The 48785-nt window shown below is 35.8% G+C and carries 37 protein-coding genes; 26 read left to right on the top strand and 11 right to left on the bottom strand.

Annotation, left to right across the window (positions count from 1 at the left end; all coding sequences use genetic code 11):
* Positions 1 to 395: 395 nt before the first annotated feature.
* Positions 396 to 1112 carry a DUF4294 domain-containing protein gene (locus tag ACXAGJ_RS23865; protein ID WP_474843584.1) on the bottom strand — a complete coding sequence of 239 codons (717 nt, stop codon included), beginning with the start codon at positions 1110 to 1112 and terminating at the stop codon, positions 396 to 398.
* Between the two features lie 115 nt (positions 1113 to 1227).
* On the opposite strand from ACXAGJ_RS23865, the gene ACXAGJ_RS23860 reads away from it, so the two are divergent.
* From ACXAGJ_RS23860 to ACXAGJ_RS23845, 4 genes are all read left to right on the top strand, one after another.
* Positions 1228 to 2322, top strand: a complete 1095-nt coding sequence (locus ACXAGJ_RS23860; RefSeq protein ID WP_474843582.1) for a M42 family metallopeptidase — start codon at positions 1228 to 1230, stop codon at positions 2320 to 2322.
* 30 nt (positions 2323 to 2352) lie between these two features.
* Complete coding sequence (locus tag ACXAGJ_RS23855) at positions 2353 to 2955, top strand: NUDIX hydrolase (protein WP_474843580.1); 603 nt, start codon at positions 2353 to 2355, stop codon at positions 2953 to 2955.
* A 93-nt stretch (positions 2956 to 3048) separates the two neighbouring features.
* Positions 3049 to 3495 (top strand): Dps family protein, encoded by a 447-nt coding sequence (locus ACXAGJ_RS23850; RefSeq protein ID WP_474843579.1) that lies wholly within the window; start codon positions 3049 to 3051, stop codon positions 3493 to 3495.
* Positions 3473 to 4351, top strand: coding sequence for a hypothetical protein (locus ACXAGJ_RS23845; protein ID WP_474843578.1), 879 nt, complete (start codon positions 3473 to 3475; stop codon positions 4349 to 4351). Before ACXAGJ_RS23850 ends, ACXAGJ_RS23845 begins: the two co-directional genes overlap by 23 nt.
* Positions 4352 to 4355: 4 nt before the next feature.
* Here ACXAGJ_RS23845 and ACXAGJ_RS23840 read toward each other — a convergent pair whose 3' ends face one another.
* Complete coding sequence (locus ACXAGJ_RS23840; RefSeq protein WP_474843577.1) at positions 4356 to 8060, bottom strand: metallophosphoesterase; 3705 nt, start codon at positions 8058 to 8060, stop codon at positions 4356 to 4358.
* A 56-nt stretch (positions 8061 to 8116) separates the two neighbouring features.
* Between ACXAGJ_RS23840 and ACXAGJ_RS23835 the strand changes: the two genes are divergently transcribed.
* Positions 8117 to 9298: a Pycsar system effector family protein gene (locus ACXAGJ_RS23835; RefSeq protein ID WP_474843576.1), complete on the top strand. Its 1182-nt coding sequence runs from the start codon at positions 8117 to 8119 to the stop codon at positions 9296 to 9298.
* A 22-nt stretch (positions 9299 to 9320) separates the two neighbouring features.
* Here ACXAGJ_RS23835 and ACXAGJ_RS23830 read toward each other — a convergent pair whose 3' ends face one another.
* Positions 9321 to 11609 (bottom strand): GAF domain-containing protein, encoded by a 2289-nt coding sequence (locus ACXAGJ_RS23830; RefSeq protein WP_474843574.1) that lies wholly within the window; start codon positions 11607 to 11609, stop codon positions 9321 to 9323.
* 503 nt (positions 11610 to 12112) lie between these two features.
* Here ACXAGJ_RS23830 and ACXAGJ_RS23825 point away from each other — a divergent pair.
* Complete coding sequence (locus tag ACXAGJ_RS23825) at positions 12113 to 13249, top strand: redoxin domain-containing protein (protein WP_474843572.1); 1137 nt, start codon at positions 12113 to 12115, stop codon at positions 13247 to 13249.
* 70 nt (positions 13250 to 13319) lie between these two features.
* Here ACXAGJ_RS23825 and ACXAGJ_RS23820 read toward each other — a convergent pair whose 3' ends face one another.
* On the bottom strand, positions 13320 to 13970 hold the full coding sequence (locus tag ACXAGJ_RS23820) for a rhomboid family intramembrane serine protease (protein WP_474843570.1): 651 nt from the start codon (positions 13968 to 13970) through the stop codon (positions 13320 to 13322).
* 135 nt (positions 13971 to 14105) lie between these two features.
* Between ACXAGJ_RS23820 and ACXAGJ_RS23815 the strand changes: the two genes are divergently transcribed.
* On the top strand, positions 14106 to 15005 hold the full coding sequence (locus tag ACXAGJ_RS23815) for a lysophospholipid acyltransferase family protein (protein ID WP_474843568.1): 900 nt from the start codon (positions 14106 to 14108) through the stop codon (positions 15003 to 15005).
* Positions 15006 to 15057: 52 nt separating this feature from the next.
* Here the strand turns inward: ACXAGJ_RS23815 and glmM are convergent, their stop codons facing one another.
* Positions 15058 to 16446 carry a phosphoglucosamine mutase gene (glmM, locus tag ACXAGJ_RS23810; RefSeq protein ID WP_474843566.1) on the bottom strand — a complete coding sequence of 463 codons (1389 nt, stop codon included), beginning with the start codon at positions 16444 to 16446 and terminating at the stop codon, positions 15058 to 15060.
* Positions 16447 to 16567: 121 nt separating this feature from the next.
* Between glmM and ACXAGJ_RS23805 the strand changes: the two genes are divergently transcribed.
* The 4 genes from ACXAGJ_RS23805 to ACXAGJ_RS23790 all read left to right on the top strand — a co-directional run bounded on the left by ACXAGJ_RS23805 (position 16568) and on the right by ACXAGJ_RS23790 (position 20186).
* Positions 16568 to 17152 (top strand): acyl carrier protein phosphodiesterase, encoded by a 585-nt coding sequence (locus ACXAGJ_RS23805; RefSeq protein ID WP_474843564.1) that lies wholly within the window; start codon positions 16568 to 16570, stop codon positions 17150 to 17152.
* Positions 17149 to 18846 (top strand): gamma-glutamyltransferase, encoded by a 1698-nt coding sequence (gene ggt / locus ACXAGJ_RS23800; RefSeq protein ID WP_474843562.1) that lies wholly within the window; start codon positions 17149 to 17151, stop codon positions 18844 to 18846. The genes ACXAGJ_RS23805 and ggt overlap by 4 nt, the downstream gene beginning before the upstream one ends.
* A gap of 60 nt (positions 18847 to 18906) precedes the next feature.
* A complete protein-coding gene (locus ACXAGJ_RS23795; RefSeq protein WP_474843561.1) occupies positions 18907 to 19446 on the top strand; it encodes a hypothetical protein in 540 nt (179 codons plus the stop codon).
* A 74-nt stretch (positions 19447 to 19520) separates the two neighbouring features.
* Positions 19521 to 20186, top strand: coding sequence for a DNA alkylation repair protein (locus tag ACXAGJ_RS23790; RefSeq protein WP_474843559.1), 666 nt, complete (start codon positions 19521 to 19523; stop codon positions 20184 to 20186).
* Positions 20187 to 20232: 46 nt separating this feature from the next.
* Here the strand turns inward: ACXAGJ_RS23790 and ACXAGJ_RS23785 are convergent, their stop codons facing one another.
* Together ACXAGJ_RS23785 and dnaK are read right to left on the bottom strand one after the other, a co-directional pair.
* The gene (locus tag ACXAGJ_RS23785) at positions 20233 to 20754 is read right to left on the bottom strand and encodes an outer membrane beta-barrel protein (protein WP_073321900.1); all 522 of its coding nucleotides are present in this window, start codon (positions 20752 to 20754) and stop codon (positions 20233 to 20235) included.
* Positions 20755 to 20926: 172 nt separating this feature from the next.
* A complete protein-coding gene (dnaK, locus tag ACXAGJ_RS23780; protein ID WP_473280477.1) occupies positions 20927 to 22840 on the bottom strand; it encodes a molecular chaperone DnaK in 1914 nt (637 codons plus the stop codon).
* Between the two features lie 227 nt (positions 22841 to 23067).
* Here dnaK and ACXAGJ_RS23775 point away from each other — a divergent pair, with 227 nt between their 5' ends.
* Positions 23068 to 24492 (top strand): L-serine ammonia-lyase, encoded by a 1425-nt coding sequence (locus ACXAGJ_RS23775; protein WP_474843557.1) that lies wholly within the window; start codon positions 23068 to 23070, stop codon positions 24490 to 24492.
* A 213-nt stretch (positions 24493 to 24705) separates the two neighbouring features.
* Entirely contained in the window at positions 24706 to 25779 is a 1074-nt protein-coding gene (locus tag ACXAGJ_RS23770) for a hypothetical protein (protein ID WP_474843555.1), read from the top strand.
* Here the strand turns inward: ACXAGJ_RS23770 and ACXAGJ_RS23765 are convergent.
* Positions 25776 to 26249 (bottom strand): nuclear transport factor 2 family protein, encoded by a 474-nt coding sequence (locus tag ACXAGJ_RS23765; RefSeq protein ID WP_474843553.1) that lies wholly within the window; start codon positions 26247 to 26249, stop codon positions 25776 to 25778. The genes ACXAGJ_RS23770 and ACXAGJ_RS23765 overlap by 4 nt on opposite strands.
* A gap of 132 nt (positions 26250 to 26381) precedes the next feature.
* Here ACXAGJ_RS23765 and panB point away from each other — a divergent pair, with 132 nt between their 5' ends.
* From panB to ACXAGJ_RS23750, 3 genes are read left to right on the top strand one after another with little or no spacing between them, the layout of a single operon-like run.
* Positions 26382 to 27200, top strand: a complete 819-nt coding sequence (panB, locus tag ACXAGJ_RS23760; RefSeq protein WP_474843551.1) for a 3-methyl-2-oxobutanoate hydroxymethyltransferase — start codon at positions 26382 to 26384, stop codon at positions 27198 to 27200.
* Between the two features lie 11 nt (positions 27201 to 27211).
* Positions 27212 to 27868 (top strand): hypothetical protein, encoded by a 657-nt coding sequence (locus tag ACXAGJ_RS23755; RefSeq protein WP_474843549.1) that lies wholly within the window; start codon positions 27212 to 27214, stop codon positions 27866 to 27868.
* A gap of 20 nt (positions 27869 to 27888) precedes the next feature.
* Complete coding sequence (locus tag ACXAGJ_RS23750; protein WP_474843547.1) at positions 27889 to 28587, top strand: RluA family pseudouridine synthase; 699 nt, start codon at positions 27889 to 27891, stop codon at positions 28585 to 28587.
* Between the two features lie 12 nt (positions 28588 to 28599).
* On the opposite strand, the gene ACXAGJ_RS23745 is transcribed toward ACXAGJ_RS23750, so the two are convergent.
* The 3 genes from ACXAGJ_RS23745 to ACXAGJ_RS23735 all read right to left on the bottom strand — a co-directional run bounded on the left by ACXAGJ_RS23745 (position 28600) and on the right by ACXAGJ_RS23735 (position 33327).
* Positions 28600 to 29460 carry a DMT family transporter gene (locus ACXAGJ_RS23745; RefSeq protein ID WP_474843545.1) on the bottom strand — a complete coding sequence of 287 codons (861 nt, stop codon included), beginning with the start codon at positions 29458 to 29460 and terminating at the stop codon, positions 28600 to 28602.
* Positions 29461 to 29469: 9 nt separating this feature from the next.
* Positions 29470 to 31656, bottom strand: coding sequence for a choice-of-anchor L domain-containing protein (locus ACXAGJ_RS23740; RefSeq protein ID WP_474843544.1), 2187 nt, complete (start codon positions 31654 to 31656; stop codon positions 29470 to 29472).
* Positions 31657 to 31782: 126 nt separating this feature from the next.
* Entirely contained in the window at positions 31783 to 33327 is a 1545-nt protein-coding gene (locus ACXAGJ_RS23735; RefSeq protein ID WP_474843542.1) for a hypothetical protein, read from the bottom strand.
* Between the two features lie 209 nt (positions 33328 to 33536).
* Between ACXAGJ_RS23735 and ACXAGJ_RS23730 the strand changes: the two genes are divergently transcribed.
* From ACXAGJ_RS23730 to ACXAGJ_RS23685, 10 genes are all read left to right on the top strand, one after another.
* Positions 33537 to 34709, top strand: a complete 1173-nt coding sequence (locus ACXAGJ_RS23730; RefSeq protein WP_474843540.1) for a 2-isopropylmalate synthase — start codon at positions 33537 to 33539, stop codon at positions 34707 to 34709.
* Positions 34710 to 34719: 10 nt separating this feature from the next.
* A complete protein-coding gene (leuC, locus tag ACXAGJ_RS23725; RefSeq protein ID WP_474843538.1) occupies positions 34720 to 36102 on the top strand; it encodes a 3-isopropylmalate dehydratase large subunit in 1383 nt (460 codons plus the stop codon).
* A 1-nt stretch (position 36103) separates the two neighbouring features.
* Positions 36104 to 36691 carry a 3-isopropylmalate dehydratase small subunit gene (gene leuD / locus ACXAGJ_RS23720; RefSeq protein WP_474843536.1) on the top strand — a complete coding sequence of 196 codons (588 nt, stop codon included), beginning with the start codon at positions 36104 to 36106 and terminating at the stop codon, positions 36689 to 36691.
* Between the two features lie 48 nt (positions 36692 to 36739).
* A complete protein-coding gene (gene leuB, locus ACXAGJ_RS23715; protein ID WP_474843534.1) occupies positions 36740 to 37855 on the top strand; it encodes a 3-isopropylmalate dehydrogenase in 1116 nt (371 codons plus the stop codon).
* A 246-nt stretch (positions 37856 to 38101) separates the two neighbouring features.
* Entirely contained in the window at positions 38102 to 39370 is a 1269-nt protein-coding gene (locus ACXAGJ_RS23710) for a hypothetical protein (protein ID WP_474843533.1), read from the top strand.
* Positions 39371 to 39401: 31 nt separating this feature from the next.
* Positions 39402 to 40577 carry a hypothetical protein gene (locus ACXAGJ_RS23705; protein WP_474843531.1) on the top strand — a complete coding sequence of 392 codons (1176 nt, stop codon included), beginning with the start codon at positions 39402 to 39404 and terminating at the stop codon, positions 40575 to 40577.
* Between the two features lies 1 nt (position 40578).
* Entirely contained in the window at positions 40579 to 41814 is a 1236-nt protein-coding gene (locus ACXAGJ_RS23700) for a hypothetical protein (protein ID WP_474843529.1), read from the top strand.
* A gap of 22 nt (positions 41815 to 41836) precedes the next feature.
* Positions 41837 to 42370 carry an OmpH/Skp family outer membrane protein gene (locus ACXAGJ_RS23695; protein WP_474843527.1) on the top strand — a complete coding sequence of 178 codons (534 nt, stop codon included), beginning with the start codon at positions 41837 to 41839 and terminating at the stop codon, positions 42368 to 42370.
* Complete coding sequence (locus ACXAGJ_RS23690) at positions 42370 to 42975, top strand: hypothetical protein (RefSeq protein ID WP_474843525.1); 606 nt, start codon at positions 42370 to 42372, stop codon at positions 42973 to 42975. Before ACXAGJ_RS23695 ends, ACXAGJ_RS23690 begins: the two co-directional genes overlap by 1 nt.
* 137 nt (positions 42976 to 43112) lie before the next feature.
* Positions 43113 to 48695 carry a hypothetical protein gene (locus ACXAGJ_RS23685; RefSeq protein ID WP_474843523.1) on the top strand — a complete coding sequence of 1861 codons (5583 nt, stop codon included), beginning with the start codon at positions 43113 to 43115 and terminating at the stop codon, positions 48693 to 48695.
* Positions 48696 to 48785 lie beyond the last annotated feature (90 nt).

The raw sequence follows: 48785 nt of genomic DNA, 5'->3' as shown, positions 1-48785 counted from the left end.
TATCTCAGCTAGCAAAAACTAACCCTAAACCATTGTAATCTCTTCTATGAACTTCGCTTCTCTCTCAAAGCGGGTGCAAATATACAACCCCGTTTTTATCCACCAAAACTTTTTTGAAATATTTTTAAAAAGTTTTTTCGAAGCTGTCAATGAACATTACTAAACTACACATCTCCTCAAATCTCTTCCCCGTTTAGCGGCTGCAAACCTAAGCATAGTTTCTTAATCAACAATGAATTTTTTGAAGATTTTTTTAAAGAAATTTCGAAAAGTCTGATTTTAAAAAAGATAGAAAGCGAAGATAATAAATTTTATGAAAACGGAGAGGTATTTTTTTAGAATTTTCGGACTTCTCAAAAACTCAAAGTGTAAGAATTGCACATTACTTTCTTAGATTATTGTTTTGCAGTCTTACTATCGCCGGGATCAGACCATTTATTCCTCAAATCATAAAAACTAAAATCTAAAGCTGTTTTTTGCTCTTTTAGTACATTCGCTTGAAAACTTCGCTGTAAAATATCCTCGATCCAATAGTCTTCTTCCACATTTATAGGATCATACACTTCTTTGAGTGATATATCAAAAAGGCGAGCTGTATTATTATACCAAAAGGCTCTCCAACCACTTCGGTATTCTTTGATCAGCTCAAACATAGTCTTACCTGTTTGTCGATTAACCAATTTCACCAAAATCTGACCTTCCGTACGCGTGAGCTTTTTTAATTCTTTGGTAAACTCCTCCTCCATATACTTTTGAAGTCTTTTTACATATTTTTTACGCGCTCTTTTAGAATCGATTGATTCTAATCGCTCATTGAGTGTTGTTAGTCGATCTGCCGCCAACTTTGCATACGGATATACTTTTCTGGTTTTACGTCGTAAAATCAAATACTTTCTTCTGGACAGATTATCTTTAAACTTTAACCGGCCAAGAATTACTACTTCATCCAGATCTATAGCTTCATGAGGAATGGTATCGCCTTCAATAATATAATACTGTACGTATCGCGTAGAATCAATTTTGGAAGAATCAATAGGCGTCTTTCCCTTCTCCTGAGAAAAGAGCATACTAGTGGCACCAACCATCAATATAACACACAAATGTCTTAACATAGTAAATTTAGGTCTTCCAAAATTATTCCAAAATTAGTAATTAACATATTCTATAGCGTAAAATATATGTGAATATTATTAAATTCGTGAAAACTAAATTAGATTATACATAACTATGGCTAAAAAAAGCAGCATATTAAACAAAAAGTCATTGACTTTTCTTGAAAAATACTTAAACAATCCTGCCCCGACAGGATACGAATGGGAAGGACAAAGGATATGGATGGACTATCTAAAACCTTATGTAGATGATTTTATCACGGATACTTACGGAACTGCTGTGGGTGTTATCAATCCGAAAGCAAAATACAAAGTAGTTATCGAAGGTCATGCTGACGAAATTTCATGGTATGTCAATTACATTACTGACAACGGATTAATTTATGTCATTAGAAATGGAGGAAGTGATCATCAAATTGCTACTTCGAAAAGAGTTAACATACATACCAAAAAAGGGATTGTAAAAGGCGTATTTGGATGGCCTGCGATACACACAAGAAATAGAGCAAAAGAAGAACCACCAAAATTAGATAACATTTGCATTGATGTAGGTTGCTCTACAAAAGAAGAAGTACTAAAACTGGGAGTGCATGTTGGATGTGTGATCACCTATCCCGACGAGTTTTTTATCCTTAATAAAGACAAATTTGTTTGTCGTGCGCTAGACAATCGTATGGGAGGTTTTATGATTGCAGAAGTAGCTAGACTCTTAAAAGAAAACAAAAAGAAACTTCCATTTGGACTTTATATTACCAACTCGGTGCAAGAAGAAATTGGATTGCGCGGTGCAGAAATGATTACTCACACTATACAACCAGATGTCGCTATTGTAACCGATGTTTGTCATGACACCACTACTCCAATGATTGAGAAAAAGACTCAAGGAGAAACCAAAATTGGTGATGGTCCTGTAATCTCGTATGCTCCAGCGGTACAAAACAGGCTGAGAGAGTTATTAATCCAAACCGCTGAAGACAAAAAAATCCCATTTCAACGAATGGCATCCAGCAGAATGACCGGAACAGACACCGATGCTTTTGCGTATAGTAACGGAGGCGTTGCTTCAGCATTAATCTCCTTGCCATTGCGATATATGCATACTACGGTAGAGATGGTACATAAAAATGATGTAGAAAATGTAATAAAGTTGATCTATGAAAGTCTTTTAAATATAAAAGCAGGAGAAACTTTTAGTTATTTTGGAAAATAATAACCATATAATCTAAAAACAAAAGGGTGTTTGACTGCAAATGCCCTTTTTTATTTTAATGCAAATGCAAAAAAAGTAATGGCTGACGAACTGATCGACATATTAAATGAACATGGTGAAGTTACAGAAGATGTACGGCTTAAATCTGAAGCACATCGATTAGGTCTATATCATGCGAGTGTACATATTTGGTTTTACACTCAGCACAAAAAATTGTTGTTTCAAAAGCGAGCAGCAAATAAAGATACCTACCCTGGTCTTTGGGATATTTCTGTGGCTGGACATATTAGCGCTGGTGAAGACCCTAGAACATCTGCTATTCGTGAAATAGAAGAAGAAATAGGGTTGTCAATTTCGGATCACGAATTGGATTTTTTGAAAATCTATCCGTCTCAAAAGAGACCTTCTCCTGGAATTATTGATAATGAATTTCATCATATTTATGTATCTGAACTGAAAACACCTATTACCCAACTCACGCTTCAAAAAGAAGAAGTTTCGGACGTACAATTATTGGAAATTGACAAATTCGAAGAAATCAGGAAAAAACCATTACAAAATCAAGGGTACGTACCTCACGATTCTGAGTATCTGGATTTAATTCTTAAAGAAATCACAAATCGAATTGGATAATCTTATTATCACTATTAACTATTATAAATTTGAGATAAGCAGTTAAACTATAATAATTTTGTATTGATTTTAAATAACAAATAGACAAAAACTATGGAGAATTCAAATACAATTAGTGCGCTTAACAAGCTACTAGCCGATTATCATATGCATTACCAAAAACTGAGAAACTTTCATTGGAATATTACAGGCCCTCATTTCTTTGAGCTTCACCAAAAATTTGAAGAGCTTTATGAAGATGCAAAATTAAAAATTGATGAGATTGCTGAACGAATTTTAACCCTACGCGGTAAGCCTATAAGCAACTTTACCGACTATCTTGACACCTCAAACATTAAGGAGTCAAATACAAATCTTGTTGACCAGGAAATGGTATCAGCTGTATTGGCAGACTATCAAGTATTGTTACAACAACTTAAAGAAGTAACTGCTGCTGCAGAAAACAGTAAAGATGACGGAACGTTGGACATTACCGGAACGTATATCGGAGAACTTGAAAAATCAAGCTGGATGCTCAATGCCTGGAATCAAAGAAACTAAAATACTATTCGCATTTTATCTTATTGTTCTGGCAACTTGCACTATGAGTTGCCAGAACAATACATCTACGGATTTAATAAAAATCAATACCCTATCTAATACTGTTCATGAAGTTTCGGGTATTACCAGTTTAGGCAAGGATCATCTTTATGTTATCAATGATTCTGGTAACAAAAACATCTTATATCGATTAGACCAAAAAGGGGGTGTTTTGGACAAAATTAAACTTCCTGACACCCAAAATGTGGATTGGGAAGATCTTGCCTACGATACCCAAAACAATATCTATGTAGGAGATTTTGGAAACAACAACAATAAACGTAAAGACCTTGTAATCTATCGTGTCGGGGGTGTATTAAAAAAAGATATCTCTGTTGAAAAAATTTGGTTTGCTCTGGAAGATCAAAAGAAATTTCCTCCTAAAAAAAAGAATTTCAATTATGACATTGAGGCTTTTATTCATCTCAACAACCAGCTTTATCTTTTTACAAAAAACAGAAGTTCTAAGTTTGAAGGGACTACCAAATTATATAAGCTTCCTGCATCACCAGGAAAACACGTAGCTAAACTTATTGGTACTTACCGCACGTGTAAAGACAATGCCGATTGTTTTGTTACAGGAGCCACAGTAAACCGAAGTGGAGATACCATTGTTTTACTCACCTACAATAAACTGTTTGTACTTTCGGACTTTAAGGGAGATGATTTATTTGGAGGATCGATTCAAAAGATAAAATTAAATCATTATTCCCAAAAGGAAGGGGTGTGTTTTAAAAATGATTCTACACTCTATATCACCAACGAAAAAACCAAGCACCATAAAGCTACGCTTTATGAATATCCTTTACGTAAGTAATATCTTAAAAATCTAATCCGAAACCAAAAGTAAATCGAAGTCCATCATCACTATTAAATAACCCGAGCTGCCCTCCTACTGCATCTACGGCATTCACCCAAAATCCTCCACCAAAAGAATCATGCCATCGGTCAGAATCCTCACCATCTAACCAGACTCTTCCGATATCATATCCACCGAAAATTCCAATCTGTAATGGCAATAGACCTGTTTTAAAACGATCAAAACTGTATCGTAGATCTCCGCTAAATGCCAGTGCACTTTCTCCTGTAAAACGTTCTTCTCGAAATCCTCGTAATCCTTTGGTTCCTCCCAAAGTCGCAGCTTGATAAAACTCAAAATCATCTCCGATATTAACCTGCGCGAGCACATCTGTTTTAAGCACCAATTTTCTATTTCGAGAGATGGCACTATAAAAACCGAGATTGGTATTTATATATCCAAAAGTAAGATCGGTATCTTCTACATTGGTTGTTGTTCCTGTTTGTAGATCAAACTTCATTCCTCGAGTAGGATTGACTTTATTATCATAGCTCTCATAGGTATAATGAAGATCAAGATTTGCAAAAAACTTACGTTCAAAAAAGTCTGGATCTCCAATGATAAATCCTAATCCTGAAGTAATAAATCTTCCAGGAGTATCCTGCACTTCTATCCCCGTGTAGTTCGCATTAATCGCAAAACGACTTCCATAATTATTTCGTCTGGACATTCCTAAACCAAACGACCATATACTAGTCTTGACACGATTGAAATCCAACCCAAGGTCATCATCAAAGTTGGGAGTATTGTTTCCGAAGCCAAAAAAGTTCTGCGCAAAATTTTCGCTGGTATATACTCCATTGATCAAAATATTCCAATTCCCAATGGCGTTCATAAACTCACCGGAATAAGTAATATCATATCCTTCGGTAGCAAAATAATACCCTGCATGTAATCTATGCTTACTATGATAGGGGTTGTTTTTGAAACCATTAACAGTATATATGTCTGAAATACTTACGCTCAATCCATCATCTGGGTTAAATCCAACAAGAGGTGTTATAGTATTGTTGGCACTACGCACCTTATTGTAATCGTAAATATTGTAATTATAAATATCGGTCAATCGTATTCGGGCTCCACTCTTCTTGTTTACCGTGTTTGGTTTTGATCGATGATCATATACTTTGATCTTCCTGCCATTCTCTATAGTATATTGATCATTATTTTGCCCTCCTACAATTCTAATTTTTATAGGGTTACTCCCTTTTCCATTTACCACAAACTGATCATCATCATCTAATCCATAAATCCAAATTTCTTTGGTTTCTTTGGAACTGAATGTATTCTCTAAATACGGAGGTTCAATTTCGCCCTTTTTGATTCTGGAAACCTTTACGGTAGTTGCTTTATTCTTTCTTGTAATTTCGAAATAATCGTCTTTATCTGTCCCTGTAATAATTGCATGTTTTGACAGATACTCATAATAGCGAGTAGCAATATCCTCTATATTATCCCTACGGCTCTTTAAAAATCGTTTTATGTTTTGAATCGTTTCATCTTGTAATTCGGTAGGTATATCTTCAAATGCTTTTTCGATGGCTTCATCGGTGAGCATAGTTTTGATATGGTTTGCCTGATCGATCCAAATCTTCTCATCTGACTTTTGAATTAACGCTCGGTCTAATCGCAAGCCAGATAAATTGATCCATCTTACCTTTTTCAGTTCCTCGTCATAAGATTGAAATTTTCTTGATAATGGTGACACAAATTTGACCAATCCCAAAATAAGACCATCATAATTACAGAACACCTGATCTCTATCTCTTGGTATCGGTCTGTATATCATTCCGTTTTCAGTGTCAAACTCGGCCCATCTCCATTGATCGGGATGCCTATCCCAATCTCCTAAAATCATATCAAAAAGTCTGGCTCTGATATAACTTTCTTCATCCAAAGTATACTTTTCATCTTTTCTCAGTTTCTTCAACATATCATCTGTACTCTCGATATCATCTGGATTTCCAAAGGAAGCTACATCTTTAAATTCTTTTCCAGGACGTTCTTCCAAAAAGTACAATTCATCTCCGAAGCTTTCATTATACTTACCCAAAGCAGGGTGTTTAGGAATATAATATACTTCTGGATTTGTATGATAAACTCCAATGGCCTCTGCCAGATCATCTACTGCCAAAAAAGCATATGGATAACTTGAAGTAAAAAAGTCAGCCAATACATCTACCGTATATGTATCTTCAAAACCATCGTCTAGATAGGTGTTTCTAAAAGCTCCTTTTTGCAAAAATTGAGTCACACTTTTTCGCAGTGCTCTTAAGCTATACTGCTTACCTTCTTTATCTATTAATCTAAGGGATCTGGTTTGCTGTCCTCCTCCTTGTCGATCGATACGGAAGCCTCCCATTAATGTATCTAAAGTTGCTACAGGAACTTTAATATCAGTACCAAATACATATCGATAATGATCTCCCCAAAATGATTTATAGAATTTTGATTTCTTTACTTCTTTCTTATTATATATCGAAGCAGTCTTTTCTTGAGGAAAAGAAGTATTCAAATCACTAGTATCATATTCTTGGTCTTTTTCAAATACTTTTGTTTGAAATACTAGTTCTGGTTGTTCTTGTTCTCCGCCATAGAAACGAACATTTGATGAACCATCCGTATAAACATCCAAAATTGCAAACCCTTGACCGGGATAAGAAAACAAACCGTCTTTTCCTAGCGCAGCTGCTGACACTTTGGAGCCAGAACCTGATACAATTTGTTTTAAACCTTCGTCTTCTAAATATTGTAGTGAATGTTCATGTCCAGAAACAAAAACTACCTTATCTAATCCTTTGGCCATAGTAGCCAGTCTACGCATAAACTTATTATACAATGCATTTGAAGCATCCTGCGGAGAAACACCTCCTTGTGATCTCATCATTGCAACCAAAGACGCGAGGCCTGGCAGAGGTATTTTCTTTTTGGAAGGAAAAATATGCTTACCAAAACTAAACTTTCCTCCATGTGGTCCATTGGTGTACATAGGATGATGCATCGCAACCACAATCGTTTTTTCGTTATGCTTTTTAAACTCCCCTTCTAGTTCTGTAAAAAACTTTTCTCTAGTTTTAATTTCACAATCGTCGTTGATGGTTGGATTTTTATCCCAATTAGCCAAGTACCATTGCGTATCCAGAATTAGAAGATGTACGCCATCATTAATCTTTATACTTTCTAAAGGACAACCCTGATTGGGCAAAAAAGTTTCATCATTGTTGATTTGATCGATCACATACTTTTCCTGTCTTCTTAATCCTTCTACTCCTTTATTATACCAATCGTGATTTCCAGGTATGATAATAGACTTACCTTGAAATTTTTTCACGATATCAATTTGCACATTCATTTTGTGCTCTGCCTCTTCTCTATCCTCTTCTCCCTTTTTGGGCATTCCTTTTTGGTAAATATTGTCACCCAGAAAAAGTAAGAAATCATCCTTTGTTTCGGTAGTATCCAATACTTTTTCGAGAAGGGCTAAACCCTGAGTAGTTTCACCCAATTGAGCGTTCCCAGCATCCCCAATGAGGTAAAATCTCTTTTCCAGAGATTTTTGCGGTAATTTTTTTGAAAAATTTTCGACTTTATACTGAGGAGAATATGTTGCACAAGAACTAAATAACGCAACGGTATAAATAATGAGAATCTTAGTATATTTATTCATTGTTTGGAGTACAATCTCTTTTTTTTAATTATTTTGGTGATCGAAAATCTACATGTATGTCTTCTCTTTTAGAAAAAACAGATAAATTCGTTTTGGAACTTTTTGAAAAAGAACTTCCGAATTCTTGCATATATCATAATTATGATCATACCAAAAGAGTATTTAAAAGTACAAAAGAAATCCTTGATAACACCAATTTACCGAAGGAAGATCAAGAAGTTTTGTTATTAACTGCTTTGTTGCATGATACCGGATATTCTAAAAGCACAGATAATCATGAAGAACACAGTGTTACTATTGCCAAGTCTTTTTTAGGTCAACAAAATGTATCTCAGGACGTTATCCAAAAGGTGTCTGACCAAATTATGGCTACAAAAATGGAACATCATCCTACTAATTTTATGGAGGAAATCATAAGAGACGCAGATGCTTCCCATTTTGCTAAAGACTATTATGGAGAAACTAGTGAGTTGTTACGTAGAGAATTTAAGCTAAATAATGTAAAAAACCTTAGTTCTTCGGAGTGGCTAAAAGCCAATATTGAGCTATTTCAGAATAAACATCACTATTATACAGACTATGCCAAAGAACACTGGCAACCTCGAAAAGAGGCAAATCTGGCCAAAATGCTAACAGAACAGGAGCGTTTAAGAAAGCAGAAAAAAAAAGAAAAAGACAAACTAAAGAAGCTTCTTAAAGAAGAAAGTCCAGAAAAAGGGATACAGACCGCATTCAGGGTAACGCTTAGAAACCATCTTAAACTTAGTGATATTGCAGACACTAAAGCCAATATTCTGCTTTCGGTAAACGCTATTATTATATCGCTGGCGTTATCTAACCTTATTCCAAAATTAGACAATCCTTCTAATCAATATCTGATTTACCCCACCTTAATTTTCTTGTTTTTTAGTATCGTTTCGATTGTTCTTTCTGTTCTTGCTACACGACCTAATATCACTAGCGGAGAGTTTACTCAAAAAGAAATTGAGGAAAAGAAAGTGAACCTGTTATTCTTTGGTAATTTCCATAAGATGCCATTGACCGATTACAAAAACGCAATGCATCAACTTATGGAAGATAAGGACTACATCTATGACACTATGATCAAGGATTTGTACTTTTTAGGTAAAGTATTGCACCGAAAATACAAAATACTTCGGGTAACGTATACCGTATTTATCATAGGAATCGTAACCTCGGTATTGAGCTTCTTTATTGCCTTCAATACCCTTCAGTAAAACTAAAAGGTTTTTTTATTTGCTATTTGCTGATTTCCTTCATCAGATCTTCGTAAGTGTAATACTCTTTATCATTTTCTTTTTTATGATATAGAATATTAACCCGTAGCGCTTTTAAACCTGTAACACCTTGAAGATCATCTAATTCAACAATTTCAATCTCATCTTCCAGATAGTTTTTAGATTGTAAGAAATTGATGTACTTGATATATTCTCTCTCATCTGTTTTTTGTGAATAGATAACTACAAGCTTTCCTTTTTCGGTAACACGTTGATCGGTCCCTTTTATTTTGGATTTATCGACACGTTTTTTCACTACTTCATAGCGTGCATTGTACGTGCCATCTACATCAAATCGTTTTTCATCCATTCTAAATCTCACGGATAAAGACGTATTAAAGACAAGAACCATAGAAGCTACATCCAACGCAACCGGAAGATCTTTTTGCATTTGGTAATAAGCGTTTTCCATTTCGCACATTACCTGCAACTGCCAAAGTCTTAAATTATAGAGATAGATCTTATTAAAACTCTTTTGCTTGGTAATAGACTCCCCGATATACATATTATGCTCTACCCCATCAGATTTAAATCGTTCAAAATAATGAGGATACATTCCTTGAGCTTCATCTTGCTTCTGATCTAATAAGGATGCCATCTTTTTATTGATCAACATCACAGATTCATCATATGCTTTACGATGTTTATATACAGTTTTTAAGCTTCTATCCAATAGATTATCGTACTCATCAATAAGATCTGACAGATCTGAATTTTTCTTTTTCAGGTGCTTGAATAACGGAGTTATTTCTTTCTTAATAAAGTTGATAATGGTTTGTTCACTATCTACCTGTAATTGTTCTTGAACAACACTGATATAACTATTTGTTCTATACTTTAACTGCTCATAAATAGGTAACGGATCCATTTCTATCACCCTATTGATTACTTTAGAAATCCCTCTTAATTGCAATACTAAATCTTTTTGTATCGCATGATTACGGGCATCAGAAGAACCTTTAATATCAATTTGACCATACAAAGGATACACATCTTCAAACACCACCTCTCTAAATGAAACTGGATTTTCTTCTACAATTGCACGCATAAAACGTTTTGCTTCTTGTCTAAACTTCCAGTGTACACTAGGATGGATAGATGTACATTCTTGCTGAATTACCAACTCCAATTCATTCTCAGCTTTCGATTTTGATCTCAATACAGAATCCACCAGATATGGCATTACATCCTGTAATTTATTGGCGTTGATACTATTTAACTCATGTACGTTTGGAGATACGATTTCCAAAATCCCTAGTAATTTACCTTCGCTTTTGATAGGGGCGATAATAGCACTATTAATTCCTTGTGCTACCAGATTCTTATACATCTTCTCTTTTGGAGTAGACTGCTGAAATTTCTTTACATCAGAAATGGCGAAATACGTAGACTTTTCGAACATGTAGTAATAAGTACCTTTGCATAAAGCGGACTGACAACTGTCAGAAAACTTATCATACAACACATAACTATCTATATTTTTGAAAGGCACACGTTCAAAAACTTCGTCCTCATGATTATAATTAGAAAAACCAACTTTGATTTCTTTCAAATTAAAGATAGATCTGAAAATATCCTGAAAACTTCCAACAAAATCACCCTGGGTTTTATCGTATTTGATTAAGCTAGTTTTGAAATCAGACAAAGAAACATCGGTAGTAACATCGAACATATTCGCAATTACAATTCCTTTAAATACCCAACTACTTGGTGGAAACTTCTCTTTCCAAATTTCGATGTTATCGAAGTTATCCAACAATTCGGCCACATCGGCATCGGTTATTTCTTTGGCTTTATCGGTTTTTATGATTTCAATAAAATCCCCGTTATACATGATTCTATAATGCCTCATGATGCCTAACGCATCAGGAATATCATAAAAGAACGGTCTTCTGAAATCGATTTTATATCCGTAATAATTGTTCAGAATAATGCTACACCCCATGATGTAATAATGATCCTCATCCAAATTCTTAATTTGAGGTTCAAAATCTTCTCCTGCAGTTGCTATAATATTTTGAAAGCGCTTAGTAGATTTAAGCACCGTATTATGAAAAGGAATAGTTGCGATTTTGATTTCATTTTGTTGAAGCACCTGCGCAAACGAATCCTCAAGGATCATATCGATCTGCGGAAGCAGTTCCAACACCTTTTCTTCTTCCTTAATCCCCTCATCTAATTCAGGATACGCTTCTGCTAACTTCAGGATATGAGAAGCCCTCTCCCTAAGGAGCACGCTGTCGCTATTCAAAAAATTTCTGTATTGTTCAAAAAATTTCGAAAAGCTAATCCATATGTCTAAAGGAAAATCCTGCTCTAACACCCTCATAATTCACCAATTACGATATTTTTAACAAAAATACTACAAACTTAGCTCACTAGACAGATATTAACAATTAATTAAAATTATTCTATCCTTAAAGTTACGCTCTTTTACTATATCAAACACAAAAAATTAAAAACACCCTAATAATACCTATTTTCAGGTATAATTAAACGCTTTTTGTTTTTATTAAGACGATCATAGTTATAAAACTTGGACTCAAAATCCAGATTTTTACTTATTGTTGATTATAGTTCAAAATTATAATGGGGTTACCCATTAGACTCCATTTATAGGCATTTTGTTACACCCTAACCTCGTTTTTTTGCTAAAAAAAGATAAAAAAGATTATATGTTTTTATATCAAAAAGTTAATTTTTGGTGTTTATAGGTTGTATTCTTTATTTTTATCACCTGTAAATTAACACGTAATGAAAAGAATCGCTCTATTTGCTGCTATACTCCTACTTGTAGCTTGCCAAACCAAAGAAAAAGGATATTCAATAACTGCTGAAGCACAGGGTTTTGAAGATGGTACCGAGGTATACATCAATTCCATTAGTCAATCCGGAAGACCACTTGTGATCGATACCGCAACCATCCAAAAAGGACAATTTAAAATCGATCTACCCGCTCCAGAAGCCAATGACTTCAACTATTTGACTTTTCAAAACTTGAGAAGTAATGTATTATATATTGCTGAAAACCATCCTTTTCATATGACTATTTATAAGGATAGTTTACGATCTTCTATCATCAAAGGAGGTCCGGAGAATGAATTATTATTTAAATATATCAACACTATCAAGACGTTTGGAGAAGAACGTGTTAATCTAAATACGCAATATCAGATAGCTTCAAAATTGAAAGAGGCTGATAAAGCGTTAAGACTCGCCACAAAACAGGAAGAGTTGAAAGAAAAAGAAATTCAGTTCCGTCAAGATTTTGCAGACAATAATCCGAACTCCCTAATTGGTGTAATGGCGCTTACAGATTTATTGAACCTTAAATCATTATCTGCCAAAGATGCTAAAGCCAAATTCACCAATTTACCAGATACGTTAAAAACTTCACGACTAGGTAAAAACTTAGATCGACTTATTAATAATGCTGTTGCTGTATCCATGCAAAAAAGAATAGATATCGGTACTATGGTAGATGATTTTTCTGCCCCTAATCCAGAGGGAAAAACACTTTCCTTAAAAGAATCTATGGGTAAAATTACCATTATCGATTTTTGGGCATCCTGGTGTAAACCTTGTCGATTAGAAAACCCTAATGTAGTACGAGTATATAAAAAATACCACGACAAAGGCCTAAACATTATTGGAGTTTCCCTAGATAAGAAACAAGAATCATGGACAAAAGCTATTACTGATGACAATCTCGATTGGAACCACGTATCCAACCTGAAATTCTGGCAAGATCCTATTGCAAGGGCGTATGGTGTGCGATCTATTCCTGCTACATTTATTATAGATGAACAAGGGCAGGTAATTGCCAAAAACTTAAGAGGTCCAGCTTTAGAACAAAAAATATCAGAACTATTAGGAGAAAAAGCGCTGTAGTTCTAGTAATCATAAACAAAAAAACGATCTCAAATGAGATCGTTTTTTTGTTTATGTATGGTATGTTTTCTCAAATTTTACCTAAACGCTGTAAAACAAACAATATAATAATCGGAATTGCTAAAAGTCCAACCATCAAGGTGTTATCATACAATATCCAGGGTGCCAAAATCAAGGTGATGATATAACCTCCAACAGCTCCTCCGAAATGGGCGTCGTGCCCAATATTTCCAATTCTGTTTTTCATTCCGAATATAGAATACAACAAATACCCGATACCAAAAATATAGGCTGGTATAGGTATGGGGATAAACATCAGGTATAAACTCATATCGGGTCTAAACAGTATTCCTGCATAAATAATCCCAGAAACTGCACCACTAGCTCCTACCGCACTATAATGATATTCATTCTTATGAAAAAACAGAGAAAACAAATTACCAACAATGAGACTTCCAAAATATACGATCAAGAACTTCACATTCCCCAAAAAGCCTACAACAACCGGAGCAAAGAAATACAAGGTGAACATATTGAAAAACAAATGCGTCATATCCACATGTAAAAACCCAGAGCTAAGCATTCTTATCTGTTCTCCACGACGTATCCCTCCAATATTAAACTTATATCGTTCAAAAAAAGAAAAGTCATTAAAACCTTTTAATGACATTAATACATTTACAGCAATTATTACTATTACTACAATATCTAGTTGCCCCATTCAATTCGAATTTTGTTCAAATATACATATATTTTACCCTCTTTTTTAAAAGTGATCGCACATATGCTATTTGACAAAAGTTTATGATAATTTATCGCAATAATCATATCTTTGTGGGCTTTATGAGTTAATTCTATGCAACTAATAGTTTATAGTATCGCCTACCCTTTTTTATGGATAATTTCAAAGTTACCATGGAGGCTATTTTATACCTTATCTACATTTATTTACCTTTTAGTATATCATGTTATACGTTATAGAAGAAAGACGGTTCATGAGAATTTAACTTTGGTTTTTCCCGAAAAAACAAATCAAGAGATTCAAAAAATTGAGAAAGAGTTTTATAAGCACATGTGCGATATGTTTCTTGAAATGATCAAAACCTTATCCATTTCCGAAGAAGAATTGGTAAAGCGCTTTAAAATTATAGATCCTCATACCGTTCAAGAGTTTGAAAAACGAGGACGAAGTATTATGGTGTTATTTGGTCACTATGCAAGTTACGAATGGTCTATTGCTGCCTATTTTACATTAAATCTACCAATTGCTGGAGTGTATAAAAAAATCAAAAACAAATATTTTGATCGCTTAGTACATCGTATGAGAAACAGGTTTGATGCGAAACTAATCACCAGTAGTAGCGCTATGAAAGAAATCACCAAAGACATAGAAAAAGGTAGAGTTTGCGCCTACGGTTTGGTTTCTGATCAATCACCAAAAATATACAATGCCACGTATTGGACAGATTTTATGGGAATTAAGGTTCCTGCTTTTTTGGGAGGAGAAGTATTAGCCAAAAGATTAGAGATGCCAGTCATGTATTTGAAAGTAGAAAAGGTGAAGAGAGGTTATTATCAGGCTAAATTTGTTCCCATTACCGAAGATGCCTCTAAATGTGATGACTATTTTGTCGTAAAAACCTATCTCAAAATGCTCGAAGAGCAAATCAAGGAACAACCCCAATACTATCTATGGACACATAAGCGTTGGAAGCACAGAAATACTAAACCTCCAAAAGGAGCCACAATAGACTAATAAAAAAAGCGAGATGAAAATCTCGCTTTTTTATTTTTAAACAGGAAACTTTCTAGATTCCAGCAATTTCCTTTAATGTCTTTATCGTATCTTCAGCTAATTGATCAGCCTCGCCCTGACTTTTAGCTTCGGTATAGATTCTAATAATTGGCTCCGTGTTACTTTTTCTTAAGTGCACCCAGCAGTCAGCAAAATCTACTTTTACACCATCTACAGTAGATACTTCTTCAGCTTCATGTTTTTTGTGGAATCCTTTCAAAATTCCGTCTACATCCAAGTCTGGAGTAAGCTGAATCTTATTTTTACTCATAAAATAAGAAGGATAACTTTTTCTCAACTCACTAACACTGCATTTCTTTTCTGCCAAATGAGTTAAAAACAAGGCAATACCTACTAGAGAATCTCTTCCGTAGTGTAGCTCTGGATAGATAATCCCACCGTTTCCTTCTCCTCCGATAACCGCATTATTAGCTTTCATTTTTTCAACGACATTTACTTCTCCCACAGCACTGGCCTCATAAGAACCATTATGTTGTTCTGTAACATCTCTCAAAGCACGACTTGAAGATAAATTTGAAACCGTATTTCCTGGTGTTTTACCTAATACAAAGTCTGCACAAGCTACTAGTGTATATTCTTCTCCAAACATCTCTCCATCTTCACTCATAAAAGCTAAACGATCTACATCTGGATCTACAGTTAATCCAAAATCTGCGTTTTCTTTTACTACCAAAGCAGATAGATCTGTTAAATGTTCTTTTAAAGGTTCTGGATTATGCGGGAAATGTCCATTTGGCTCGCAGTACAATTCGATTACATCTACTCCCATTTTTCTTAGAAGCCTAGGCACGGCAATCCCTCCTGTAGAGTTTACTGCATCAACCACTACTTTGAAACCAGAAGCTTTAACCTTATCTGCATCTACCAAAGAAAGGTTTAATACCTCATCAATATGCTTGTCTATGTACGTATCATTTACTGTGATGTTTCCAAGATCATCAACCTCTGCAAATGTATAGTCATCGTTCTCTGCAATTTCGAGTATTCTCTTTCCGTTTTCTGCATTTAGAAATTCTCCCTTCCCATTCAAAAGCTTTAACGCATTCCATTGTTTAGGATTATGACTAGCTGTCAAAATGATTCCTCCATCTGCCTTTTCGATAGGTACCGCAACCTCAACAGTAGGAGTGGTTGAAAGCCCTAAATCAACTACATGAATACCAAGTCCAACCAAACTATTCATTACCAGTTGTTGAATCATGGATCCTGAAATACGTGCATCTCTTCCTACTACCACTATTGGGTGCTCTTTGTTGGTTTCCTTTTTTAACCAGCTCCCATATGCCGAAGCAAATTTTACAGCATCGATTGGGGTAAGATTATCACCTACTCCTCCTCCTATAGTACCACGTATTCCTGAAATTGATTTGATTAATGTCATAATGTTATATTAATTCTGTATTTGAGGGCAAATGTACATCCTAAGAAACATTACTACAACTATACTATTAAAGTTTACAAAAAAACAACACTACATTTCTAAAAAATTGTAAATTTCGATAATGAATTTCTTAGCTCATATTTATCTTTCTGGAGAAGACCCCGAACTTAAAATTGGTAATTTTATCGCCGACTCCGTCAAAGGCAAAAAATATTTAGAATATCCCGAGCAAATCAGCAAAGGTATCATCTTACATCGCAAAATCGATTCTTATACCGATACTCATCCTATTGTGAAGAAGAGCGCACAACGGTTATATCCAAAATACGGACGTTATAGCCCTGTTATTGTTGACATTTTTTATGATCATTTTCTAGCAGCACGTTGGGAGGAATATTCTGAAATTCCTTTGGAAACCTACACGCTTCAATTTTACGAACTACTACAAGACAACTATGACATACTACCGAAGAAAGTACAAAACTTCTTACCCTATATGATTGGTGATAACTGGTTATTAAGTTATGCTAGTATATCGGGTATTGGCAGTGTGCTTTCCGGGATGAATCGCAGGACAAAAAATCGTTCTAAGATGAACCTTGCAGTCGTTGAACTCGAGGCCTATTATGCTGATTTTGATCAAGAATTTCAAGCTTTTTTTAAAGAACTAGAGCTTTTCACCAAAAACGAAATGAAAACCTTATGAGACTACTCTTATCCTTTTGCCTTTTGATAGTGTGCTTTTCTTGCGAAGAAACACCAAAACCCATAGTTAAAACACCTGTAAGAGGTGTAATCACTCAAAAAGCAATGGTAGTATCGGCAAGAGAAGAAGCTTCAAAAATCGGAACCGCTATTATGCAAAAAGGAGGTAATGCCTTTGATGCCATGGTCGCTACAGAAATGGCATTGGCCGTGTCCTACCCTTATGCCGGAAATCTAGGAGGTGGAGGTTTTATGGTGTATCGCATGGCCAATGGAGATACCGGTGCTTTGGATTACAGAGAAAAAGCTCCGTTAACTTCTACAAAAGACATGTATCTTGACGAGAATGGAGATCACATCCCCGAAAAAAGCCAGCTAGGAGCATTAGCCGTTGGAGTTCCTGGTACCATCGCAGGGATTTTTGAAGTACATCAAAAGTTTGGGACTCTGCCCATAAAGGATATTCTAACTCCCGTGGTAGAACTAGCAAACCGAGGATTTGTAGTGACAGAAAAACAGGAAAAACGATTTCAACATTATAAAGAGCTATTCTTGAAAGCCAATAAAGATACCATACCTATTCTAAAAGGATATCAGGCTAACGACACCTTAAAGAATCCTGCTTTGGCAAATACTCTACAGCGTATTATCGAGAATGGTAGAGATGAATTTTATAATGGAGAAACGGGTCAAAAATTGGTTGATTTTATACAATCCTATGGAGGTATTATGACTATTGAAGATCTAAATAAATATGAAGCCAAATGGAGGGATCCTATTCAATTTAAATACAAAGATCTAGATATCATCTCGATGTCACCTCCTTCTAGCGGCGGTATATGTCTGGCTCAAATCATGAAAATGATAGCTCCACATGATTTAGCAGACTATGGCCATAACAGTCTAAAAGCAATACAGGTAATTACCGAAGCTGAGCGAAGAGCCTATGCAGATCGTAGTTTCTATTTGGGTGATCCTGATTTTGTAGACATACCGGTAGATACCCTTCTAGGTCCAGAATATCTAAAAAATCGAATGAGTGATTTTAGTTTTGATCGAGCGACCTCATCGACAGCCATAAGTCACGGAGCAATCCCTGGTTATGAAAGCAGTGAAACCACGCATTACTCAATTGTAGACACTTTTGGAAATGCAATTTCTGTGACTACTACTCTAAATGGAGCCTATGGTTCTAAATTATATGTGGATGACTTAGGTTTCTTCCTCAATAACGAGATGGACGATTTTAGCGCTAAACCTGGTGCCCCTAATATGTTTGGACTTATCGGTGCTGAAGCCAATGCTATTGCTCCCGAAAAGAGAATGCTAAGTTCTATGACACCTACCATTGTGGAGAAGGATGGAAAATTCTGGATGACAGTTGGCACCCCAGGTGGATCTACTATTATTACTTCGGTATTGCAAACTATTCTAAATGTAAAAGAATTTGGTATGACCATGCAAGATGCAGTTAATGCTCCTCGTTTTCATCATCAATGGTTACCAGACGTAGTAGTCTTTGAACCTAATTCATTTGATCCAGCTATACTAAAAAACTTAAATGCTAAAGGATATGAAATCAATGAAGAGGAATCTCGAATCATTGGCAAGGTTGATGGCATCCTGGCACTACCCGATGGAAGTTTGGAGGGCGGAGCCGATAAAAGAGGTGATGACACGGCAGTAGGGTTTTAAGCAACCTTTTGCTTTTGGTAGTATCTATAAATAAAAAGTATACTCATCTCCTTTTTGTTTATGAAAAAGATTATTCCAATAGTATGTGTCATTTTACTATCCGGTGTTTATGTTCATGGTTTTTCTAAAAATTCTGAATATAATCCTATATATAACTTCAACTCGGATAGCTTAGTCATCAAAAAGAATGGTTCAGATAAGGAAGTAGTACTATTCCCCGGAAACACCTTAAAAGTCTGGAAATACGACGATCGTAAAAGTGCTAAAGGTGTCTTCAAAAAATTCGAGAATGGTTATTTGATAATCGTAACTAAAGAACAAACTCCCGTATCAATACCAGTTCAGGACATCAAAAAGATTAAGTTACTTAAGGAGAAAAGAACGATTCCTACCATAATTACTGTCATTGGGTATACTGCAATGATTGGAGGAGTTGGTGCCGTATGTATAGGAACCATAGCATTGTTAGTAGGAAATACAGCAATCCTTGGATATGGTGCCTTATCCTATGGAGTGGGAACAATAATTACGATAACTGGTCATGCGCTATCCGGTAAAGTTTTGAATTTGGAAAAAAAATGGAGCATACAAACCAATTAAATATACTATCATAATTTCTACATTGACCTGATTCTTCTATACTATAGAATGTGTATCTTGTTATCATGGATTTTTTGAGCACATTACAATCTAAACTACAAGAGCGATCTGACCCAGATAATGCTATTGCCATGAAAGCCTATATGAAAAACCGCTTTCCGTTTTATGGTGTAAAAGCTCCCTTAAGAAAGGCTATATTGAAAGAAACACTTATCAATTTTAAAGGATCGGTAACGCCAGAAAATTGTTCGGAGTTGACGCTACAATTGTACACTGCAGAAGAAAGAGAATTACATCTTTGCGCCATAGAACTCGTCGATCAAACACTAAAGAAAAAATATCGAAAAGAAGATATCGCACTTATCGAGAAGCTAATTACGACCCATTCCTGGTGGGATACTGTGGATTTTATCGCCAAACATATTTTGGGAAAATACCTGCTTCAATTTCCTAATGAAATAGCCACTGTGATCCCAGAATTCTCCAGATCAGAACATATGTGGCTCAATCGAAGTGCTATTCTTTTTCAACTTGGGTATAAAGAACATACGGATAAAGCATTATTATTTTCTTTGTGCGAGGCTCATAAATCATCGGATGAATTTTTTATCAAAAAGGCGATTGGTTGGGCGTTGCGCGAGTATTCAAAAGTGAATCCAACCGATGTTCAGGATTTTGTATCCAAAACGGTATTGAAACCTTTGTCTACAAAAGAAGCACTAAGAAGAATACAGGCATAAAAAACACGGTCGAAACCGTGCTTTTTATTTTATATGGATATTTCTATTAATAGAACTTATACCCTACTCCTAACTGGAACGTTCCTAAGTTGGTATCGAAGCCATCTACATCTGAAAGATTAGCAATACCAGCGTTATATCGTAGGTTAAATAACAAGCCGATATCTGTTAGCTCATAACCAGCTCCAAAAGACAATCCAAAATCAAATGATTTGGTCGTATCTTCGATTGCATTATCTGCAGAGACACGAATACCAAACTGTGGACCAGCTTCCAAGCTAAAACCTTCTACGGGGTAATACTTCCCAATCCCCAATACTCTAATAAAATTCGCTTCGATATCCTCAGACCCTTCTGATGAATACAAAAGTTCTGGTTGGATATGAAATTGTTCATTGATGGTAAAATCGGCAAGACCACCTATAAATAGGCTTGTTCTACCGTCTGCATCAGCATCCTTTCCAAACTTAGAAAAGTTAACCCCTGCTTTTACTCCAAAAACAACTTCTTGAGCATTCATTGTTGTTAATGCCCCCATTAAAAACAACACTAAAAAAACTTTTTTCATTTTCGATAATTTATATGATTAAGTAATATCAAAAGTAAAAAAGATCACATGTTGGAGTATTGGGTAGTGCTGTTAAAAAAAGAATATTCTTTTGTTAATGAACTCCTAATGAAACAAAAAAAGAGAGCCAGAATTGGCTCTCTTTCTTAATATATGAATAGGCTAACTATTCTTACTTTACTTCTTCGAAGTCTACATCTTCTACATCACTTCCTTCAGATCCACCACCAGAAGAATCTCCTCCTGCACCGGCATCAGGACCAGGTTGCCCTTGTTGTGCTTCTGCTTGTGCTTTGTACATTTCTTCGCTAGCTACTTTCCAAGCTTCATTGATTGTATCAAGAGCCGGTTGGATTACCGCGATATCTTTAGACTCATAGGCTTTCTTCAACTCTTCTAAAGCATCTTCGATTGGCTTTTTCTTATCATCAGATAATTTATCACCAAATTCACTCAATTGCTTTTCAGTTTGGAAGATCATTCCATCAGCTTCGTTAAGCTTATCTGCTTTTTCTTTAGCTTCTTTATCCGCTTCAGCATTTGCTTCTGCTTCTTTCTTCATTCTTTCGATTTCTTCTTCGGTTAACCCTGAAGAAGCTTCAATACGAATATCCTGAGATTTATTAGTCGCTTTATCAGTAGCAGACACTTTGATAATACCATTGGCATCGATATCAAAAGTAACTTCAATCTGAGGTACACCTCTAGGTGATGGTGGAATTCCATCTAGGTGGAAACGACCGATAGTTTTATTATCTGCTGCCATAGGACGCTCACCCTGTAACACATGGATTTCCACAGATGGCTGATTATCTGCTGCCGTAGAGAACACTTGTGATTTCTTGGTAGGGATAGTTGTATTGGCATCAATTAACTTTGTCATTACGTTACCCATAGTCTCAATACCTAGAGATAATGGAGTTACGTCAAGTAATAATACGTCTTTAACATCTCCAGTTAAAACTCCTCCTTGAATAGCCGCTCCAATAGCAACTACCTCATCTGGATTTACTCCTTTACTAGGCGCTTTACCGAAGAATTTTTCTACTGCTTCCTGCACTGCTGGAATACGAGTAGATCCACCTACTAATATAATTTCGTCAATATCACTAGTCGATAAATCTGCATTTTTAAGTGCCGTACGACAAGGCTCAATCGTTCTCTTTACTAAATCGTCTATTAATTGATCAAACTTTGATTTTGTAAGCGAACGTACCAAGTGTTTAGGTCCACTTGCTGTTGCTGTAATATATGGAAGGTTGATTTCTGTCTGCGAAGAAGAAGATAATTCAATCTTAGCTTTTTCTGCAGCTTCTTTCAAACGTTGAAGTGCCATTGGGTCTTCACGAAGATCCATATTCTCTTCTCCTTTAAACTCTTCAGCTAACCAATCGATTATTTTTTGATCTACATCGTCTCCTCCTAAGTGTGTATCTCCATCTGTAGAAAGTACTTCAAATACACCATCACCTAATTCAAGGATAGAAACATCATGCGTACCTCCACCAAAATCGAATACAACGATTTTTTGATCAGTACCTTTTTTATCCAAACCGTAAGCTAACGCAGCAGCGGTAGGTTCGTTTATAATTCTTTCTACTTTAAGACCTGCAATCTCTCCTGCTTCTTTTGTTGCCTGACGTTGCGCATCATTAAAATATGCTGGTACAGTGATTACTGCTCTAGACACATCTTGCCCTAAGTAATCCTCTGCAGTTTTCTTCATTTTCTGAAGTGTCATCGCCGATAACTCCTGTGGAGTATATAAACGTCCGTCGATATCTACTCTTGGCGTATCGTTATCACCTTTAACCACTTTATAAGCTGCTCTTTGAGCTTCTTTAGAAGACTCAGAGAACTTATTACCCATAAATCTTTTGATAGAAGAGATTGTTTTTGTTGGGTTAGTAACTGCCTGACGTTTTGCAGGATCACCTACTTTAATTTCTCCTCCTTCTACAAAAGCAATTACAGAAGGTGTTGTTCTTTTACCTTCAGCATTAGGGATCACTACAGGCTCATTACCTTCCATTACAGAAACACAAGAGTTGGTTGTCCCTAAGTCTATTCCTATTATTTTACTCATCTTTATACTAAATTGTTATACTGTTGTTCGTAATAATTCAAACCTGTAAGGTCAATCTTTGTGCCATTACGATTTATATGACAGGTTGTCACTAAACCTATATCTTGATCCGCCAGAAGGATTCTTTAAGGATTCAAAAAACGGTATTAACTATTCTTCAAAAAACAAGTATTTTCTTTATCAAAAACCTATATTTACCCCTGTTAATATTTCAATAATTACGAATTATGGAATGCATCAGTATTTTCGACATGCTGAAAATAGGAGTTGGCCCCTCCAGTTCTCACACCCTAGGTCCATGGCGCGCTGGTCGTCGATGGATTGCAGAATTAAAAAAGGATGGTCATTTCGAAAATGTGACAACCATCACCATTGATCTTTTTGGATCTCTATCACTTACTGGTAAAGGTCACGCTACCGATATTGCGGTGATGCTTGGACTTTGCGGATATGATCCACAGACTATAGATGTATCTTCGATATCAACCATTATTGACCATATTAACACCGAGAAAAAAATTCATTTCAATACCGAGCTTTGGGTGACATTCGATCCTGAAACGCAAATAGTTTTCAATAAAGAATTTAAAGAATTTCATCCCAACGCAATTACTTTTCATGCGCATCTTACTGATGGACAAAAAATATCCTCTTCTTTTTATTCAATCGGTGGGGGCTTTGTCATCAAGGAAGAACGGAAAAGAAAAGAAAAGAAAATGGAAGAGTTCCAAGGCTTCCCATTACCTATTCAAAAAGCAACCGATCTTTTGGGTTATTGTCATGAAAAGGGCAAAAAAGTGTCCGAGATTGTATTAGAAAATGAGCGATCGTTGCGAACTGACGAAGAAATCGATCAGAGAATACGGGATGTGTGGAGTGTAATGCTAGAATCGATGTATACAGGTTGTCATACCGAGGGTACACTACCTGGAGGACTTAATGTCAGACGTAGAGCTTTTGACACTCATAAAAAGCTTATCGGGGACACTACGTATACCTCTCCTCAAGAATGGATTGAAGCCATTCGAGATACTGAAGTTAAATTTCGCCAGATATTGAAATGGGTTTCTTGTTTTGCTTTAGCGGTAAACGAAGTCAACGCTTCTTTGGGTCGTGTGGTAACAGCACCCACCAATGGAAGTGCTGGAGTAATTCCTGCAGTGATGATGTACTATATGGTGATTGAAAATCACGATGCCAATTTTGATGATGTAAAACAATTTATGCTGGTGGCTGGTGAGATCGGAAGCCTATTCAAAAAAGGAGCAACCATCTCTGCAGCTATGGGAGGATGCCAGGCAGAAATTGGGGTTTCTTCGGCTATGGCTGCTGGTGCACTAACAGAACTTATGGGTGGTACCCCAGAGCAAGTCTTGATGGCTAGCGAAATTGCTATGGAGCATCATTTGGGACTTACCTGCGATCCAATCGCCGGATTAGTACAAGTCCCTTGCATAGAAAGAAACGCAATGGGCGCGGTAAAAGCGATTAATGCCTGTGAAATGGCACTGGATACCGATGCTGCAAATGCCAAAGTACCCTTGGATAAAGTGATCGAAACCATGTGGGAAACAGCCCAGGATATGCATACCAAATACAAAGAAACTAGTGAAGGAGGACTTGCAGTTAAAGTAAGTTTGAGTGACTGTTGATATATTCCCTCCGCAGCTTTCTTATTCCATAATCTCTCCTGTATTCAATAACTAGTTGTTTTTTGTCTTCCTCTATTTTAGCTAAGCTATTTTAACGTATTTCTTACTTTGGTTTTGGATATTCTAAATTTAAAGACCTAAATTAGAAGAAATTATAAAAACCAAAAAAGAGATCACAATTGTAAAAGTACGTTTAAGCTATTGCTGACACTTATGAAAAAACCAGCCCCAAAAACCAGCCCCAAAAACATCAACGCTAAAAAGACAACCCCAAAAAAAGCAATTGTAAAGAAGATAGTTCCCGAAAAGGCAACCGCTAAAAAGGTAGCTTCTGAAAAAAAAACTGCTAAAAAGGTAACTCCGGAAAAAACAGCAGTTAAAAAGGCCAATCCTGAGAAATCAACTGCAAGAAACGTTGCTCCCAAAAAGAAAACTATTAAAAAGGCAGATCTTGAAAAAACACCTGCTAAAAAAGTTAATCCTAAAAAAACAACCCCTAAAAAAGCAATTCCCGAAAAGACAATTGCAAAAAAGGTAGTTCCTAAAAAGACAACTCCCAAAAAGACAAAAACAAGAACAACAACTAGAAAATCCGCTCAAAAAGAGCCGAAGACACCCAATAAAGCTCTTGGACTTAAAGTCAAACAACTTATTCTTTATAGCATTGTACTATTTGTTTTTACCATGTCCTGGGTGATCTTTCAAAAAATATTAAATGAGAATGTAGCAAGTATTGATTTCACGATATACGAAAGCAAACAACAACAAAATGCCTTTCAAAAAAATCCAATCGAACTGTTTTTCTCTCTTGTATTAGTTATGCCTATTCTTGAAGAACTAGTATTTCGAACACTTATCAAACCTAACAAATCAGATCTGTTACTATTTCCCTGCGGAGTCATTGGACTAGCATTGGTTCTCACATTGGGTTCACAATTTACCTGGTATTATACGTATGCAGGTATCGCTGTTTTGATGATTGGCCTATTCTTATTATTAAAATCAAAACTGTTTGAAAAGAAGTTCTTATTGCAAACCGCCAAATTTCTCCAAAAAAAGGGCATTATGATCACCTTACTTATTGCCTCTTCCCTCTTATTTGGGGTATCGCATGCTTTGAATTACGGAACACTTTCAGAAATTAATTTGGTCATCCTCTTACTCACGATACCTCGTATATTTTCGGGCTCTATCTATGGCATTTTTAAGATAAAAAACGGTATTACATGGTCTATTGGTTTACACGCTCTAAGAAACCTAATCCCATTTCTTATTAGCATCATTTAGTTGCACCCCTCTCGCTTTCTAGTATCAGCAATAGCCATAATGCGCCACGAGGAGCCATCGTGATATAGTTGAAAGACATTGACTCCACAATGACTAAAATTATCATTTACATAAAATTCATAAGGTGTCCAAGCATTAGCAATACTACCGTCTGCTTCAATGGTAAAAGAAAGTAAACGTTCATCCCATTTTTGCTCTGAAGGTCTGTTTTGAATAGCATCCAAAAATTTATCGATATCGGTTTGAGCAATCCTAATTTTTCCTTCTTTATTCTTTACTACGGTTTTTAAAACCATTTGAGGATCTATAGTTTTCTTCATTTTTGCGGTATCACCTTTATGAAATCCATCAAAAAACTCTAAGATAGTTGCCTTTACCTCCTCTTTGTAATCTTTAGCTTTTTTATCTTGGGCAAAGGATTGAATACTAATGAGTAAAACTGTAATAATACAAACCGTAAATTTATTCATAATGATCATTTTTTGATTCTCGTAAATGTAAGCTTTTATTCGTAGTTGGGTAAAAGATTAAGGCAGTCTTAACAAGACATTTGCCGCGATATCCCTAAATGATTACTTTTGCAGCACTAAACACACATAAATATGTCCACAGCAAAGAAAGATTACAAGAGAGTTACCGTAAAATCTCTTGTTGAGATGAAATCTAACCACGAAAAAATATCTATGCTTACCGCATATGATTATACCATGGCCAAAATTGTTGATGGTGCTGGTGTAGATGTGATTCTAGTTGGAGACTCTGCATCCAATGTAATGGCAGGTCATGAGACGACACTCCCTATTACCTTGGATCAAATGATCTATCACGCTTCTTCGGTAATAAGAGCTATTACCCGAGCATTAATTGTTGTCGACATTCCTTTTGGTAGTTATCAAAGTGATCCAAAAGAAGCTTTACGATCTGCTATCAGAATTATGAAAGAGTCCGGAGCTCATGCCGTAAAAATGGAAGGTGGTAAAGAAGTAAAAGAATCTATCAAAAGAACATTGAATGCCGGAATTCCTGTAATGGGACATCTTGGATTGACTCCACAGTCTATCTACAAATTTGGGACCTACACGGTAAGGGCGAAAGAGGAAGAAGAAGCTAAAAAATTGAAAGAGGACGCCCTTATGCTTGAGAAAATAGGTTGTTTTGCCGTTGTACTTGAAAAAGTTCCTGCAAAACTGGCAAAAGAAGTGGCAGAAAGTATCAGTATTCCTGTAATTGGGATTGGAGCTGGAAATGGTGTTGATGGTCAGGTACTGGTAACTCACGATATGTTAGGTATGACTCACGAGTTTAATCCTCGTTTTCTACGTCGTTATTTGGATATGTATACCGAGATGACCAATGCATTTAAACAATATGTGAGCGATGTAAAATCAGTGGATTTCCCTAACGAGAATGAGCAATACTAGTATTCGAAAAGATGACTCAGTATTCAAGTTTTAGTGACTCAGAATTAATTGAAGTTCTTCAACTATTAGATTCTCTATCTCATGTTGCCAAAGAACAGCTCTTAAAAGAAATACAATCCAGAAAGAATCAGGAAATACGTTCTTTTATTTCTGATTTATCAAAAAGTATTTCTGAAGAAACAGAGAACATTCAAAGCCTAACTTATATTAAAAACTTAGGCTTTGATGTTAAATCTATTGATCAAAGTAATTATACCATCACCCGGTCAGGGCGAGCTATTTTGATTGATGTTATTGCTATCGTTTTAGGAACCATATTATCGGTACTAGGAATTTTTGGTGTTATTTTTTTACTGAGTTTTTCATCTCCTATCAACGGAATTGTGCTTTCAGTTTTTGGATATATTGGGATCAAAATGCTTATCAATGGTATCAACCGGATATTTGATTATTTTGGATTCATGCTCCAAATCGAGAATGAAAATTTTACGTTCAAAAGAAAGTTTGATCTACCCTCTGGAGAACTAAAAGATACGATCCAATCTTTAAAAATCAACAAAAGCGAAGATCAAATCAGTTTGGTATATAAGGATACTGAAATTATAAAAGTAGGTGCCCCAAATGCTATTAATAGTAGTACGCTTGAAGCCATTATATCGTCAAATTAATTACATTTCAATAAAAAATTTTGTCTAAAACGATCTCTACAAAGAACAACCTTCAGGTCTTATATGAAGACAACCATATTATAGCTGTCAATAAACGGCCAGGTGACATCGTACAAGGAGATAAAACAGGTGACAAACCATTAAGTGAAGTTGTAAAAGAGTACATCGCGGAAAAATATAACAAACCTGGCAATGTGTATCTAGGGGTAGTCCATCGTTTGGATAGACCTACTAGTGGCATCGTTGTTTTTGCTAGAACCAGTAAAGCCCTTCCTAGATTAAATAAACTGTTTGCCAACAAAGAAGCGCAAAAAACATACTGGGCAGTGGTAAAAAACAAACCACCCAAAGACAGTGAAATACTAACACATTGGTTAAAGCGCAATCCAAAGCAAAATAAATCCTATGCTCATATCAAAGAGGTTCCTGATAGCAAAAAGGCTATTTTGGAATATCAAATACTAAAAGCGTTGGATAATTATTATCTTTTAGAAGTGCTCTTGCATACAGGAAGACACCATCAAATTAGATCTCAGTTATCTTTTATTGGATCTGTAATCAAAGGAGATTTAAAGTATGGAGCTGATAGAAGTAATAAAGATGGCAGCATACATTTGCATGCCAGAAAACTTACTTTTGTGCATCCTGTAAAAAAAGAACCATTAACTATTATTGCTCCTCCCCCCACAGATCCTATCTGGGATCATTGCATAGTATAAACATCTACCTTGTCACTTGTAGGTCCTAACACTTTCTATCATCACTGAGGTTAAAATCAAAAGCCCACCAATAACAGTGGATAATACTGGAATTTCTTTTAAAAAAATCATACCAATAATGATTCCATACACCGGTTGTACACTACTGATGATACTCGCTGTAGTGATCGAGAATCGTTTAAAACTCCCCAAAAACAAGGTATGTCCGATTGCTGTAGTTAACAATGCCAACGTTAAGGTAGGTAACCATTGTTCTCTTATTCCTGAACTATCCATTAAGAAAAGGAAAGGAGACAACGCAATACTTACTACAACCAACTGATACCACATTAACATAGATCCATTATAACTCCCAACTTTGGTTTTCATAATCAGATTACGCAACGAATAGCACAAAGCAGACAACACCCCAAACAATACCGCTTTGGTGTATGAATTTTCAAAATTGAGATCGGGTACCAAAAAATAAATCCCTAACAAAACCAAAAGCGCTAACAGGAGATGTATTTTTTGAAATTTAGTTTTTAACAAAACAGGTTCCAAAAGCGCTGTAATCACTGGGTACGTAAAGATCGACAACATTCCTACTGCTACATTCGAGAGTTTAAGTGCATAGAAGTAGGTTACCCAATGCAATCCCATCAAAATACCGCTCAATATAATCGTTGGACGGTCTTTGCTAGAAGTACTGAGTGAGATTCCTTTCCATTTACAAAAAATAAAAAGTAAAATACCTGCGAGTATGGCTCTAAATCCAATAATTACCGGAACAGGCATATCAATATACCTGCCTAAAGCTCCAGATGTACTAATCAAAAGCATGGCAAGATTGAGCTCTAATATATTTTTGAAGTGTTGATTATTTTGTGACAAATCTTATAACTATCTTAGTAATGTAAAACTAGACTTAAATTCTTTAAGGACACCTTGCTCCGTATATAATACCTTAAACCAGTATTCACTAGATGGCAACTGACGACCCTGGGAGGTTCCATCCCAATTGCTTTGAGATCCAAGAGTTTTTAAAAGTCGGCCAAACCTATCAAAAATCAAAACCTGGTTAATGGTAACATTTCGCGTACTTTCTATATTCCATACATCATGAAAACCATCTCCATTAGGAGTAAAATATTCAGGATATCCAGATGTTACATTAATAATTGTTGATTCTTCCCCGCATCTTTCGATATCTCTTACCGTAATTGTATGTTCTCCAATAGTCACACCATTAAAAATGGAGGATGTTTGCCAATCACCATCATCAATTTGGAATTCATAATTTCCATTTCCTTCTACAAAAACTTCGACAGTAACATTATTAGAAAATGCTCCAGATATTGACTCTGCCCTAACTTCTTCAGGTGGATATGAATCTTCAACATTAATACTTTTGGAAATAGAACATCCATTAATTACATGAGTAACTTCTACACTATATTGGCCAGAGGCCTCAGGTATAAAAATAGCGTTGGTTTCCCCTGCTATTTCATTACCAGATATAGGTTGGTTTCCTAGATACCACTGAAAAGTATATTGAGCAGGATCAAGGTTTACCTCTATATCTTGGGGAAATATATTTATAAGGCTTCCATCAGCATTTAGACATCTAATATATCGTTCTTCTAAAATTATTGGTTCGACAGGAATACTTTCAATTGTAAATGAAGTTACTTTATAGCATGTTTGTGTCGATTCTGCAATCCTTAGCCAAATTGTTTGTACTGCTGAAGTGTTCATAAAATCACCCGGGTTAGTAATGGTATTGGTTGAACTTATCCCTGTGTAGTTTTCTGCATCTTCTTGAGTAAGGTGATACGAAACTTCATAAATTGCAGCATCTTGACCTCCTAATACTAAAGCAGTATTCGCAGTCAGGTCAAATAAAGAAATACCATCATTATCCAGATCACAAGAGTCAAGATCATCGGGTAGGCTCGTAATGACCGGTGGGATTGCAAATTCAATTTCTACGGAATCTGAAGATGAACAAAGACCGGAAACATCAATATCCACGCTGTACAATCCATCTTGAGTCACTTCAAGCCTTGCTCCTCCATCTAATATTGTGGTTCCATCTCCTGGTCCAACTGGAGTTCCGTCTTTGAACCAAAAATAGCTTGAACTACTCCCAACTGTTGCATTAAGTATTATAGGAGTACCCTCACATCCTGGATTACCATTGGCAATAGTTCTATCTTCACCTAGATCTCCGCCGATGTTAAAGCTTCCTGCTGCCAAAAAAACAGCAGAATCTAATCCCGGATCTAAATTATCGGCTATTACCATTTTTATGGTATATCGCTCATTGGGAATCACACTCCCTGAAGCTTTTAATACTTTTGTATATCCATTAAAATTGATTGGCGCATCTGTACCTGGGGTAATTACTCGACCAAAAAATTCTTGATTTCTGGGCGGACACTCGTTCTGGTCATCAACTGTATCTTCAAAGTCTCCATCGTTATTTAGGTCCACTCCGGCATTTACTGTGGTGACTTTAATGGCAGTTGGTGGATTTGTTCCGGGTACTACCGCCAAATTTCTAGAATTGCCGGAAGAATCTGTAAGAATAAAAGCAAAAACATCAGAAAAAATACAAGGAAATACGCCTACATATTCTTCTGAAGCAAACAGAAAATCGAAAGTTATAAAATCGATACTCGGAATAAAATCAAATTGAATAAAGGTAGCATTAAACAAAGGACTCGTATTAGTGATTCGACCCAAGTCATTATCTCCTCTCCAGGTTTCTCCCCCTTCACTTAAAGGGTCTATTCCGTTTGGTCCAATTGCACTTACCGCGTTACCTGTACTCAAAACAATACCCCTTTCAATTTGAAAGCCTGAACCGTTAGCTTCGAAGTAACCAATTCCGTTAACTCCTACCGAAGTTCCTGTGGATGATATTATATTTTCTACTCTTGCACAAGGACTATCAATCAAAACATCTTCAATAAGTTGTTGATCACTAAAAGAACTATCGTCAACCCTTATCTGTGCTGTTACAGAACCCAAAAAGGGTATGAAAAGAAAAGGTAATATTTTTACCAGCACATATCTGTATTTCATATTCTGTAGCTACAAATATTTTGATTCATTAGTTTATTTTAAGAGTTTATTTATTGATGCGGCTAAAATAACCTAATCCTTACTAATATCATTAATTATTGACTAACATATATCATATCTATACTATCACCGAACAAGACCTTTGGCTTTCTCTTTGATAATGTCGGCTACTGGTCTTCCTTCAATATTACTTTCTAACCAAGACAAAATATCCAAGTAGAGGAATGCTCTTTTTTCATATGGGTGATTCTCGTATTGCTTTAATCGTTTATGAAGCTTTCTGAATTCATCTTTGATTTGATGCGGATAAATATCTCCTAAATTTCGTAAAAACTTGATCATTTCTTTTTGGACCTCGTGCAAGTCATCCATTTTGATCAAGAAACGATATGTTTCTTTTAACTGGCTTTCCAAATGATAATCCATTCCTGCTTCATAATGTGCTACCAAGCTTAGAACTCTTGAGAAACACATTAAATCTTCTCTCATTTTTAAGGATCTGTTATTGATAATTTTGGCTAGGTATTCTATGCATTTTTTATGTTGCCCCATACCAAAATATAGACAGCCTATTTTGTAGTAAAACACCATGATGTGATGATCGTCTAACCTATTCTTAAAATTTTCTACTCCTTCCAGAATTTCCTTGACCAGGTACTCCCCTTCTTCAAAGGAGCCTTCTAAGAAATGAACATTAAGTTTGTTATTGTATATAAATTGAAACGACAGTACTTCAATATTGTCATCACTAGGAAAACTGTCTTTTGCTATGGCTTCTTCAAACTGGGTCAGCATAGACTTCAATTGTGTCTTATCTTTTATGAGATATAAAGATTCTAATAAATAATGATTTCCACGTAAGAAAAACACTGGATTTAATCCAATCATTTTGGGATGCTCATAAAACAAGTCCACCCATTTCTTGGAGTATTTATAGCAGGACAAAAAATCCTGAACAATAAAACTATACCAAAGATGTGCTTTATATAACCAAAGTTTTTCCCTAAAGCCCAACATACTCCATTCATACTTTGGTAATTTACCATGAAAATAATTGGTAATTACATTGTGCTCTTTATCATTACGGACATAACCACTTTTTAGCATCAATCCATACAACTGAAGAGAAAGATTAGATAATCGGCTGGTCAAGACATTTTTCATACTCAGCATCTTGGCCTCTACCGTTAACTCGTCTGCTCGGTTATTGATACTTCGGGTTATATATTGAGTTTCTATGATCTTTTCCAGCTCTACAATTTCATAAGCAATATTATGCTCCTCATTCTCTTTTGCCAATGCTTTGGCTTTATCAAGAATTTTCAAACTCTGTTTGTATAACCCCTTGTGATATAGTATCGAAGCAAAGTCCAGTTGTTCCCTAATTTGAGATCGTATGTTTTGATGAAGTGGACTTAATCTAAGGCTAATTAAAATCTGCTTATATAAATGTGCCTTGAGATTAGAAAGCTGTTGCTTTTTTACAATTCCTTTCTTCACAATCAAATCTTCATCAAGGGCATCACTTTTATCTAAATGATTAAATAAAGCCAAAAATTTTGAATCTGTATTGACTCCCAAACGCCCTACATACACTTTAAACTGTCGCTTTTCGGATTTGGAAAGTGACTTGATTAAAACAAACAAAGGATCTTTTTGATCATTAGTCATTGTAAGAAAATATATTGTAATTAATTGATTAAAAGAAAGTTAACTTTTTATTAAAACATTTTACCATTGTAAAACCGTAATCCAAATACTTCCCTTTTGAATTCCCAAAATATAAATTCGTAAGAGATTAAAGAAACATCTTTTAAGAATATTTTAAAATGATGTTGTTTTTAAAACAAAGCACATAATTTATAATTCGCGCAATTCTTATGAGTAATAACAAAGTACAAATTTTCGATACTACCCTTCGAGATGGAGAACAGGTCCCTGGATGTAAGTTAAATACAAAACAAAAACTTATCATTGCAGAACAACTCGATTTACTCGGTGTAGATATTATCGAAGCCGGATTTCCAGTGTCTAGCCCTGGAGACTTTACTTCAGTCAATGAGATTGCAAAAGTAGTAAAGAACGCTACTGTATGCGGTCTTACCAGAGCTGTAGAAAACGATATTAAAGTAGCGGCTGAAGCTCTTAAATACGCAAAAAGACCTAGAATTCACACAGGGATTGGAACTTCTGATTCTCATATTAAATATAAATTCAATTCTACACAGGATAAAGTAATAGAAAGAGGTGTTGCGGCAGTAAAATATGCCAAATCATTTGTTGAAGATGTAGAATTTTATGCAGAAGATGCTGGTCGCACCGACAATGAATTTTTAGCACGAGTTTGTGAAGCTATGATCAAAGCTGGTGCGACCGTTCTTAATATACCAGATACTACTGGTTATTGTTTGCCAGAAGAATACGGTGCCAAAATCAAATATCTAAAGGAAAATGTAAAAGGTATTGATAATGTGGTGATTTCTTGTCACTGCCATAATGACCTTGGGTTAGCTACTGCCAATTCGATTGCTGGAGCCATTAATGGAGCCAGACAAATCGAGTGTACTATTAATGGTATTGGAGAGCGTGCTGGGAATACTTCGTTAGAAGAAGTGGTTATGATCATGAAACAACACCCTTACCTGTCTTTAAACACCGATATCAACACAAAACTGTTGTATGAGAGCAGTCAAATGGTGTCTCATCATATGGGTATGGTAGTACAACCCAACAAAGCCATTGTTGGAGCCAATGCATTTGCACATAGTTCTGGAATTCATCAAGATGGTGTTATCAAAAACAGAGAGACTTACGAAATTATAGATCCAGCTGAAGTTGGGGTCACTGAATCAGCAATTGTTCTCACTGCTAGAAGTGGTAGAGCCGCTTTAGCGTATCGAGCTAAAAAAGTTGGATACGAATTAACGAAGCTTCAGCTGGATGATGTATATAAAGAGTTTTTAAACTTTGCTGATCACAAAAAAGAAGTATTGGATGATGACATCCATTTGATCATGAAAAATTCGAATATTGCTGCTGCTGCAGTTGTATAAAAAAATATTGATGAAAAAAACATTATTCGACAAAGTATGGGACGCCCATGTTGTCAAAGAAATTGAGAACGGACCTCAAATTTTATATATCGATAAACATCTAATTCATGAAGTTACCAGTCCGCAAGCATTTTCAGAACTTGAACAACGTGAAATCCCAGTTTTTAGACCTGATCAGATTGTAGCTACTGCAGATCATAATACACCAACAGTAGATCAACATCTACCCGTCAAAGATGAATTATCCAGAAATCAATTGGCACAACTTTCTAAAAATTGTGAGAAAAACAATATTACACTTTATGGCTTAGGACATAAGTATAATGGTATCGTACATGTTATGGCTCCTGAGCTTGGGATTACTCAACCGGGAATGACTATGGTATGCGGTGACAGCCACACCTCTACTCATGGTGCTTTTGGTACCATTGCTTTTGGTATAGGAACTAGCCAGGTAGCTCAAGTATTTGCTAGTCAGTGTTTGTTACTTCAAAAACCAAAAAGTTTACGAGTTAATGTAAATGGTACTTTAAAACCAGGTGTGCTTCCCAAAGATGTAATTTTATATGTCATTTCAAAATTAGGGACCAACGCAGGTACTGGATATTTTTGTGAATATGCAGGAAATGTCTTCGAAGAAATGTCCATGGAAGGTCGTATGACTGTTTGCAATATGAGCATAGAAATGGGAGCCCGCGGTGGGATGATCGCACCAGATCAAACTACATTTGATTATATCCAAGGAAAAGAGTTTGCGCCAAAAGGAGAAGAATTTGATAAAAAAGTAGCGTATTGGAAAACATTACCTACCGATGAAGGAGCTGTATTTGATAAAGAATATCATTTTGATGCTGCAGATATTGAGCCTATGGTGACTTACGGAACCAACCCAGGAATGGGAATCAAAATATCAGAAACTATCCCTGTACAAGACAGTGCTTCTTTCGAAAAATCATTAAATTATATGAATTTTGAAAAAGGCCAATCTCTATTGGATCAAAAAGTGAACTATGTATTTATAGGAAGCTGTACAAACAGTAGGATTGAAGATTTTAGAGTAGCTGCCAGTTATATCAAGGGAAAACAAAAAGCAGATAATGTAACTGCTTGGTTTGTTCCTGGATCTCAACAAGTGGCACAACAAATTGTGGATGAAGGGCTGAATGAAATTTTTGAGGATGCTGGTTTCAAACTTCGTCAACCTGGATGTTCTGCTTGCCTGGCTATGAATGATGATAAAATTCCGGAAGGAGAGTATTGTGTATCCACTTCAAACCGAAATTTTGAAGGAAGACAAGGACAAGGAGCCAGAACTATTTTGGCTAGTCCACTGGTAGCCGCAGCAACCGCGATTGAAGGAAAGATTATTGATATTACTAAACAATTGAATTAAGATGGATAAGTTTACCAAACTAACTTCAGCGGCTATCCCATTACCTATAGAAAATATAGATACGGATCAAATCATTCCTGCTCGTTTTTTGAAAGCTACTAGTCGTGATGGATTTGGAGAAAATCTATTTAGAGACTGGCGTTTTCATAAAGATGGTAGTGCCAATACAGATTTTGTACTTAACAACCCTACATACAAAGGTAGTATCCTGGTAGCAGGAGACAATTTTGGTTGTGGTTCTAGTAGAGAGCATGCCGCATGGGCTATTCATGATTATGGAATCAAGGTAGTAGTATCCAGTTTTTTTGCAGATATTTTTAAAGGAAATGCGTTAAATAACGGAGTATTACCCGTTCAGGTCACTCCAGAGTTTTTACAATCCTTATTGCAAGCCATTGAAAAAAATTCCGAAACTCAAATTGAAGTAGATCTTGAAGCACAAAAGATCACTGAACTCAATTCAGGGAATTCTGCAAATTTTGACATTAACAGTTACAAAAAAACATGCCTGATGAATGGGTATGATGATATTGACTTTTTAATAAGTAATAAATCCGAAATAGAAGCTTTTGAAGCTGCAAGAGTATAAATTTAAAGGAATAGTACACCTGTCCAAAAGACAAAACAACAGAAAAAGATGAAATTAGATATTGCTGTATTATCGGGAGATGGTATTGGACCAGAAGTAACAGCTCAAGCTATCAAAGCGCTTGAGGCGGTTGCACATAGTTTTGATCATACTTTTATATTCAAAGATGCTTTGGTGGGTGCCATAGCAATCGACAAAACCGGTAATCCCCTACCCGAGGAAACTTTACAACTATGTGTGGATACAGATGCCGTGCTTTTTGGAGCTATTGGAGATCCTAAGTATGACAACAATCCAAGTGCTCCTGTACGCCCAGAGCAAGGATTACTAAAGCTAAGAAAAGAACTAGGTCTGTATGCTAATATCAGGCCAGTAAAAGCATACGATACTTTAATCGATAAATCTCCCTTAAAACCTGAGATTATTACAGGTACCGATATTTCTATTTACAGAGAGTTAACCGGAGGAATTTATTTCGGAAAAAAAGAATTAAATGATGAAGGCACCATTGCCTCTGATTTGTGCGAATACTCAAAAGAAGAAATTGAGCGTATTGCTCACTTGGCTTTTAAAGCTGCTCAAAAAAGAAGAAATAAGTTAACCCTTGTTGACAAAGCTAATGTATTAGAATCGTCCAGGTTATGGAGAAAAGTAGTGACCGAGGTTGCCAAAACATATCCAGATGTAGCGCTAGACTTTTTGTTTGTTGATAATGCTGCTATGCAAATGATACTAAATCCAAGTCAGTTTGATGTTATCCTTACAGAAAACATGTTTGGAGATATCATTTCTGACGAAGCCAGTGTAATCGGTGGTTCTATCGGTTTGTTAGCCTCTGCATCTGTGGGAGATACCTGCTGTATGTTTGAGCCTATCCATGGATCATATCCGCAAGCTACAGGAAAAGGAATTGCAAATCCCATAGCTGCCATCTTATCAGCTGCTATGCTATTAGAACATTTTGATTTGCTGGGCGAAGCCAATGCTATACGAGATGCTGTAGAAAAAGCACTAGAGCTTAATCTGACCACACCTGATTTAAATAGGATTAATCCATTGACCACTGAAAAAGTAGGTGATTTTATAGCTGATTATATCCTGAATCCAGAAGATTCAAACATCAATTTTGAAAATATTCATGTAGGACAATCTACGATTATCTAGTTTTTAGATACTAATTTCTGTTTGTAAAGAAGCAACTACTTAAGGTAGTTGCTTTTTTTGTTTAATACCAATTCTAACGAATAATCCCAAAGTAGAAATTACTTATAAAGCACAGAATATCAAGCTTATAAAAAAACTTCAAAAAAACTAAAAATACTATAGTAACATTTTGATTACTAAAGACACTATCTATTAGATCCCTGTTTTAAAAACAAATCTCATTCAGCAACATCCAATCACAAATCAATGAAAAAAATATCATTCGCGGTCTTCATATTGTTTACGACCATTACTTCTGCTCAAAACACCTATCCAACAACTGGAAACGTTACTATAGGTTCTAATTTTGGAGCAAGTATATCCGGCACAACGGGGGGAAATGCTGTATTCGGCACAAATTTGGCATTACAGCAAGGAGGAACCAATCATAATAAATTATATACTCCTTTTTATCATTCAAATAATTATGGATATGCAGGAGTAAGAGCAAGTTGGAGCAGAATTTTATTTTATACTGAAAAAACAAATACTACAGCGGACCAAATTATAAACCCTAGTCCAAGAATGATCATTAATGAATTAGGGAATGTGGGTATTGGAACAGAAAACCCAAAACAAAAATTAGAACTAAAAGGTAAAATTTTTTTAAATTCTGGACCCGATGATGATGGAATTTACTGGGCAAGACATAATATGACAATGGGAACTATCCCGGGTAGTTATAATCACAATAATTTTAAACTAAAACCTGGGGGTGCTTCTCAAGGTGTATTACAATCAGTTTTTCAAATGTACACCGCTAATTCAGAAAGTAGTCATACCGAAAAAATAAGGCTACATTCCTCAGGAAATTCTTTTCTTAATGGAGGAAACATTGGTATAGGAACTACTAATCCAGTGTCAAAACTACAGGTACATGGAGACTTTTATTTATACAGTAACGATGCATATGATTCTGGATGGGGCAAAACCAATTTTTACTGGAGACGTCATTCGTTGATCATGGGTACACCTGTTGGAGCTTATGCTCACAATAAAATTGAAATGAAACCAGGAGGTTCTTCACGTGGAGAATTAATATCCACATTAGAGTTATATCAGGCATTGGGAGAAAACAATCATGAAGAGAGAGTAAGAATAACTTCGAGCAAAACACATCCTACGTATTTTAATGCCGGAAATGTAGGTATTGGAACCAATACTCCGGATGCCAAACTTACCGTAAAAGGAAAAATCCACACCCAAGAGGTAAAAGTTGACTTGGCTGGAGCAGTAGCTCCAGATTATGTATTCTTGGACGATTATAATCTTAAAACCTTGGATGAAGTCTCTCAACATATCCAAGAAAAAGGACACTTACCTAATATTCCTTCTGCAAAGCAAATGGAAAAAGAAGGAGTAAATCTTAAGGAAATGAATTTAAAATTGCTGGAGAAGATTGAAGAGCTTACCCTCTACACTATTGCTCAAGAAAAACGAATCCAAGCCCTTGAGAAAAAATTAGAAAACCAATAGAACATTTGATCACATTCAATCACACAAATCAATGAAAAAATATCTGACACTCCTCGGATTTTTAGTATCCGTTGTTACCTTTTCACAACAACAATATTCCGAACAAGAACCCACTGCCAATATGGAAGGTGGGATTTACTACCAAACCGGACCTGGAAGTAACAACTCTGTTTTGAACTGGGAGTATCCTTATGGCACAAAACTTACCGTAAGCGGTTCTGCGTGCTGTAGAAACTTTGAATTGCTCTCTACCACATATCCGTACGGAGAATTTAAACTAAGACAATGGGATCCCAATGGTAATCAATGGACACAATGGAGATCCATTTTAATGGAAAATAAGGACGGTAGAATTGGAATAGGCACTACTAGTCCTTTAGAAAAACTACACCTAAAAGGTACTTTTGCTATCAATGATGGTGGAGCAGGTTTACCATTCAAACTTTGGGCGGGAAGTGTTGGAGAAACCAACCACATGAGAATTGGAACCGACTTTGGTCATTATGGGGATGCTGCATTAGAAATCTATCAAAATTATGCTGGAGGTGACCAGCGAAATCCTGGCAAGGTAATCGTAAATGGTAAATTAGGTATAGGAACTAACAATCCTTCAAAAAAACTAGATGTAAACGGTAACATTGGTGCTCAAGAATTTATTGCGGTTCAAAAAGGTGGAAGTTATTTACTCGCATTAAATGGCCAAGAACATGGATATATTGCTGGACGTAACTCTAGTTTTGAACACAAGTTTTATATAACTTCAAATGGGACTAGTTACTTCAATGGAGGAAACTTAGGTATTGGTACTTCAACCCCCGACTCTAAACTCACCGTCAAAGGGAATATCCATACACAAGAAGTAAAAGTAGATTTAGCAGGAGCAGTAGCACCCGATTATGTCTTCTTAGACGATTATGATCTCAAAACACTGGATGAAGTCTCTCAACATATCCAAGAAAAAGGGCACTTACCCAATATTCCTTCAGCCAAAGAAATGGAAAAAGAAGGTGTCAATCTCAAAGAAATGAATTTAAAATTGCTAGAAAAGATTGAGGAGCTTACCCTCTACACCATTGCTCAGGAAGAAAAAATAAAGGAACATGAAGAGCAAAACGACGATCTAAGAACTGAATTAAAATCAGAAAAACAAAGAATCAATTTATTAGAAGAAAAAATCGATCACATCCTAAACCAATTACAAAACTAATATGAAAAAAGCACTATATCTAGCAATATTTCTAGCCTCGGTCCTGATACATGGACAAACTGAAATTAAAAAAACTGTGGTAGTCGATGGCCCAGGATGGAAACGTGTAGCTCGACTTGATGGAGCATACGGAAGAGGTTATAACGAGATCACTATACACACCGAAGGTGGTGCCACATCTCCCAGAGTAAGCAAAATTTCATGGATGAAAGGCTGGTCGGCCTATGGGGGGCTGAACATTTCGTCAGTAAGTGATGCAGATCATTGGTCTGATGCAAGAATCACCTACGATGATACAAAAGCCTATTTAGAAATTAATTTTAAAGTAGCCATTGCTGGGCTAAAGGTATATCTCAATCAATCTGCTTGGACAGGTGGGGATATATTTGACGGGACTTTACCTAATGGAGGAGGCTCAGTATTACTTAGTGCTCAATTTGGAAGATTAAACTATGGTGAAAACGATTTATTACTACTACATAATGGAAATTTGGGATTAGGAGCACCAAATCCTGCTGCCAGGTTAGATATCCTTTCTACAACTGGTCAAACTGAAAGTTTAACTCGCTATAGAATAGCCGATGCTCCCAATGATTATTTGCAAATTGCAAATTCTACTGGCTCACCTAATCAGTTTATCCCAGTTATTAAAGGACATCATCAGTCCGACAACAGATACTCGATTCAATTTATGGGTACCACTTCTGAAGGGAATGATGTTGGTGGGAATGCTGTAGTAAATTTTGATGCCCGTAGGACCAATGGCCCGATCGCAAATCGTCCTTTATTCTTATGGACCAGCTATACCACAAAAATGATGACCATGACAGCCAATGGAGATTTAGGAATTGGAACTACTACTCCTGATGCTAAACTTACAGTAAAAGGGAAAATACATACTCAAGAAGTAAAAGTAGACTTGGCAGGAGCTGTAGCTCCAGATTATGTATTCTTAGAAGAATATAAGCTAAAAACACTAGATGAAGTCTCTCAACATATCCGGGAAAATGGTCACTTACCAAATATACCTTCTGCTAAGCAAATGGAAAAAGAAGGTGTGAATCTTAAGGAAATGAATTTGAAATTGCTGGAAAAGATTGAAGAGCTTACCCTCTACACCATAGAGCAGGACAAAAAACTAAAAGAACAAAAAATAATTAATGAGCACTTATTGAATTCAAACAATGAATTAGAAAAGCGCTTGACCAAATTAGAACAGTTAATCATAAAAAAATAATTGAAACAAAAAAGAGTACGAAATGAATAAACTAGCCTTACCCATAGCCATCTTGGCATTAATAGCCGCTGTTGGATCTTTTTTCTATCTGCAATCTTCATCAGAATTGGTTTATGTAGATGTAAACAAGTTATTGGATGGATACAAAAGAACCAAAATTGTTAAATCAGAATTTGACGAAAAAGCAAAAACAATGAAAGCTAATGTAGATAGCTTGATTACAGGGTGGCAGGATGAATTAAAAACCTACGAAAAAGAACGTAGTTCAATGAGTAAAAAGGAGATAGAACTGAAACAGGAATTATTGGCAAATAAGCAACAACAAATCAATAATTATCAACAAGCAGTACAAAAACAATTGATGGAGGAAGATAAAAAAGTAACTCAAACTGTAATCAATGACATCAATGACTTTGTTAAAGAATATGGAAAGACCAAGGGATACAAAGTGATCTTTGGAGCTACTGGAAATGGTACAATAATGTATGGTGAAACATCTGCTGATCTAACAGAGGATGTATTGAAAGAGTTGAACGCAGAATTTGAAGGAAAGTAATGTTCAAAGTAAAAGTTTTTATTGTAATACTCACGTTATTTTTTATTGCTTGTAATAAAAAGTCTTTTGAATCATCAGAAGAACTATTAGAATACCTTCAACAACCCGAAAATGGTTATTTATATACCAAAACGATAAATGATGTTGATTTTTCAATTCTATACAAACCAACTGATTTACTAGTTGATCAAACTTTATCCCAAGTAGTTACAAAATCCAAGGTAGACAGTTTACGTACGAAATACAATGAATATCTGTATTTCTCATTATCGATGTCCAAAAACAATCAGGAGTTATTGAGCAATGTAGTGGGTAATAAACAACGATTTGGTGCTATGGTCAATGAATTAGCTTTTGGAATGGAACAGAAAGTACATTTATATACAAAACAGAAGGATACTATCGCCATGGCCGATTATATCTATCCAAGAGTATACGGTATGAGTGGGGCCACAACAATTCTATTTGTTTATCCAAGAGATGAAAGGTTAACAAATACAGAAGTAATGACACTTACTATTGAAGATCTAGGATTTTATACCGGTGAAGTGAAATTTAAAATTCCAACAAAAATTATCAATAATGAACCGGGAATTAAATTCTAGTTTTTTAATTCCCTTTTATTCAGTTGTAGGAAACTGTATATAAAAATTAATAATAAATCTAAGAGTCGACCACCAAAGAGTAAGTACAAAACCAAAATCAGCTACTCCGGGTGTAATATTAAAACAAAAGTAGTTTTATGAAAACCAAAAACGAATCCAACTCGATTTACAAATGTTTGATGATAAGCTTGATAAGTTTATTTATTTTAACATCTAACAGCACTTACGCCCAAGGGCCAAATGCCCCAGAAGCAGGTGCTTTTGAACCAGTAGATGCCACTGATATGGTAAGTTTACTTACTGGAGACTTTACTTATGTCTTACCTCTTCTTACGGTTCCAAGTCCAGAAGGAGGATATCCATTGGCATTGTCCTACCATGCTGGAATTGCTATGGATCAAGAAGCATCATGGGTTGGATTAGGTTGGTCTGTGAATCCAGGAGCCATTAATCGTGGAGTTAATGGATATCCAGATGACTGGAAAAATGGAATGCTACAAGAAAGTTTTTATGACGTTGGAGGGTCTGATGTTTCAACATCTGTTGGTGTTTCTTATACTTCTATTGCTGGTGCTTGGAGTGTTGGAGTCGGTATTTCTCATAATTCGAACAAAGGTTTTGGTGGGTACGTAAGTGCTGGTTACGGAATTCCAGGAACACCACTATTTGCAGGTGCTACGGTTGGAGTAAGTCCTGGAGGTCAGTTTTATGGTTCTGGTAGCATTGGGTATACCTCTCCCGCAGGAGGCTCAATAGGTCTAAACATTGGAAGCCAAGGAATTGGAATTAACGGGGGTTACAACTGGGGAGAAGGTGAAGATGGTAACTTCAACAGTGGCTTTAATATAGGACTAAACATGAGTTATGAAGGAGAATCTTCGTTGTCGATTTCTTATGCAGAAGGAGAAAAAGGAAAGAAAAATAGTATCGGATTATCATTATCATCAAGAGGACTTTCTGTTTCTGGAGGTGTTGGGGGAGTTGGAATGGGTACGCAAATATCTTTTGCCAACTCAATTTCAATGAATGATTATAATGTTGACACAGATTCTGATTTCTTTGCTTTAGCCATTCCTACACCGATAGGTTCTTTTAACCTAGGATATAGCAAACAAAAGGTAAAATGGTATTTAAATTCACACAAAACCAGTAATGTAAGCGGTGCTTTATACCTTGGAGACGCCATCAAATATGAATGTGAAGTAAAATCAAGATTCAACACTTATGTTGGACAAGGGACCGTATATACATCTGTTGTGTATGTAGATTCTCCTTCAGATTGTAATTGTAATGCATTGTCTAATAATCCAGTTAGCAATTTATTCACTTGCGTTAGCGCTACGTTAATATCATCAGATCCAACCAACGGAGGAAAATACTTTATGGACGTTAATGAAGTCGGAATTACTAGTGGAGCACGTGAATTAAACAAAAACAATGCGATGTTTCCTGCATTTGATTCATTCAACGTATCTGCACAGGGATTATCTGGATCTATGACTCCAAGAGTATCCCGAACAGGGGCTCTTTTGGGCTTACACAGGACATTTGCAAATTCAACAACTTTTGAATCGAACTACAATTTATCCAGATATTCTGGATTTCAAAACGGAGCAGGAGGATCTACAGATGTATATTTCTATTTCAACAATCAATATTCTTCTTCTTTACAAATAAACAAAGCTAGTTTCAATACTAATACCAATAGCAGTAATATCTACGATTATTATAATTCTGGTTCAGGAACTACTTGGAGTCCAAGAAAAAAAGATGGACGCTTTGTTCAGTATTACACTTTACAAGACATGGAAGATGGAACCGCAGAAAATGACGGGCTACTAATGCCAATAGGTTTCGAACCGGCTAATGCTCCAGATGGTGTTCCAATTCCAGAAAATTTAGCCTCTTTCTTAGGCAATGGTATAAAAACTAGTATTGGAGGATTTAAAATAGTTGCTCCAGATGGAAAAACTTACCATTACTCACTCCCAGTATATAACCTAAAAACAAGCACGAGAACTTTTGGTGTTATCCAAAACAAACCAGAGAGAGAATCCTATTTTGAAACTAATCAAGGGGCCTATGCAACGCATTGGCTATTAACGGCGATAACTGGGCCTGATTATTATAATGTTGCCTCAAATACCAGAAATTACCCAGACGAAGGAGATTATGGATATTGGGTTCGTTTCGACTATGGAAAATGGACTAATAATTCTGTATGGAAATCTCCATATGCTGAGGAATATGATGTTTCAGAAGATAACCCTAACATCAAAACGAAAACATATGGAAAAAAACAACTGTATTATCTGGATAGAATCAAAACTAGAACACATACAGCTGTATTTGTTAAAAACATACGATTTGACAATGTAAGTCCAGAATGGAAAAGACGCAACTTCCAAGCTCCGGGCGTCCAGCCAACCTCGTCATATTTTGATGAAGTTAGATACACTATACCCAAACAAAGACCTTTACGATTAGAAAAAATAATCTTGGTAAAAAACGAAGATGATCTTGTAAACAAAGCTCACGGTAGTTCATTGGCAAATACTGGTACCCTTTTCCCTCCGATTAGCGGTGATCCAATTCCAGATTACAACATTCAAGATAATGTTATAGACGTAAAGGATAATATAGCTGGGACTTTGGCCAAAGCAGTAAAAGTTATTGATTTTGGTTCTCATTATTCTTATAGTCTGGTAACGAATTCTCCAAATACTTCAAGCGGAAGATTGACTTTGAATGGAATATCTTTTCAAGGCAAAGGAGGAACTCAACTAGTTCCCCCTTATAAATTTGAATATTTAAACAATCGCAGCTTTAACTATGACATGAAAGATCTATGGGGATATTATGAAAATAATCCTGCTGTATGGTCTATGAACAAAATAACTACTCCAACCGGAGGTAGCATCAATATTAATTATGAGTCCGATGATTATGACATTGCAGTAGCGGAAACAGGTAGAGTTTTCAACAAACATTTAAAGTTTACCTTTTTTGCAAACCAACTTCCTCCTGTTAATGGTTCTTCTGGAAGAGCACAAATCAAAGTAGAAGTAGACGATCAAGATTCGGCAACAGAAAACTTCTTGTTATCTGATTATTTTGTGGCGAATCGAAAAGTTCATTTTGACCTATGGTACTCTGCCGCAAGATTACAAGGTTCATATCCTGCTCCTTTTACAGCTTGGTCCTCTATAGATATTTTACCTCAGGAAGCCAATATCATATCTATCAATCAAGCAGAAAACTCTATGATTGTTGAAGTTAATGCAAGTTACAAAGCATATGCTCCAAGTGTTTCACCTGCATTAGAGGTTGATCCGGTTTCTGTGGTTACTTCCACAAATGGTAATTGGCAAAATCAGAAAAAGCCTAGACCTTTGGTAGCTTCATTAAATTCATATTCTTTAATACATTCTATCATTTCTAACAAAACACCAGACGGTAAAAACGGAGGTGGATTAAGAGTAAAAGAGTTGAGTATTACCGATGGAACCAAAACCTACAAAACCAGATATTCATATAATAAACCTAATTCTAATCAAAATCAGTCTGATTCAAACTATGTTTCTTCTGGAGTGATTAGTTATTTACCATTCCCGGATAATTCTGATCAACCTATTGCGTATGGGTCTCAATTACCGGCTCCAACTCCAATGTATGAATATGTTACTGTAAATACTGGTTTTGATACAAATACGAATTCCTATTCAAATAGATCCGTATTTAAATTTAAAGTTTTAGATGAAAAGGATCCTAACAGCATTAAATTTGGAGAACTGTTTGAGATTTCAGAGCAAACTGTTCTAAATCAGTACAACAGTAATCAGAGTAAAAATGTAAATATCAAAAACTATGAATTAACCAATAATTTTGCTTGTTTAGGACAAATTCTGGAAATAGAACAGTTCAATGGTAAAAACCAACTTATTTCTAAAACTATTAATAATTATGCTTCTAATGGTGAAATTACACAAGGAGTAATTCAAGAGTCTTTCCAATCTTATAAAGAAGTAAATTATAAGAGTCCTGACGTAACGGATGAATGGTTGATCAATACTTCGACCAGAACAATTTATCCTTCTGTATTAAAAAGCACCACTACTATTATCGGAGGCCATAGTTCTACCACTAATTTTGACAAACATGATAACATTTCAGGTCAATTGTTAGAAACTACAACGGTAGACAGCCACGGAAACAGATTTAGGACCAAAACAATACCTGCCTACACTATTCCAGAATATTCTACTGGATTGTATAACATGGGTGCGGTAGTGAATGGAGCAACAAACAAAAACATGCTTACGCAAACAGCTGCTAATTTCACCTATCTTGATGTAAACGGTAACTGGAAACCTATATCAGCTACGATCAATACCTGGTCTAATCAGTGGAAAAATTTCTACATCTTGAATAACACCTATTCAGAACTCTTACCAAACCAAAAGGCTAGAATGTGGCGTAAACATAAAACTTATGTTTGGGATGGAGATATTAATCCCGATGGATCTTATCAAGGATTTAATGGTAACTATGATAATTTTAACTGGGAAATTGATGGTAATCAAACGAATTCTAAATGGATAAATACTTCTACTATAACAAGGTATGACAACTTTTCTATGCCTTTGGAAGTAAAAGATATCAACGATAGTTATGTTGCCACCAAAATGTGCGATCATAATACTAAAGTTTTAGCAGTAGGGAATTCACGTCTTACCGAAATGTTTGCTTCTGGCTCTGAGTATTATGTTACTTATAATACTGGGGTAAATGGGCTGTATGAGGGATCTGTACTGACTAATGCACAACAATCTACAGAAATGTTCCATACGGGTAAATACTCTTCTAAAACCCTTGCCGGCAAAGAAGGATTTAAAGTAGAATTATATGGCCCCCATAACTCAGAGAAATATAAAATTTCTGTATGGGCCAATAAAGCAAATTATACCAATGCTAAAGTCAATATTGGGGGTGGTAATATCTCATTTAACGGTGAAATTGTAACAGCTGGGAACTGGGTTCAATTGAATCATTATTTTGATGTTCCTGCCCAAGGAATAACCGTTTATGTTACATCAGCATCAGGAACCATCTATTTTGATGATTTTAGAATGCATCCAACTAATTCGAACCTTACAAGTTATGTGTATAATGACTGGGATGAATTAACACATATCATTGGAACTAATAATTTAGCAACACGATATGAATATGATCAAACAGGAAAATTAATACGAACTTTTGAAGAAATAATTGATGCTTCTCCATCTGTTACTGGTGGGTTTAAACTAATAAAGGAAATTGATTACAACTATAAAGGAGTAGCTGTTTCAGATTCAAATGGTGATGGAATTGTCGACCCAATAGGAGATAACACTCCTCAATTATATCTTAGTTTAGGTGTAGCAAATCACAATGTCACTACGACGACACTAACCGCATATACCAATGGTGGTAGTGGAGATTATGAATATCGTTGGGCAATCAGTAGCAGCTCTTCTAATCTAAACTATGGTTCATGGGGAACTTCGAATACCAGAAGCCTCACTACTTATTGTGATCCGTTAACTGGACGAAGATATTACAAGTGCCAAGTAAGAGATAAAGTTACTGGTCAAACTACAGAACGGTCAGGTAGCCATCAAAGAGGAAATTGTAACGGTGGCGGCGGTCCCATTGAAATACTAGATCAACAAAGATAATCCTATCAAAAGCTTAAAAAATGAAGAACATTCAAACATATACCTATTATCTGTTTTTTGCTTTACTTTTTATTGGTAAGGTTATATATG

It is taken from the genome of Aquimarina sp. AWH4_224, assembly GCF_056160245.1.
The sequence above is the reverse complement of the archived record's forward strand: the minus strand, read 5'-3'. Positions and strand labels throughout refer to the sequence as shown.

Coding starts and splice junctions, on each gene's coding strand:
- ACXAGJ_RS23735 (WP_474843542.1), bottom strand. CDS start 33,327: ATGACTAATGATCAAAAAGATCCTTTGTTTGTTTTAATCAAGTCACTT.
- dnaK (WP_473280477.1), bottom strand. CDS start 22,840: ATGAGTAAAATAATAGGAATAGACTTAGGGACAACCAACTCTTGTGTT.
- ACXAGJ_RS23805 (WP_474843564.1), top strand. CDS start 16,568: ATGAATTTCTTAGCTCATATTTATCTTTCTGGAGAAGACCCCGAACTT.
- ACXAGJ_RS23730 (WP_474843540.1), top strand. CDS start 33,537: ATGAGTAATAACAAAGTACAAATTTTCGATACTACCCTTCGAGATGGA.
- ACXAGJ_RS23850 (WP_474843579.1), top strand. CDS start 3,049: ATGGAGAATTCAAATACAATTAGTGCGCTTAACAAGCTACTAGCCGAT.
- ACXAGJ_RS23840 (WP_474843577.1), bottom strand. CDS start 8,060: ATGAATAAATATACTAAGATTCTCATTATTTATACCGTTGCGTTATTT.
- ACXAGJ_RS23685 (WP_474843523.1), top strand. CDS start 43,113: ATGAAAACCAAAAACGAATCCAACTCGATTTACAAATGTTTGATGATA.
- ACXAGJ_RS23695 (WP_474843527.1), top strand. CDS start 41,837: ATGAATAAACTAGCCTTACCCATAGCCATCTTGGCATTAATAGCCGCT.
- ACXAGJ_RS23710 (WP_474843533.1), top strand. CDS start 38,102: ATGAAAAAAATATCATTCGCGGTCTTCATATTGTTTACGACCATTACT.
- ggt (WP_474843562.1), top strand. CDS start 17,149: ATGAGACTACTCTTATCCTTTTGCCTTTTGATAGTGTGCTTTTCTTGC.
- ACXAGJ_RS23820 (WP_474843570.1), bottom strand. CDS start 13,970: ATGGGGCAACTAGATATTGTAGTAATAGTAATAATTGCTGTAAATGTA.
- ACXAGJ_RS23865 (WP_474843584.1), bottom strand. CDS start 1,112: ATGTTAAGACATTTGTGTGTTATATTGATGGTTGGTGCCACTAGTATG.
- panB (WP_474843551.1), top strand. CDS start 26,382: ATGTCCACAGCAAAGAAAGATTACAAGAGAGTTACCGTAAAATCTCTT.
- ACXAGJ_RS23765 (WP_474843553.1), bottom strand. CDS start 26,249: ATGAATAAATTTACGGTTTGTATTATTACAGTTTTACTCATTAGTATT.
- leuB (WP_474843534.1), top strand. CDS start 36,740: ATGAAATTAGATATTGCTGTATTATCGGGAGATGGTATTGGACCAGAA.
- ACXAGJ_RS23755 (WP_474843549.1), top strand. CDS start 27,212: ATGACTCAGTATTCAAGTTTTAGTGACTCAGAATTAATTGAAGTTCTT.
- ACXAGJ_RS23815 (WP_474843568.1), top strand. CDS start 14,106: ATGCAACTAATAGTTTATAGTATCGCCTACCCTTTTTTATGGATAATT.
- leuC (WP_474843538.1), top strand. CDS start 34,720: ATGAAAAAAACATTATTCGACAAAGTATGGGACGCCCATGTTGTCAAA.
- ACXAGJ_RS23740 (WP_474843544.1), bottom strand. CDS start 31,656: ATGAAATACAGATATGTGCTGGTAAAAATATTACCTTTTCTTTTCATA.
- glmM (WP_474843566.1), bottom strand. CDS start 16,446: ATGACATTAATCAAATCAATTTCAGGAATACGTGGTACTATAGGAGGA.
- ACXAGJ_RS23700 (WP_474843529.1), top strand. CDS start 40,579: ATGAAAAAAGCACTATATCTAGCAATATTTCTAGCCTCGGTCCTGATA.
- ACXAGJ_RS23785 (WP_073321900.1), bottom strand. CDS start 20,754: ATGAAAAAAGTTTTTTTAGTGTTGTTTTTAATGGGGGCATTAACAACA.
- ACXAGJ_RS23860 (WP_474843582.1), top strand. CDS start 1,228: ATGGCTAAAAAAAGCAGCATATTAAACAAAAAGTCATTGACTTTTCTT.
- ACXAGJ_RS23795 (WP_474843561.1), top strand. CDS start 18,907: ATGAAAAAGATTATTCCAATAGTATGTGTCATTTTACTATCCGGTGTT.
- ACXAGJ_RS23690 (WP_474843525.1), top strand. CDS start 42,370: ATGTTCAAAGTAAAAGTTTTTATTGTAATACTCACGTTATTTTTTATT.
- leuD (WP_474843536.1), top strand. CDS start 36,104: ATGGATAAGTTTACCAAACTAACTTCAGCGGCTATCCCATTACCTATA.
- ACXAGJ_RS23705 (WP_474843531.1), top strand. CDS start 39,402: ATGAAAAAATATCTGACACTCCTCGGATTTTTAGTATCCGTTGTTACC.
- ACXAGJ_RS23770 (WP_474843555.1), top strand. CDS start 24,706: ATGAAAAAACCAGCCCCAAAAACCAGCCCCAAAAACATCAACGCTAAA.
- ACXAGJ_RS23825 (WP_474843572.1), top strand. CDS start 12,113: ATGAAAAGAATCGCTCTATTTGCTGCTATACTCCTACTTGTAGCTTGC.
- ACXAGJ_RS23835 (WP_474843576.1), top strand. CDS start 8,117: ATGTCTTCTCTTTTAGAAAAAACAGATAAATTCGTTTTGGAACTTTTT.
- ACXAGJ_RS23775 (WP_474843557.1), top strand. CDS start 23,068: ATGGAATGCATCAGTATTTTCGACATGCTGAAAATAGGAGTTGGCCCC.
- ACXAGJ_RS23845 (WP_474843578.1), top strand. CDS start 3,473: ATGCCTGGAATCAAAGAAACTAAAATACTATTCGCATTTTATCTTATT.